The 55,253-nt window shown below is 67.7% G+C and carries 57 protein-coding genes and 1 tRNA gene (2 of these 58 cut by a window edge); 37 read left to right on the top strand and 21 right to left on the bottom strand.

Going from position 1 to position 55,253, the window contains the following annotated elements; all coding sequences use genetic code 11:
- Both ACK4SC_RS03390 and ACK4SC_RS03385 read left to right on the top strand, forming a co-directional pair.
- On the top strand, positions 1-614 hold the 3' end of the coding sequence (locus ACK4SC_RS03390; RefSeq protein WP_409614801.1) for an NAD(P)/FAD-dependent oxidoreductase. Its footprint begins 709 nt before the window's first position; the window shows 614 of its 1,323 coding nt (coding positions 710-1,323); its start codon lies off the left edge, out of view; it ends in the stop codon at positions 612-614.
- A 24-nt stretch (positions 615-638) separates the two neighbouring features.
- Positions 639-711 (top strand) — tRNA-Leu (locus tag ACK4SC_RS03385).
- Between the two features lie 63 nt (positions 712-774).
- On the opposite strand, the gene ACK4SC_RS03380 is transcribed toward ACK4SC_RS03385, so the two are convergent.
- On the bottom strand, positions 775-2,907 hold the full coding sequence (locus ACK4SC_RS03380) for a hypothetical protein (protein ID WP_409614799.1): 2,133 nt from the start codon (positions 2,905-2,907) through the stop codon (positions 775-777).
- Between the two features lie 143 nt (positions 2,908-3,050).
- Here ACK4SC_RS03380 and ACK4SC_RS03375 point away from each other — a divergent pair, with 143 nt between their 5' ends.
- Positions 3,051-3,617 carry a LemA family protein gene (locus ACK4SC_RS03375; RefSeq protein WP_130281370.1) on the top strand — a complete coding sequence of 189 codons (567 nt, stop codon included), beginning with the start codon at positions 3,051-3,053 and terminating at the stop codon, positions 3,615-3,617.
- 44 nt (positions 3,618-3,661) lie between these two features.
- Complete coding sequence (locus ACK4SC_RS03370) at positions 3,662-4,543, top strand: M48 family metalloprotease (RefSeq protein ID WP_409614798.1); 882 nt, start codon at positions 3,662-3,664, stop codon at positions 4,541-4,543.
- Here the strand turns inward: ACK4SC_RS03370 and ACK4SC_RS03365 are convergent.
- Positions 4,540-5,751: a winged helix-turn-helix domain-containing protein gene (locus tag ACK4SC_RS03365; RefSeq protein WP_409614797.1), complete on the bottom strand. Its 1,212-nt coding sequence runs from the start codon at positions 5,749-5,751 to the stop codon at positions 4,540-4,542. The two genes, ACK4SC_RS03370 and ACK4SC_RS03365, sit on opposite strands and share 4 nt — an antisense overlap.
- Before the next feature lie 182 nt (positions 5,752-5,933).
- Here ACK4SC_RS03365 and ACK4SC_RS03360 point away from each other — a divergent pair, with 182 nt between their 5' ends.
- The 6 genes from ACK4SC_RS03360 (at position 5,934) to ilvA (ending at position 12,318) form a co-directional block, all read left to right on the top strand.
- Positions 5,934-7,049 (top strand): ABC transporter substrate-binding protein, encoded by a 1,116-nt coding sequence (locus ACK4SC_RS03360; protein WP_409614858.1) that lies wholly within the window; start codon positions 5,934-5,936, stop codon positions 7,047-7,049.
- A gap of 67 nt (positions 7,050-7,116) precedes the next feature.
- The gene (locus ACK4SC_RS03355; RefSeq protein WP_409614795.1) at positions 7,117-7,977 is read left to right on the top strand and encodes an ABC transporter permease; all 861 of its coding nucleotides are present in this window, start codon (positions 7,117-7,119) and stop codon (positions 7,975-7,977) included.
- Positions 7,974-8,780 (top strand): ABC transporter permease subunit, encoded by an 807-nt coding sequence (locus ACK4SC_RS03350; RefSeq protein WP_409614794.1) that lies wholly within the window; start codon positions 7,974-7,976, stop codon positions 8,778-8,780. The genes ACK4SC_RS03355 and ACK4SC_RS03350 overlap by 4 nt, the downstream gene beginning before the upstream one ends.
- Entirely contained in the window at positions 8,777-9,841 is a 1,065-nt protein-coding gene (locus tag ACK4SC_RS03345; RefSeq protein ID WP_409614792.1) for an ABC transporter ATP-binding protein, read from the top strand. Before ACK4SC_RS03350 ends, ACK4SC_RS03345 begins: the two co-directional genes overlap by 4 nt.
- Positions 9,842-9,904: 63 nt before the next feature.
- A complete protein-coding gene (locus ACK4SC_RS03340) occupies positions 9,905-11,080 on the top strand; it encodes an AI-2E family transporter (RefSeq protein WP_409614790.1) in 1,176 nt (391 codons plus the stop codon).
- Entirely contained in the window at positions 11,077-12,318 is a 1,242-nt protein-coding gene (gene ilvA, locus ACK4SC_RS03335; RefSeq protein ID WP_409614788.1) for a threonine ammonia-lyase, read from the top strand. Before ACK4SC_RS03340 ends, ilvA begins: the two co-directional genes overlap by 4 nt.
- Here ilvA and greA read toward each other — a convergent pair.
- Positions 12,315-12,809 carry a transcription elongation factor GreA gene (gene greA / locus ACK4SC_RS03330; protein ID WP_409614786.1) on the bottom strand — a complete coding sequence of 165 codons (495 nt, stop codon included), beginning with the start codon at positions 12,807-12,809 and terminating at the stop codon, positions 12,315-12,317. The two genes, ilvA and greA, sit on opposite strands and share 4 nt — an antisense overlap.
- 69 nt (positions 12,810-12,878) lie before the next feature.
- Positions 12,879-13,280: a DUF4307 domain-containing protein gene (locus ACK4SC_RS03325; protein WP_409614785.1), complete on the bottom strand. Its 402-nt coding sequence runs from the start codon at positions 13,278-13,280 to the stop codon at positions 12,879-12,881.
- 145 nt (positions 13,281-13,425) lie between these two features.
- Here ACK4SC_RS03325 and ACK4SC_RS03320 point away from each other — a divergent pair, with 145 nt between their 5' ends.
- Positions 13,426-13,770: a hypothetical protein gene (locus tag ACK4SC_RS03320; protein ID WP_409614783.1), complete on the top strand. Its 345-nt coding sequence runs from the start codon at positions 13,426-13,428 to the stop codon at positions 13,768-13,770.
- Here the strand turns inward: ACK4SC_RS03320 and trhA are convergent.
- Complete coding sequence (trhA, locus tag ACK4SC_RS03315; protein ID WP_409614781.1) at positions 13,732-14,505, bottom strand: PAQR family membrane homeostasis protein TrhA; 774 nt, start codon at positions 14,503-14,505, stop codon at positions 13,732-13,734. The genes ACK4SC_RS03320 and trhA overlap by 39 nt on opposite strands.
- 85 nt (positions 14,506-14,590) lie before the next feature.
- Between trhA and ACK4SC_RS03310 the strand changes: the two genes are divergently transcribed.
- The 4 genes from ACK4SC_RS03310 to ACK4SC_RS03295 all read left to right on the top strand — a co-directional run bounded on the left by ACK4SC_RS03310 (position 14,591) and on the right by ACK4SC_RS03295 (position 19,135).
- Positions 14,591-15,373: an isoprenyl transferase gene (locus ACK4SC_RS03310; RefSeq protein ID WP_409614779.1), complete on the top strand. Its 783-nt coding sequence runs from the start codon at positions 14,591-14,593 to the stop codon at positions 15,371-15,373.
- 50 nt (positions 15,374-15,423) lie between these two features.
- Positions 15,424-16,554, top strand: a complete 1,131-nt coding sequence (locus ACK4SC_RS03305; RefSeq protein ID WP_409614777.1) for an aminotransferase class V-fold PLP-dependent enzyme — start codon at positions 15,424-15,426, stop codon at positions 16,552-16,554.
- A gap of 230 nt (positions 16,555-16,784) precedes the next feature.
- A complete protein-coding gene (locus ACK4SC_RS03300) occupies positions 16,785-18,080 on the top strand; it encodes a PhoH family protein (RefSeq protein ID WP_409614776.1) in 1,296 nt (431 codons plus the stop codon).
- Positions 18,081-18,145: 65 nt separating this feature from the next.
- A complete protein-coding gene (locus tag ACK4SC_RS03295; RefSeq protein ID WP_409614774.1) occupies positions 18,146-19,135 on the top strand; it encodes a hypothetical protein in 990 nt (329 codons plus the stop codon).
- 170 nt (positions 19,136-19,305) lie between these two features.
- Here ACK4SC_RS03295 and ACK4SC_RS03290 read toward each other — a convergent pair whose 3' ends face one another.
- A complete protein-coding gene (locus ACK4SC_RS03290; protein WP_409614773.1) occupies positions 19,306-19,578 on the bottom strand; it encodes a helix-turn-helix transcriptional regulator in 273 nt (90 codons plus the stop codon).
- 136 nt (positions 19,579-19,714) lie between these two features.
- Here ACK4SC_RS03290 and ACK4SC_RS03285 point away from each other — a divergent pair, with 136 nt between their 5' ends.
- The gene (locus ACK4SC_RS03285) at positions 19,715-20,038 is read left to right on the top strand and encodes a P-II family nitrogen regulator (protein WP_409614771.1); all 324 of its coding nucleotides are present in this window, start codon (positions 19,715-19,717) and stop codon (positions 20,036-20,038) included.
- A gap of 72 nt (positions 20,039-20,110) precedes the next feature.
- Here ACK4SC_RS03285 and ACK4SC_RS03280 read toward each other — a convergent pair whose 3' ends face one another.
- Genes ACK4SC_RS03280 through xseA form a run of 5 tightly spaced genes read right to left on the bottom strand, consistent with a single transcriptional unit; the run spans position 20,111 to position 24,366 of the window.
- Positions 20,111-21,517, bottom strand: coding sequence for a class II fumarate hydratase (locus ACK4SC_RS03280; RefSeq protein ID WP_409614769.1), 1,407 nt, complete (start codon positions 21,515-21,517; stop codon positions 20,111-20,113).
- 57 nt (positions 21,518-21,574) lie between these two features.
- The gene (locus ACK4SC_RS03275; RefSeq protein ID WP_409614856.1) at positions 21,575-22,210 is read right to left on the bottom strand and encodes a carbonic anhydrase; all 636 of its coding nucleotides are present in this window, start codon (positions 22,208-22,210) and stop codon (positions 21,575-21,577) included.
- A 29-nt stretch (positions 22,211-22,239) separates the two neighbouring features.
- The gene (locus ACK4SC_RS03270; RefSeq protein WP_409614768.1) at positions 22,240-22,890 is read right to left on the bottom strand and encodes a DUF4245 family protein; all 651 of its coding nucleotides are present in this window, start codon (positions 22,888-22,890) and stop codon (positions 22,240-22,242) included.
- On the bottom strand, positions 22,887-23,114 hold the full coding sequence (locus ACK4SC_RS03265; RefSeq protein ID WP_409614766.1) for an exodeoxyribonuclease VII small subunit: 228 nt from the start codon (positions 23,112-23,114) through the stop codon (positions 22,887-22,889). The genes ACK4SC_RS03270 and ACK4SC_RS03265 overlap by 4 nt, the downstream gene beginning before the upstream one ends.
- A 1-nt stretch (position 23,115) precedes the next feature.
- On the bottom strand, positions 23,116-24,366 hold the full coding sequence (gene xseA, locus ACK4SC_RS03260) for an exodeoxyribonuclease VII large subunit (protein WP_409614764.1): 1,251 nt from the start codon (positions 24,364-24,366) through the stop codon (positions 23,116-23,118).
- 113 nt (positions 24,367-24,479) lie between these two features.
- On the opposite strand from xseA, the gene ACK4SC_RS03255 reads away from it, so the two are divergent.
- From ACK4SC_RS03255 to ACK4SC_RS03225, 7 genes are all read left to right on the top strand, one after another.
- Positions 24,480-25,421 (top strand): ATP-binding cassette domain-containing protein, encoded by a 942-nt coding sequence (locus ACK4SC_RS03255; RefSeq protein WP_409614762.1) that lies wholly within the window; start codon positions 24,480-24,482, stop codon positions 25,419-25,421.
- The gene (locus ACK4SC_RS03250; RefSeq protein WP_409614760.1) at positions 25,418-26,242 is read left to right on the top strand and encodes an ABC transporter permease; all 825 of its coding nucleotides are present in this window, start codon (positions 25,418-25,420) and stop codon (positions 26,240-26,242) included. The genes ACK4SC_RS03255 and ACK4SC_RS03250 overlap by 4 nt, the downstream gene beginning before the upstream one ends.
- A gap of 61 nt (positions 26,243-26,303) precedes the next feature.
- Positions 26,304-27,380, top strand: coding sequence for a 4-hydroxy-3-methylbut-2-enyl diphosphate reductase (locus tag ACK4SC_RS03245; RefSeq protein ID WP_409614758.1), 1,077 nt, complete (start codon positions 26,304-26,306; stop codon positions 27,378-27,380).
- Between the two features lie 89 nt (positions 27,381-27,469).
- Entirely contained in the window at positions 27,470-28,642 is a 1,173-nt protein-coding gene (locus tag ACK4SC_RS03240) for a sensor histidine kinase (protein ID WP_409614756.1), read from the top strand.
- Positions 28,639-29,784, top strand: a complete 1,146-nt coding sequence (locus tag ACK4SC_RS03235) for a hypothetical protein (protein ID WP_409614754.1) — start codon at positions 28,639-28,641, stop codon at positions 29,782-29,784. The genes ACK4SC_RS03240 and ACK4SC_RS03235 overlap by 4 nt, the downstream gene beginning before the upstream one ends.
- Positions 29,785-29,830: 46 nt before the next feature.
- On the top strand, positions 29,831-31,024 hold the full coding sequence (locus ACK4SC_RS03230; protein WP_409614752.1) for a sensor histidine kinase: 1,194 nt from the start codon (positions 29,831-29,833) through the stop codon (positions 31,022-31,024).
- Positions 31,014-32,225, top strand: a complete 1,212-nt coding sequence (locus ACK4SC_RS03225; RefSeq protein WP_409614750.1) for a hypothetical protein — start codon at positions 31,014-31,016, stop codon at positions 32,223-32,225. The genes ACK4SC_RS03230 and ACK4SC_RS03225 overlap by 11 nt, the downstream gene beginning before the upstream one ends.
- Here the strand turns inward: ACK4SC_RS03225 and fbaA are convergent.
- A complete protein-coding gene (fbaA, locus tag ACK4SC_RS03220; RefSeq protein WP_409614748.1) occupies positions 32,210-33,238 on the bottom strand; it encodes a class II fructose-bisphosphate aldolase in 1,029 nt (342 codons plus the stop codon). The two genes, ACK4SC_RS03225 and fbaA, sit on opposite strands and share 16 nt — an antisense overlap.
- A gap of 200 nt (positions 33,239-33,438) precedes the next feature.
- On the opposite strand from fbaA, the gene glpX reads away from it, so the two are divergent.
- Positions 33,439-34,395 (top strand): class II fructose-bisphosphatase, encoded by a 957-nt coding sequence (gene glpX / locus ACK4SC_RS03215; RefSeq protein ID WP_409614854.1) that lies wholly within the window; start codon positions 33,439-33,441, stop codon positions 34,393-34,395.
- Positions 34,396-34,417: 22 nt separating this feature from the next.
- Here glpX and ACK4SC_RS03210 read toward each other — a convergent pair whose 3' ends face one another.
- The 4 genes from ACK4SC_RS03210 to rmuC all read right to left on the bottom strand — a co-directional run bounded on the left by ACK4SC_RS03210 (position 34,418) and on the right by rmuC (position 38,989).
- On the bottom strand, positions 34,418-34,822 hold the full coding sequence (locus tag ACK4SC_RS03210) for a VOC family protein (protein WP_409614746.1): 405 nt from the start codon (positions 34,820-34,822) through the stop codon (positions 34,418-34,420).
- 47 nt (positions 34,823-34,869) lie between these two features.
- Positions 34,870-35,841: a bile acid:sodium symporter family protein gene (locus tag ACK4SC_RS03205; protein WP_409614744.1), complete on the bottom strand. Its 972-nt coding sequence runs from the start codon at positions 35,839-35,841 to the stop codon at positions 34,870-34,872.
- Positions 35,838-37,574, bottom strand: a complete 1,737-nt coding sequence (locus ACK4SC_RS03200; protein ID WP_409614742.1) for an AMP-binding protein — start codon at positions 37,572-37,574, stop codon at positions 35,838-35,840. The genes ACK4SC_RS03205 and ACK4SC_RS03200 overlap by 4 nt, the downstream gene beginning before the upstream one ends.
- An 83-nt stretch (positions 37,575-37,657) precedes the next feature.
- Complete coding sequence (rmuC, locus tag ACK4SC_RS03195) at positions 37,658-38,989, bottom strand: DNA recombination protein RmuC (RefSeq protein ID WP_409614740.1); 1,332 nt, start codon at positions 38,987-38,989, stop codon at positions 37,658-37,660.
- Positions 38,990-39,046: 57 nt separating this feature from the next.
- Between rmuC and ACK4SC_RS03190 the strand changes: the two genes are divergently transcribed.
- From ACK4SC_RS03190 to ACK4SC_RS03175, 4 genes are all read left to right on the top strand, one after another.
- A complete protein-coding gene (locus ACK4SC_RS03190) occupies positions 39,047-39,961 on the top strand; it encodes a LysR family transcriptional regulator (RefSeq protein WP_409614739.1) in 915 nt (304 codons plus the stop codon).
- Between the two features lie 146 nt (positions 39,962-40,107).
- On the top strand, positions 40,108-41,595 hold the full coding sequence (locus tag ACK4SC_RS03185) for a CoA-acylating methylmalonate-semialdehyde dehydrogenase (protein WP_409614737.1): 1,488 nt from the start codon (positions 40,108-40,110) through the stop codon (positions 41,593-41,595).
- Between the two features lie 122 nt (positions 41,596-41,717).
- A complete protein-coding gene (locus ACK4SC_RS03180) occupies positions 41,718-42,293 on the top strand; it encodes an OsmC family protein (RefSeq protein ID WP_409614736.1) in 576 nt (191 codons plus the stop codon).
- Between the two features lie 69 nt (positions 42,294-42,362).
- Positions 42,363-42,791 carry a hypothetical protein gene (locus tag ACK4SC_RS03175; RefSeq protein WP_409614734.1) on the top strand — a complete coding sequence of 143 codons (429 nt, stop codon included), beginning with the start codon at positions 42,363-42,365 and terminating at the stop codon, positions 42,789-42,791.
- Here ACK4SC_RS03175 and ACK4SC_RS03170 read toward each other — a convergent pair.
- Positions 42,788-43,402, bottom strand: a complete 615-nt coding sequence (locus tag ACK4SC_RS03170; protein WP_409614733.1) for a 3'-5' exonuclease — start codon at positions 43,400-43,402, stop codon at positions 42,788-42,790. The two genes, ACK4SC_RS03175 and ACK4SC_RS03170, sit on opposite strands and share 4 nt — an antisense overlap.
- Before the next feature lie 70 nt (positions 43,403-43,472).
- Here ACK4SC_RS03170 and ACK4SC_RS03165 point away from each other — a divergent pair, with 70 nt between their 5' ends.
- The 4 genes from ACK4SC_RS03165 (at position 43,473) to ACK4SC_RS03150 (ending at position 46,699) form a co-directional block, all read left to right on the top strand.
- Entirely contained in the window at positions 43,473-44,465 is a 993-nt protein-coding gene (locus tag ACK4SC_RS03165) for a DMT family transporter (protein ID WP_409614731.1), read from the top strand.
- Between the two features lie 47 nt (positions 44,466-44,512).
- Positions 44,513-45,565, top strand: a complete 1,053-nt coding sequence (locus tag ACK4SC_RS03160; protein WP_409614729.1) for an LLM class flavin-dependent oxidoreductase — start codon at positions 44,513-44,515, stop codon at positions 45,563-45,565.
- Positions 45,566-45,734: 169 nt separating this feature from the next.
- Positions 45,735-46,190, top strand: a complete 456-nt coding sequence (locus ACK4SC_RS03155) for an AAA family ATPase (RefSeq protein ID WP_409614727.1) — start codon at positions 45,735-45,737, stop codon at positions 46,188-46,190.
- Complete coding sequence (locus tag ACK4SC_RS03150) at positions 46,187-46,699, top strand: metallophosphoesterase family protein (RefSeq protein ID WP_409614725.1); 513 nt, start codon at positions 46,187-46,189, stop codon at positions 46,697-46,699. The genes ACK4SC_RS03155 and ACK4SC_RS03150 overlap by 4 nt, the downstream gene beginning before the upstream one ends.
- A 138-nt stretch (positions 46,700-46,837) precedes the next feature.
- Here ACK4SC_RS03150 and ACK4SC_RS03145 read toward each other — a convergent pair whose 3' ends face one another.
- Positions 46,838-48,679: a gamma-glutamyltransferase family protein gene (locus ACK4SC_RS03145; protein ID WP_409614723.1), complete on the bottom strand. Its 1,842-nt coding sequence runs from the start codon at positions 48,677-48,679 to the stop codon at positions 46,838-46,840.
- Between the two features lie 55 nt (positions 48,680-48,734).
- On the opposite strand from ACK4SC_RS03145, the gene ychF reads away from it, so the two are divergent.
- Together ychF and ACK4SC_RS03135 are read left to right on the top strand one after the other, a co-directional pair.
- The gene (gene ychF, locus ACK4SC_RS03140; protein WP_409614721.1) at positions 48,735-49,808 is read left to right on the top strand and encodes a redox-regulated ATPase YchF; all 1,074 of its coding nucleotides are present in this window, start codon (positions 48,735-48,737) and stop codon (positions 49,806-49,808) included.
- Positions 49,809-49,909: 101 nt separating this feature from the next.
- Positions 49,910-50,518, top strand: a complete 609-nt coding sequence (locus tag ACK4SC_RS03135; RefSeq protein ID WP_409614719.1) for a hypothetical protein — start codon at positions 49,910-49,912, stop codon at positions 50,516-50,518.
- 323 nt (positions 50,519-50,841) lie between these two features.
- On the opposite strand, the gene ACK4SC_RS03130 is transcribed toward ACK4SC_RS03135, so the two are convergent.
- Together ACK4SC_RS03130 and ACK4SC_RS03125 are read right to left on the bottom strand one after the other, a co-directional pair.
- The gene (locus tag ACK4SC_RS03130) at positions 50,842-51,786 is read right to left on the bottom strand and encodes a hypothetical protein (protein ID WP_409614717.1); all 945 of its coding nucleotides are present in this window, start codon (positions 51,784-51,786) and stop codon (positions 50,842-50,844) included.
- Positions 51,787-52,342: 556 nt separating this feature from the next.
- Complete coding sequence (locus tag ACK4SC_RS03125) at positions 52,343-52,717, bottom strand: VOC family protein (RefSeq protein ID WP_409614715.1); 375 nt, start codon at positions 52,715-52,717, stop codon at positions 52,343-52,345.
- A gap of 241 nt (positions 52,718-52,958) precedes the next feature.
- On the opposite strand from ACK4SC_RS03125, the gene ACK4SC_RS03120 reads away from it, so the two are divergent.
- Positions 52,959-53,303 carry a hypothetical protein gene (locus ACK4SC_RS03120; protein WP_409614713.1) on the top strand — a complete coding sequence of 115 codons (345 nt, stop codon included), beginning with the start codon at positions 52,959-52,961 and terminating at the stop codon, positions 53,301-53,303.
- Positions 53,304-53,344: 41 nt separating this feature from the next.
- Positions 53,345-54,226, top strand: a complete 882-nt coding sequence (locus ACK4SC_RS03115) for a GNAT family N-acetyltransferase (protein ID WP_409614711.1) — start codon at positions 53,345-53,347, stop codon at positions 54,224-54,226.
- A gap of 103 nt (positions 54,227-54,329) precedes the next feature.
- Here the strand turns inward: ACK4SC_RS03115 and ACK4SC_RS03110 are convergent, their stop codons facing one another.
- Positions 54,330-54,908: a 1-acyl-sn-glycerol-3-phosphate acyltransferase gene (locus tag ACK4SC_RS03110; RefSeq protein ID WP_409614709.1), complete on the bottom strand. Its 579-nt coding sequence runs from the start codon at positions 54,906-54,908 to the stop codon at positions 54,330-54,332.
- A gap of 68 nt (positions 54,909-54,976) precedes the next feature.
- On the opposite strand from ACK4SC_RS03110, the gene ACK4SC_RS03105 reads away from it, so the two are divergent.
- On the top strand, positions 54,977-55,253 hold the 5' portion of the coding sequence (locus ACK4SC_RS03105; protein ID WP_409614707.1) for a VOC family protein. Its footprint extends 107 nt past the window's final position; the window shows 277 of its 384 coding nt (coding positions 1-277); it begins with the start codon at positions 54,977-54,979; the stop codon falls past the right edge of the window.

The following is a 55,253-nucleotide window of genomic DNA, read 5'->3' as shown; positions in this document are numbered from 1 at the left end:
TGACGAGCGCCGTTGATGGCGTTGTCGAGCTGTCGACCGGTGAGAGCTTCGCAAGTGACCTCATCATCTGGACCGCCGGCGTCATGGCGAACCCCGTCGTGCGCGGCACCGACCTCCCGCTGGAAGAGCGTGGGCGCATTCGGGCCCGCGCTGACCTGCGGGTTGTCGATGAAGACGGCACGATCATCGACGGCGCATGGACAGCCGGCGACGTCTCGGCCGTGCCTGACCTGACCGGCGGCGGCGTCGGGGGCTACTGCGTGCCGAACGCCCAGCACGCGGTTCGGCAGGGCAAACGCCTGGCGAAGAACCTCGTCGCCGTCCTGCGGGGCGAAGAGACGCACGACTACGTGCACAAGAACCTCGGCGCTGTCGCGGGCCTCGGCCTCGGCTACGGCGTGTTCCAGTCGGGCAAGCTCGCCATCACGGGCTTCCCGGCGTGGGTCGCGCACCGCGGCTATCACGGGCTCGCGATCCCCATGTGGGAGCGCAAGATTCGCGTCGTCAGCGGGTGGTTCTGGAACCTGGTGCTCGGCCGCGACAACGTCACGTTGGCGGCGCGCGAAGAGCCGCAGAAGTACTTCCAGACGTTCGCCTCGCGCCCGAAGGTCTGATCGGCCTCTCTATGCTGGGGTGACGCCCCGGTAGCCCAATGGCAGAGGCAGGCGACTTAAAATCGCCACAGTGTGGGTTCGACCCCCACCCGGGGTACTCTCTGCACGGCGCGGCGCTGGTGCGCGCCGCGGGGTTCGACCCCCACCCGGGGTACTCGTCTTATCGCAGGCTCGGCTCGACCCAGCGGGTCCAGGCGACGATTGCCAGGCAGACCGCGCCGAACGCGGCCGCGAGGCCTGCCAGCGGCACGATCGGGAAGCTCGGGCCCGACACGGCGATGGCGGCGCCCACCGCGGCCGTGACGACCGTGACGATCGCCCACACGGGTCGCGAGATGGCGTATAACGTCCGGCCGGGAAACGGTCCGATGGGGAGCAGCAGCAGGACGATCGATCCGAACCCGCCGAGCGCCAGCGCTGCGGCTCCCTCCGCGGCGAGGTTGGCCCAGAACCCGACCGCCGGCGAGAGCAGATCGTGCACGGCCCACCCGATGAGGGCCATCACGGCCACTCCGCTGGTCTGGGCCACGGCGACTCCGGCGCGCGCGGCGCGGGGCACGAAGCCGACGATCGTCGTGGCGACAAGCACGCCGATCAGGATCGGCGGTTGGAGGTCCCACAGGCGTGACAGGAGGGCGGTGGCCGTCGCAGCGACGAGCATCGACGGCAGAAGGCGGTCCGTCACCACCGCCGAGGTGAGCCGGCCGGCAAGCCGTGCCGGAATGACGACGGCGAACAGATTCAGCGCCAACAGTGCAGCGCCAATCGCCGCCATGAGGCGCAGGTAGCGCACCTCGAGGTCGATTCCACCCGAGAGAGCGGCAACCAGCGTGGCGCCTCCGAGTACCCCGGCGGCGACCAACCAGCCGGGCAATATTGGTCGGTCATCGTCGGTCACGGCACGATTGCGTCCTGTCAGCTGAAAGCCAGCGGGCAGTAGTCGGGGAAGTGACCCCTGCGTGACGAGCCGCATCGGCCAGGCGACGAGCAGCAGGTACCCGAGCCCGACGAGAATCCCGATCAGCCAGCCCCCGCGCTTCCACACATCGGCCGCTGTCGGTAGCGAGGCGCCAAACGTGGTCGGCGTGCCCCAGTTGGTGTCGCCCGCACCCGAGCCGGGGGCGCCGGGCCCCACCGGGTCGGGAGGCGTTGGCCCACCCGGGCCTGGCGGTGGTGAGGGAGTCGCCGTTTCGTCATTCGCGTCGGAGTCGTCGGCGCCATCGTTGTCGGGAGTGCCCGGTGTCTCGGGCGAATCGGGTGCCGGGGGAGGCGGCGCCGGGGTGCCGGGGCCCGGCTCGTTCGGTGACGGAGATGTCGGCGACGGGGTGGGCGACGGCGAGGCGCCGTTCGGTGATTCGACGGTCACAGGAATCCGGGCGGTCGGCGCACTGAAGTTGCCGGCGGCATCGCGCTGCAGCGCCTGCACGTCCCACGTTCCCGGCCCAGAGAAGGCGATCGTGCACTCCCACGCCCCTGAGCCGGAGGCCTGAGTCTGACACCGCTGCTCGCCATTCACGAACACCTGGATGCTCGCCCCGGCCTCGCCACCGCCTCGCGCGATCACGCGCGGCTGGTCGAGCATCATCCCTGGTGTCGGGCTGGACACGGTCGGGGGCGCGGGCGCCTCGCGGTCGAGCGTCATGGGAACGCTGCCGCTGAACACCGAGAACTCGCTTCCGAGCGACGGCAAGCTTTGGCGCGCGCGCACCTGATACTCGCCCCCCGGCGCGTTCTGACTGGAGAGCGCGCACGACCAGAACCCGTCTGGCAGCACGTCGGGGCACGCGTGCGTGACCTGACCGTTGGCTCCGATCGTCTGAACCTGCAGCCGCGCGCCGGGTTGCCCGCGTCCGACGACGCGGCCGGCGGTGACGATTCGGCCGCCGTTGGAGCTCACGGTTGGTGGGCCGAGCACGCGGAGGCGGAGTGTGGGCAGCGGTGCGGTGCTGTCGTCGTCGAAGGTCTGCACCGCGGTGAACTCGATCGTTCCGTTCGAGACCTGCAGAGGAGGACAACTCCACGATGTCGACGCGGGATCAGAGATTGAGCAGATGATTCCGCTCTGCCCAGCCCGCCGAATCACGAGGGTGCTGCCCTCGTCTTTCGTGCCTGTGAGCGTCACGACGTTCTCGCCGACGAACGTGTCGTTGGCAATTCCCCACGCGGCTGCGGCATGAGCGGGCGCGGCCGGGGCGACAGCCAGCGGCGCCGCGATGGCGAGCGGGGCGAGAAGGAGGGCGAGGATCCGCGGCCGTCGCCAGCACGCGCCGTGTGGGCGCCGGGCAGGCCGCATGAGTATCACCCCTCTTGCCTCACAGTCGCAGTGCGACGATTCTTTCAGGATCCGGGCTCAACCCCCGTATCCGGCGCGCTGTCCACAGCCCGCACTTAGTGCGTACCCTGTCGCCCCGCGGTCGTGCCGCCTATGCTGAGACCATGGAATTCCTCATCGTCGTTGGTGTCATTCTCGTGCTCGCGATCATCGCGGGCATCTACCTGTGGGCCACGTACAACGCCCTCGTGACTCTCAACGTGCGAGTCGACGAGGCGTGGAGCGACATCACGGTGCAGTTGAAGCGCCGCGCCGACCTGCTGCCGAACCTGATCGAGGCCGTGAAGGGCTACGCCGCCCACGAGAAGCAGGTCTTCGAGAACGTGACGAAGGCGCGCGCGGAAACGCTGAGCGCCCAGGGCCCCGCTGAAGCGAGCGCCGCCGAGAACCACATGCAGCAGGCCCTGAAGAGCATCTTCGCGGTCGCGGAGGCGTACCCGCAGCTGCAGGCGAGCCAGAACTTCCTGCAACTGCAGGGCGAGCTCGTCGACACGGAAGACAAGATTCAAGCCTCGCGCCGGTTCTACAACGGCGGTGTTCGCGAGCTGAACGTCAAGATCAAGCAGTTCCCCAACACGCTGTTCGTGCGCAGCCTTGGCTTCACCGAGCGTGACTTCTTCGAGGTCGCTGACGCGGCCGCCATCGCCGAGCCGCCCCGGGTTCAGTTCTAATCGGGACACCCCCTACAGCAACGGCCTTCCAGGAGGGCTGACACGTGTATCGCGCCATAGCGGCGAACAAGCGCAAGACGGTGTTCATCATCGTGCTGTTCGTCATCTTCATCGGGCTGATCGCCCTGCTGTTCGATTTCGCGTACGGCAGCGGCTTCACCATCACCATCGGCACGCTGATCGGCGCGACCGTCTACGTGCTGATTCAGTACTACTCGGCCGGCTCGCAGGCGCTCGCCATGGCCGGCGCACGGCAGATCCAGAAGGCTGACAACCCCCGGCTATACCGCATTGTCGAGAACCTCGCGATCACCGAGGGCCTGCCCATGCCGAAGGTCTACATCGTCGACGACCCGGCACCCAACGCGTTCGCGACCGGTCGCGACCCGCAGCACGCGTCGGTCGCCGCCACGACCGGGCTCCTCGACATCATGACCGACCGTGAACTGAACGGCGTCATGGCCCACGAGATCGGGCACGTCAAGAACTACGACATCCGGGTCTCCACGATCGTCTTCGGCCTCGTGGTCTTCGTCGGGTTCCTCACCGACATCCTCCTGCGCATGGCCTTCTTCGGCGGCGGGCGCAACAACAATGGCGGCAACATCGTCGTTCTTGTGCTGGGGCTCGCGGCCATGATCATCGCCCCGCTGACAGCGGCTGCCATTCAGGCCGCCGTGTCGCGGCAGCGTGAGTACCTCGCCGACGCGACGGGCGCCCTTGCCACGCGCGACCCCGAGGCTCTGGCGAGCGCCCTGCAAAAGCTCGGCGACTACGCCCGGCCGATGAAGCGGCAGAACTCGACGATGGCGCACCTGTGGATCAGCGACCCGATGAAGCCCGGGGTCATCGACCGCATGTTTGCGAGCCACCCGCCGATTCCCGACCGGGTGAAGCGCCTCATCGAGAACTCGACCCGCTTCTAGCCCTCTCGGGCGACGGATGCGCGAATCGCCTCAATCGCGTTGCCCCAGTCAGCGACGACCACACCCCCGAGCCCCTGCCACTGCGCGGCCCGCGTGAGCACGGGTGTCACCCGTTCCGCCATCCACGCGGGGTTCACCCCGTCTTCAGCCCACGCGGACTGGACGCGGAGGATGCCGGCCTGGCGGTCGCTCTTGAGATCGATGCGGCCGACGACACGGTCGTCGATGAGCACGGGGAGCGTGTAGTACCCGTACTGCCGCTTCGGCGCTGGCGTGTAGATCTCAATGCGGTAGTGAAAATCGAACAGGCGCTCGGTGCGCGGTCGGAACCACACCACCGGGTCGAAGGGTGACAGCAGCGCGGTGGCCTGGACCCTGCGGGGGATGCGGGAGCCCGCGAGACGGTAGGCGATGTCGGGGCGCGAGCCGCGCATCCACCCGTCGACGGTGACCGGCACGACCGTGCCTTCGTCGACGAGATCACGCAGCGCAGCCTGCGTGGGCGCAATCTTCAGCCGGTGGTAGTCGGCGATGTCGGCGACTGTTCCGACGCCCAAGGCGCGCACGCTGCGACGCACCAGTTCGCGCTGCGCATCGGCGATCGGCACCGCGACGTCGTGAAGGTGGGCGAGCCCGACATGCTCGGGCAACGCGTACACGCGGGAGAACCCGCGCCGGCCCCCGCTGACAACGTCGCCGAAGGCGAACAGGTACTCGAGTCCGAGCTTCACGTCGCTCCAGCCCCACCACGGCCCGCGGCGTGCGGCCGCGTCATGCTCGACGTCGCTGACGGTCATTGGTCCGTTCGCGGCAAGCTCGTCGAGCAGCCACCGCATCATGCGCGGGTTGTCGCGAACCCACGCCTCACGCGCCGTGTACTTCTCGCGAAGCGCCTGGCGCTTCCAGTGCCACAGAGGCCAGTCGTCACGTCGAATGAGCGCCGCCTCGTGCGCCCAATACTCGAGGTATCGGCCCCGGCGGGCGAACACCTGGGTGTCGAGCGCGCCCGAGTCATAGGAACCCATACGTGCGAACAGCGGCAGGTAGTGCGAGCGGGCGAACACGTTCACGCTGTCGAGCTGCAGCACGTGAAGGCGGTCGACGGCCGCGGTGAGCGTGCGAGCGGTCACCGATGAGGGGTGTGGGCGGTCGAAGCCCTGCGCGGCGAGCGAGAGGCGCCGGGCTTCGGCACGGCTGAGGTGATCCACACGGTCACGGTAGTGCCGACCCCCGACGGTCGACGGGCGTTTCGGTGGTGTTCACCCAGCCGGGGGTCGTTGGACACGAACCAGATTTACGTTCGGCTCATCCGCCGCGTTACCGTCGCGCCACCCCCGGCACGCCGCAGCGGACCACCCCACCGGAGGACCTGTTGAACACCACTCGCACCATGACCGGCGTGGCGCTCGTTGCCGCTGCCGCTCTCACACTCAGCGCGTGTGCCACCGACGCGGGCGCTGACCCGAACGGCTCGGGCATCGACGCGTCGACGGCGACCAGCCTCGCCGACTTCGGCTCGTTCGAGGCGCTAGAGGAGGCTGCCAAGGCCGAAGGCCAGCTCAACGTCATCGCGCTTCCGCGTGACTGGGCGAACTACGGCGAGATTCTCGACCTGTTCGCTGAGCGCTACCCCGAGATCACCATCAACGAGGCCTCGCCCGACGCCTCCAGCGCCGAAGAGATCCAGGCTGCCGAGAATCTTCGCGGCCAGAGCACCGCGCCCGACGTCTTCGACCTCGGCCTCGCCGTGGCGCTCTCGAGCACCGACTACTTCGCCGAATACCGCGTGCAGCGCTGGGACGACATCCCCGACGCGCTCAAGCACCCGGACGGCCTGTTCTGGGCTGACTACGGCGGGTACATGGCCGTCGGCTACGACCCCGACGCCGTTCCGGCGCCGACCAGCCTGCAGGATCTGCTCGGCCCCGACTACCGCGGCAAGGTGGCGATCAACGGCGACCCGACGCAGGCCGGTGCCGCCTTCGCGGCCGTCGGCATGGCCACTGTGCAGAACGGCGGCACGCTCGATGACTTCAGCGCCGGTATCGACTTCTTCGAAGAGTTGAACGCCGTCGGCAACTTCATCAAGATCGACCCGACCCCCGCCACGGTCGCCTCGGGCGAGACCCCTGTCGTCTTCGACTGGGACTACCTGAACGCGGGCTACGCCGCGAACCTCGAGGGCCAGCGCAACTGGGAGGTCGTCGTCTTCGATGGCATCGGCTACGCCGGCTATTACAACCAGGCCATCAACAAGGACGCGCCGAACCCGGCGGCAGCTCGCCTGTGGCAAGAGTTCCTCTACAGCGCCGAGGTGCAGAACCTCTGGCTGAAGGGCGGGGCTCGTCCGGTGCTTGAGCAGGCGATGGTCGACGCCGGTGAGATCGACGAGGCGCTCTACGCCGCGCTTCCCGAGCCTCCCGCCGAGACGGTCGTGCCGTCCGCCGAGCAGAGCGCGGCCGCCGGCACGCTCCTCGGCCAGCGTTGGGCAGCTGCTGTCCAGTAGCACGCTCGCGGCCCCGGTCGCACCCGCGGCTGACCCCCGACGCCCTGTGCGTCGGGGGTCAGCCCGCGTGGCCGGCGCCCGAGCCCGTCGCCGCGCGGCCCTCGGGCTTGCGCCCTTTGCCGTCTACATCCTGCTGTTCCTCGCCCTTCCCACTCTGCTCGCCGTGTGGTCGGGCTTTTTCGAGCGGGATGGCTCCTTCACGCTCGAAAACATCGCAGCGCTCGGTGACCCCGTGATTCTGCGCACCTTCGGAACCTCACTCTGGCTATCGGCGCTCACGGCCGTCGTCGGCGCCATTCTCGGCGCCCTGGTGTGTTACGCGCTCGTCGGCGTTCGCTCCGATGGCCCCCTACGCAGTGTTGTCGACGCCATCTCGGGCGTGCTCGCCCAATTCGGTGGCGTCATGCTGGCCTTCGCCTTCGTCGCGACCATCGGCATCCAGGGTTTCGTCACTGTCGTTCTGCGTGACCAACTCGGTTTCAACATCTACGAGAACGGCGTCTGGCTCTACGAGGCTCCCGGGCTGATCCTGCCCTACATCTACTTCCAGGTGCCGCTCATGGTCATCGTTTTTCTGCCAGCCCTGCAGGCGCTGAAGCCGCAGTGGGCCGAGGCCAACGCGACCCTGGGAGGGACCACTGCCGGATTCTGGTGGCGCATCGGCATTCCCGTGCTCGCCCCGTCGTTCCTCGGCTCACTGCTGCTGCTGTTCGCCAATGCGTTCAGCTCGTACGCGACGGCCGCCGCGCTGACCAGCCAGGGCCAGTCGATCGTGCCGCTGCAGATTCGTGCAGCCCTGACCAGTGAGACGGTGCTCGGCCGCGAGAACCTGGCCGGGGCCCTCGCCCTCGGCATGATCCTCGTGATGGCGGTCGTCATGTCGCTGTACGCGCTCGTTCAGCGCCGGGCCGCGAGGTGGCAGCGATGAGCGCGACCACCACGCTCGCCCCCCGCCCCGTGACCCGCTGGGTCATCCTCGGCGTCGTCGGCGCCGTGTTCGCGCTGCCCCTCATCGCGATGGTCGAGTTCACGATGCGTCGCGGCCTCGACGGCGGCTACGACCTCTCGCGCTGGATCACGGTCGTCAGCGGCGAGCTCGGGCCCGCCTACGCCCCGGTGTGGCAGGGCATCCAGAACTCCGTCGTGCTGGCGCTCGTCACGGTGCTCCTCATGCTCGTCCTGCTGGTGCCGACCATGATTCTCGTCACCCTGCGGTTTCCGTCACTGCAGCGCGTGCTCGAGTTCATCTGCCTGCTGCCCATCAGCATCCCGGCGATCGTCCTGGTCGTCGGCCTCGCGCCGGTCTACCAGGTGATCTCCCGGATGCTCGGGTCCGGAACCTGGAGCCTCGCGTTCGCCTACGGCATCCTCGTGCTGCCCTTCGCCTATCGCGCGGTGCAGTCCAACATCGAGGCGGTCGACGTCGTCACGCTGACCGAGGCGGCGCGCTCGCTCGGCGCCGGCTGGGTCACCGTGATCGTGAGTGTGCTCATGCCGAACCTCCGTCGCGGACTGTTGGCCGGGGCGTTCATCTCGGTCGCCGTGGTGCTCGGCGAGTTCACGATCGCCTCCTTGCTCAGCCGCACGACGCTGCAAACGGCGCTCGTCGTCGCCTCCAAGGCCGACGCGTTCATCGCCGTCATCTTCGCCCTGCTCGCCCTACTGTTCGCGTTATTGCTGCTGCTCATCATCGGGCGCATCGGACGCGGACGCCCCGGAAGGACCTCATGACCCTCGCCGACCCCGCCACCCGAACCTCCGCCCCCGTCGCCCTCGTCGACGTCGTGAAGCGATTCCCCGGGCTTACCGCCCTCGACGGAGTCTCGCTCGAGCTCGCGCCAGGTGAGTTCGTTGCCCTGCTCGGCCCCTCGGGCTGTGGCAAGACGACGGCGCTCCGCGTGCTCGCGGGGCTCGAGTCGGCCGATGACGGCCACATCCTCATCGACGACCGCGACGTCGTCGACGTGCCGACCAACAAGCGCGACATCGGCATGGTGTTCCAGTCGTACTCACTCTTCCCGCACCTGACCGTCGCCGAGAACGTCGAGTTCGGGCTGCGGATGCGCGGGGTGCCCGCGGCTGAGCGGCGACAGCGCGCCGGCGCCATGCTCGACATGGTCGGCCTCGACCACCACGCCGAGCGGTTCGCCCACCAGCTTTCGGGAGGTCAGCAGCAGCGCGTCGCCCTTGCCCGCGCGCTCGTCACCCAGCCCCGCGTGCTGCTGCTCGACGAACCGTTGAGCGCCCTCGACGCGAAGGTGCGAGTCGGGCTGCGCGACGAGATCCGCCGCATCCAGACCGAGCTCGGCATCACCACCCTCTTCGTCACGCACGATCAGGAGGAGGCGCTCGCCGTCTCCGACCGCGTGGCTGTCATGCGCACGGGGCGCATCGAACAGATCGGCACGCCCGAAGCACTGTATTCACGCCCCGTCAACGACTTCGTCGCCGACTTCGTCGGGCTGAGCAACCGGATGCCCGCGGAGGTCATCGGGGGAGTCGTCGTCATCGAGGGCCAGCGCGTGCCGCTCATCGACACTGACGCTCACGCCGGACCGGTGCACGCCCTGGTGAGACCCGAGGACATCGTCTTCGCGACGGACGGCGATGCCCACGCGCGCTCGGCGGTCGTGGTCACGACGTCGTTCCTGGGCTCACTGCGGCGCACGCGGGTGCGATTCTCTGACGGTGCCGAAGCAACGCTGCAACACGAGGTCGGCCACACGCCGAACCCGGGGGATACCGTTCGCGTTCGCCTCACAGGGCGGCCGGTAGCGGTCAGCCGCCTCTAGCGCATGCCCGCGAGGGCATGCGCGCGGCCCCGAGCATCCCGAGCCTGCTCGTAGACTGGCCGCATGTTCCGACGCCTGCGCGCCCCCGAGACTCCAGCGTTCAGCGCTGCGAACACCGTCTCGCCCGGCATGCGCATCGCGGCCGCGTGGTCGTGGCGGTTCCTCGTGGTCGCCGGCGCCATCGCCGTGCTGATCTTCGTCGTGATCCAGCTGCGGCTGCTCATCATTCCGCTCCTCATTGGCGTGTTGCTGGCGTCGTTGCTGCAGCCCTTCTCGAGCCTGTTGCAGTCCGCCCTGCGCTTCCCGAAGTGGCTCGCCGTCGTGACGGCCATGCTGACCCTCCTCGGCACCGTGACGGGCCTCGTGTGGCTCGTCGTCTCGGAGATCCGCGCGGGCTACGCGTCAATCGAAGCGCGTGCCATCGAGCGCTACAACGAGCTCATCATCTGGGCCACCGAAACGTTCGGCCTGAGCGAGAACACGATCAATGACTGGATCGCCAACGCGATCGATGAACTCGAGATTGACCCCGACTTCCTGCTCTCTGGCGCGCTGTCAGTCGGCTCGACGGTCGGAGAGGTGGCGACCGGCGCGGTGCTCGCCCTCTTTGCGCTGCTCTTCTTCCTCATCGACGGGCCACGAATCTGGGCGTTCATCGTGCGGCTGTTCCCGAAGCCGGCGCGGGTGCCGGTCGATGGGGCGGGAAAGGCCGGCTGGCTGACGCTCAGTAACTTCGCCAAGGTGCAGATCTTCGTCGCGTTCGTCGACGCCGTCGGCATCGGGCTCGGTGCCCTCATCCTTCAGCTGCCGCTTGCCCTGCCCATCGCCGTCGCCGTGTTCCTCGGCAGTTTCGTGCCCATCGTCGGAGCCGTTGTGACCGGTGCGCTGGCCGTCTTCATCGCGCTCGTCTACTACGACATCGTCGTCGCCCTCATCATGTTGGCGATCGTCCTGCTCGTCCAGCAGGTCGAATCGAACGTGTTGCAGCCTCTCGTCATGGGGCAGGCCGTCAAGGTGCACCCGCTCGCGGTGGTGCTCGCGGTCGCGGCCGGTGGCTTCCTCGCTGGCATTCCCGGCATCCTCTTCGCGGTGCCGATCGCCGCCGTGCTGAATGTTGTCGTGCGTTACCTCGCCAGCGGTGCCTGGCGAGTGCATCCCGACCCTGAGTTGGCGGACATCCTGCCGCCCGACGACACCGCGACCGCACCCGAGTCAGCCGACAGGAAGGTCGACGAATGACCCACGAGCTCACGATCGCCGGACCGACGCTCGATGACGTGGAACGGGCGCGCGTCACCGTGTCGGCGGTCGTCGACGTCACGCCGATGGAGTCGTCGCACTACCTGAGCCGCGTGCTCGGTCAGCCCGTCTTCATGAAGTGCGAGAACCTGCAACGCACGGGGTCGTACAAGATCCGTGGCGCCTACAACCGCATCTCGTCGCTCAGCGACGAGGAAAAAGCGCGGGGCGTCGTCGCCGCATCTGCGGGCAACCACGCGCAGGGGGTGGCATTCGCCGCTCGTGAGCTCGGCATCCCCGCCACCATCTTCATGCCCATCGGCGTCGCCCTGCCAAAGCTGCAGGCCACCCGCGACTATGGCGCCGAGGTGGTGCTGCGGGGACACACCGTCGCCGAGCCGCTGAAGGCCGCGGCCGAGCACGCCGAGCGCACGGGTGCGGTGTACATTCCGCCGTTCGATCACCCCGACGTTGTCGCCGGCCAGGGCACGCTGGGGCTTGAAGTGCTCGAGCAGGTTCCCGACCTCAGCACGGTCGTCGTGCCGATCGGCGGGGGCGGCCTGATCTCGGGGATGGCGTCGGTGCTGAAGCGCCGGGCGGCTGAACTCGGCCGTGACATTCGCGTCATCGGGGTGCAGGCGGTCAACGCCGCCGCATACCCCGTCTCTCTCGCCGCCGGAGTCCCGACAGAGATCACCATCAGCCCGACGATCGCCGACGGAATCGCCGTGTCGAAGCCCGGCAAGCTGAACTTCGCGATCATCGCCGACACCGTCGACGAGGTCGTCACGGTTGACGATGACGACATCGCCCGCGCCATGCTCGTGCTGCTCGAGCGGGCAAAGCTCGTCGTCGAACCCGCCGGGGCCGTGGGAGTAGCCGCGATCCTGACGGGCAAGGTGCAGGCCACCGGCCCGACCGTGGTCATGCTCTCGGGGGGAAACATCGACCCGCTCATCATGGAGCGCGTGATCAGCCACGGGCTTGCGGCGAGCGAGCGGTATCTGAAGTTGCGCATCCCGCTGCCCGACCGCCCCGGCCAACTGGCGCGCACCAGCGAGATCGTGGCGGCGCAGAACGCGAACGTCGTGGAGGTGCTGCACACGCGGCACGGCACCGGGCTGCAGATCAGCCAGGTCGAACTCGAACTGCACATCGAGACCCGCGGCCCCGAACACGCCGAACAGGTGTTGGGCGCGCTCAGGGCCGAGGGTTACGAACCGCGCGTCGACTTTTAGGGTGCGTAGGTCTCGACTTCGACGATCGTGACCTCGATGCTCTTGCCGTTGGGGGCCTCGTAGCTGACGGTGTCACCGATCTTGGCGCCGTTGATGGCCTGGCCGAGCGGGCTCGCCTCGCTGAAGACGTCGAGTTCGCTGCCGTCGGCGAGAATCTCGCGGCTGCCGAGCAAGAACTTCTCGGTGTCGCCGAGAATCGTCGCGGTGATGACCGTGCCGGGGCGCACCACGCCGTCGGCCTCGGGAGCGTCCCCGACCGTTGCGTTCTTCAGCAACTCGGTGAGGGTTCGGATGCGCGCTTCGATCTTGCCCTGCTCGTCTTTCGCGGCGTGGTACCCGCCGTTCTCCTTCAGGTCCCCCTCATCGCGGGCGGCCTCGATGCGCTTGGCGATCTCGGCGCGCCCCGTCGTTGACAGGTGCTCCAGCTCAGCCTGCAGACGGTCGTACGCGTCCTGGGTGAGCCACTGGGTGGTTCCACTGGTGTCGCTCATGACTTGCCTCCTGATGCAAAACAGAACCGGCCGCCGTAGCGGCCGGTTCCGAGATCGATTCGCAGAAGCCTACGGGAGCCAGCACCCGTACGGCAAACCTGTCACAGCCTGCTCCGATGTGCGCAGCGTCTCGGTGAAGGTGCGCGTGCGCTGTTCCGAAGCGCCGAGGTCGAGCACTCGCCAACCGACGATGCCGAAGTTCTCGTTGAGGGCCTGCACCGCGCACGAGACGTCGGTGCCCGGGTCGACGGAGACCTCCCACGCCACCGTGATGCTCGTCTCCGTGACCTCCGCGAAGCCCAACTCGCGCACCTCGAGGGTGGCGTTGGTTCCCGACAGACCGCCCCACACGACCCACGAACCGAAGACGATCGTGAACACGATGCCGCCGATGATCAGGATGCGCCGCGTACGCCGATCCTCGTTCGGGGTGCGTCCGTAGCGCTCATCCAGGCGCTGCTGCACGGTCATGGAGTTGCGGTGCCCTCTCGGTGTTCGCTCTGGCGCGGGGGATACGCTGGGTGTTCCCAGGGTAGGGGCCCATCCTGTGCGGCCGCTCCCGGCCGGCTCGTGATTCACGTGCCGATCCCGTCGTTGTTCAAGGAGCGCATCCGCCGTGTTCTGGTCCGTCATTACCCGATTGCCTGAGGGCCTCGGGCCGAACCCCATCGATGACCCGCTCATCCCGCCGTTTCAGGGTGACCCAAATACGGTGACCCCCGGGGTCGCCGGGTTCTTCGCCATCTTCTTTGTCGCCGTCGCGTCGATCTTCATCATCGTCGACATGGCCCGCCGCATTCGGCGAGTGCGCTATCGCGGTGAGGTTCGCGAACGCCTCGAGGCCGAGCGAGCGGCCGCCGAGCAGTCGGACGCGGGTACGGCGCCCCACGACACCGACGTCGTGGATGCGGCGAGCTCCGACTCAGCCGGCGGCGACGGGCGGGTTGATCGCGATCAGTAGTGTCGCGGTCCAGTGGCAGAGGAAGGCCACGACCGTCAGTGCGTGAAAGATCTCGTGGAACCCGAACACGCCAGGAACCGGGTTGGGCTTCTTCATGCCGTAGATGACCGCTCCCGCCGTGTACGCCAGGCCGCCGGCGACGATGAGAACCATCATGGCGATGTTGGCGGCGACGAGATCGCCGATGTACAGCACGGCGGCCCAGCCCAGGAGCAGGTAGAGCGGCACGTAAACCCACCGGGGGGCGTGGATCCAGAACACGCGGAATCCGATTCCGAGCAGCGCCCCCGACCAGACGAGCACCAGCAGAATGAGCCCCTTATCGAGGGGGAGCGCGAGCAGCGACATCGGCGTGTAGGTGCCGGCGATGAGCAGGAAGATGTTCGCGTGGTCGAGCCGCTTGAGCAGCACGCGGGTGCGGTCGTTCCAGGTGAATCGGTGGTAGGTCGCCGAGATGCCGAACAGCAACAGCGAACTCAGCACGAAGACGGCGCTTGACCAGCGGGCCATGGGGCCGTCGCCGACCGCCACGAGCACGAGGCCGAGCACGATTGCCAGCGGGAAGGTGCCCGCGTGAATCCAGCCGCGCCAGGTGGGCTTCTTCTCGGCCGCGCGGTATTCGATCGAGTCGTCCAACAGGGGGATGTTCGGAATGCGCGCCGCGGGCTCGCGCTCGACGGATTCGGGCGTGGCTGCGTCGCGGTCCGTCGAGGGGCCCTGCGGTGTGGCGGTCATGTATCGATGCTACGTCGCCGGCCTGGACGCCCCCAGCCGGTTGGACCACGGCCACAACGCACGCCCGGTGGACTACCGTAGGTCTGTGCGTTCGACGCGAACTCTCGCGGGGCGCGGGCCCCTCTACCGCCTGTACATGCGCCGGCTGCGCCGTCAGTTGGTCGGCACAACACACCCTCAGCACGTCGCCATGATCATCGACGGCAACCGCCGCTGGGCTCGTCAGTGGGGCGGCAGCACCGAGCACGGCCACCGCGCTGGTGCCGTCAAGGTTCGCGAGTTCTTGACCTGGTGTGACGATGCCGACATCAAGGTGGTCACCCTGTACTTGTTGTCCGCCGACAACCTCACGGGCCGCGACAGCGACGAGCTGGCGGCGCTCACGCGCATCATTGCCGAACTCGCCGACGAGCTATCGGGCGTGCGCGACTGGCGTGTGCACCATGTGGGCAGCCGCGAGGGTTTGCCGGCCGAGCTGTGCGAGGCCCTCGAACGGGCCTCGAATGCGACGGAACAGCATCCCGGTCTTCATGTGAACCTGGCGGTCGGATACGGGGGCCGCCGAGAGATCGTGGAGGCGGTTCGGCGCATCATCGAGGCGCACGCGTCCGACGGGGGCACGCTCGACGATCTCGCCGAGAAGGTCACGCCCGACCACATCGCCGAGCACCTGTACACCGGCGGACAACCCGACCCTGACCTCGTGATCCGCACCTCGGGCGAGCAGCGCCTGAGCGACTTCATGCTGTGGCAGAGCGCCCACAGCGAGTTCTACTTCGTCGAGGCCCTCGGCCCCGACCTGCGCGAGGTCGACTTCCTCCGAGCGCTGCGAGACTTCTCGCGCCGCCAGCGACGGTTCGGGCAGTAAGGCCCGTCCCGTTCGCCTCCCGCACCACTCCAACGACGAAAGGCAACCCGATGCCCACGCTCGATGAGTACGCCGCCGAGTTCACCGACGAGCCCGGCTACCTCGACTTCGCGACCGTTGCGCCGATCGGTGAGGCCGCGATGGCCGAAGAGCGCGCGCAATCGCTTCTGCTGTCGACGGCCCGCTTCGGATCGCTGACGGCGATCGTTGACCAGGAAGACCGGGTGGATGCGGCTATTGCCGCCCTGCTGGGTGTCGCTCCCGAGCAGGTCGTGTTTCAGCCATCGACCTCGCAGGCGCTCATGCACGTCGCCTTTGGCCTCACCGGCGGCATCGCGCTGTCACGTGGAGAGCACCCCGCAACCTCCTATGCAGTAGCGCGAGCCGCCGACGCGCTGGGCGTTCTGCACGCCACCCGCTTCACACCCGACCACGATCGCGTGACGCCCGCATCGATCGCGGATGCGCTCACCGGCTCGGTCGCGGCCGTCGCGGTCAGCGCCGTCGACGACCGCACGGGTCATCTCGTCGATCTCGACGGGATTCGACAGGTCATGGGTGACCGCTTACTGATCGTCGACGCGAGTCAGGCCCTCGGCGTGGTGGAGGCCCCGTGGGAGGCCGCCGACGTGGTCGTCGGCACCGGCCGCACCTGGCTGCGCGCCGGCTACGGCACGGGTTTCCTCGCGCTGAGCGACCGCGCTGCTGAGCAACTCGTACCCGTGTGGTCGGGGTGGTTGGCCGCGGCCGGTGGCCACGGTGAAGACCGTACCGAGCAGGTCTCGCCCCCGACGGGCGGCGCGCGCGCCTACCGCGTGGGGTACGCCGACCCGACGGCGCAGGCACGGCTTGCGGGCGCGGCGGAAGAGGTTGCCACCGTCGGTGTTGCCGCGATTCGTGAGCGGGTCCTCGCCACCTGCGCGCAGATCATCGAGCTCGCCGACTTCGCCGGACTCAACGTCGTGTCGCCGCGCGACGACGCCGAGCGCGCGGGAATCGTCGTCATCGAACCGCCGAGCGGCGCCATCACTGCCCTCACCGCTGCGCTGCACAACCACGGAATCACCGCGGCAACCATCGGTGGCGCCGTTCGTCTGTCGGCGCACGTGTCGACCAGGGAGGACACGCTCGATCTGCTGCGTCTCGCCTTTGCCGAATTCCAGAACATGTCGGTCGCGTGAACGCGCGCGTGTTCTCGCGTGTCGTTCCCGCGCATCCCTCGCATCGGGCGTAGCGTCAGCGGCATCGGGCACCGCGCCCGATCGAGACGGCCGGAAGCTCGTCTCGCGAGCCCCCGGCCGACCTCGCACAACTGGTTCCGGGTGCGCCGGAGGTGCCCCGGGGATGGAGCACCGTGGCCGCGACTCGCACCTCCCGTTCCTCGTCCAGCGCGACTGAGCAGAAGGCGGAGGTGGCCCAGCGCACGTACGTGCTCGACACTTCCGTTCTGCTGAGCGACCCGAAGGCGATGTTCCGCTTCGCCGAGCACGCTGTCGTGCTCCCGGTCGTCGTCATCGGTGAACTGGAAGCCAAACGTCACGACCCTGAGATCGGGTACTTTGCCCGCCAGGCGCTGCGCAACCTTGACGAACTTCGCGTCAAGCACGAGCGTCTCGACTTCCCCGTTGCGGTGGGCGACGAGGGGGGAAGTCTCCGCGTCGAACTGAACCACTCGAATCAGTCGGTGCTGCCGAGTGGGTTGCAGCTCGGCGACAACGACTCGCGCATCCTCGCCGTCGCCATGAACCTCGCTGCCGAGGGGATGCACGTGACGGTTGTCTCGAAAGACCTCCCGATGCGGGTCAAGGCGTCGTCGATCGGCCTGGCGGCCGAGGAATACCGGCACGAGCTCGCCGTCGACTCCGGCTACACGGGTATGGCTGACGTCACGCTCTCGGCCGAGCAGATGGCTGACCTGTATGACCGCGAGGTGGTGCGCTCCAGCACGGTACGCGAGTTGCCCGTGAACACCTCGCTCGTAATCCACTCCGACCGCGGTTCGGCGCTTGGTCGCGTCGTGGGGGAGGACGAGATCCAACTCGTTCGCGGCGACCGCGATGTGTTCGGCCTGCACGGTCGTTCGGCCGAACAGCGACTCGCGATCGACCTGCTGATGGACCCGCAGGTTGGCATCGTCTCCCTCGGCGGGCGAGCGGGAACGGGCAAGTCGGCGCTGGCGATGTGCGCCGGGCTCGAAGCGGTGCTCGAGCGCAACCAGCAGCGCAAGATCATGGTGTTCCGCCCGCTGTACGCGGTCGGCGGCCAGGAGCTCGGCTACCTCCCGGGCGACGCCAGTGAGAAGATGAACCCCTGGGCGCAGGCAACCTTCGACACCCTGTCGAGCGTCGTGTCGCAGAACGTGCTCGATGAGGTCATCGACCGGGGCCTGCTTGAAGTGCTGCCGCTGACGCACATCCGTGGACGCTCGCTGCACGACGCCTTCGTCATCGTCGACGAGGCGCAGTCACTCGAGCGCAACGTGCTCTTGACCGTGCTGTCCCGCATCGGTCAGAACTCCAAGGTCGTGCTCACCCACGACGTCGCGCAGCGCGACAACCTCCGGGTGGGCCGTCACGACGGCGTCGCGAGCGTCATCGAAACGCTGAAGGGGCACGCGCTGTTCGGCCACATCACGCTCACCCGCAGCGAGCGCAGCGCCATCGCCGCGCTCGTCACCGACCTGCTGGAGGGCAACGAGCTCGCGTAGCCGCCGCGTTTTGCGGCGGTGAGGGGATGCTCGCGAGAACGGCGAGCATCCCCTATCGTTCGTTCATGAGCATCGATCGAAACGGCGGGCTCGCGCGCCGGCGCCAGCGGGCACAGTGGGCCGGAGCCGTGTTGACGGGCATGGTGCTGGCGACACTGCCCGGATTCGGGGGTGCGCTCTACTTGACGGTTGCGGTGTCGAGCGCAGCGACGATCCTGCCGAGCGTGCTCGCGGCGATTCCCGTGGCCATCGCCGTCGGTGCCGTCGTGGTGCTGTTGCACGCGGTCAGTCAGCGACCGACGGCTCGGCCGATGACCGTGGCAGGTGCCGTTCTCTTCTCGCTGGGTGCGGTGGCGCAGGTGGGGGCGAGTGCTCTCGCGGCCACGCCGCAGGGCTACAGCCCGGTGCTGTGGATGCTCGGCGCTATTGCGGGGATGGTCGGCGCGGTGCTGTGCCTGGGTGCGTGGATCCGCACAGGCCCCGCGGGCCGCGAGTCTTTCGGCGGCGACGAGCGCACGTCGGGTGGCGCTCGACGCGTGTGGATGGCCGCTGCGATCTCGAGCGTGGCGTGCCTCGGTGTGGCGGCCTTGGTGACCGTGGACGCGCTCGAGTGGGGTCCCCGCTCGCAAACCGACGGGCTCGGTCTCGACGAGATCCTCGCCCGGCTGAATGAGGTTGACGTGGCCTCTGCCCGTGCCGGCCTCGCGATCGGCCTCGCCCTCGCCTTCGCGCTCTGCGCAACCCCGTGGCTAGCAGCGTGGTTGATGCGCCGGCGGTCACCCCGAGACGGCGTTCGTGTCGTCAGCGTGACCGCTCTCGTCGCCGTCGGGGGAATCGTCCTGATGCAGACCCTGGGTAGCTTCAGTCTCGGAATGTCGATCGCCGACACCCTTCCGCCGTACGTCGGGTCGCAGTCGCCGCAGTGGCAGGTGTTCTTTCCGATCGGGACGCTGCTGGCGTGCGTCGGAATCACGCTCGCGCTCGGCTGGGCGCGGGCGCCCGCCGCCCCGGCACAATCCGCTGCCGGATTGCGAAAGCCGGTGCCAATTGCCTAGGACGTCCGAGTCTGGGTGCGCATCCCGATCCTGTCGAGGGCTCATCACGGGCGGTAGGGTGAGGGCGCGGGCCGGGGTGCGGACCGCGTGCGCTTCAGAACCGGTGGTGCGGATCGGAGAGCTGCCGAGCATCCCGGCTCGCCCTGAGCGCCCGGCGTGCTCGCCAGCCGTCAGTCGGCGACCGAGTCGAGCAGATCGCCGACCGTGTGAGCGCTTTCGAGCGGGTGGCGCAGCGGCTGCTCGCGCAGGATGCGATAGGTGTTGCGGCGGCCATCGCGGAACTTCTCGAGATAGCCACCCTCGACGAGCTCGCCGAGGATGCGCACGACGGCACGTTCGGTGATGCCGACGCGGTCGGCGATGTCGCGCACCCGGAGGGATTCGTCGTCGAAGAGGCACACGAGCACGTGTGCGTGATTGGTGAGGAACGTCCACTCCGCCACCCCTCCACTGTAGGCGGGGGATTCCCTCATCGCGTCCATTCCGCGCGCAACACCGACGGTAGGTGCTGAATCATGGCTGGCGCGCGTAGCGTTGGACTGCCGGTGAGGCTCTCACCATCACTCAGAAGGGGGCGGCATGACCGTCGAAGGACTCTCTCCCATGACCAAGGTCGAGGTGGTCGTGCGCACGGCCGATGCCGACGCTGTCGCGCGTCAGATCGTGAGCGCGGGAGGGACGGGGTACACCAGCCTGCCGGGCGTCACCGGACTGGGCCACCACGGCGCCCACGCGGGCCGTGCGCTGTTCAATGACCAGGACTCGCTCACCCTGACGATCACGGTCGTGCCCGACGATCGCGCACCCGCCCTGATTGCTGGCTTGCGCGAGTTTCTCGAGCGGCGGCCGGGGGTCATGTTCGTGTCGGCCGTCTCCGTCAGCCGCCCCCACTACTTTCAGTAGGTCGCCCTGAGACGACGAAACCCGCACCGGTGCTGGCGGCGCGGGTTTCGTCGGGTTTCGGCAGTTGCCGGGCTAGAGGCCGGGTGAGGTCATCGAGAGCACGTCGAGCAACTCGTCGAGCTGCTGCTCGCTGATCTCGCCCCGCTCAACGAATCCGAGGTCGACGACGGCCTCGCGCACGGTGATGCCCTTCGCCACCGAGTGCTTCGCGACCTTCGCGGCAGCCTCGTAGCCGATGACGCGGTTCAGCGGGGTCACGATCGACGGCGACGATTCGGCGAGCGCGCGGGCGCGATCGAGGTTCGCCTCCAGCCCACGCACGGTCTTGTCTGCGAGCACGCGCGTGGAGTTCGCGAGCAGGCGGATCGACTCGAGCAACGACGTGCCCATTACCGGAATGGCGACGTTCAGCTCAAACGCACCCGATGCGCCAGCCCAGGCGATCGTCGCGTCGTTCCCGACGACCTTCGCGCACACCATCAGCACGGCCTCGGGAACGACAGGGTTCACCTTGCCGGGCATGATCGACGAGCCGGGCTGCAGATCGGGGATGTGCAGTTCTGCGAGGCCCGTGTTCGGTCCCGAACCCATCCAGCGCAGGTCGTTGCAGATCTTCGTCAGCGAGACCGCGATGACGCGCAGCGCACCGCTCGCCTCCACGAGGCCATCGCGGGCCCCCTGCGCTTCGAAGTGGTCTTCTGCTTCGGTGATCGGCAGGCCCGTTGACGCGGCAAGTTCGGCGATGACTTTCTGCGAGAAGCCCAGGGGCGTGTTGATGCCCGTTCCGGTGGCGGTTCCGCCGAGCGGCACCTCGGCGACACGCTCGATGGTCGCGCGAACCCGGGCGACGCCGAGTCGCACCTGGCGGGCGTAGCCGGCGAACTCCTGGCCGAGTGTCACGGGCGTGGCATCCATGAGGTGCGTGCGGCCCGCCTTGACGGCGGTCTTCCACAGCTCGGCTTTCTCTTCCAGCGCCTCGGCAAGGTACTCGAGGGCGGGGATCAGGTCCGCTAGCAGCGCCTCCGTCACCGCGAGGTGAACCGAGGTGGGAAACACGTCGTTCGACGACTGGGAGGCGTTCACGTGGTCGTTCGGGTGCACAGCCGTGCCCGCGTGCTGCGTCGCAAGGGTGGCGAGCACCTCATTCATGTTCATGTTCGACGACGTGCCAGACCCGGTCTGGTAGGTGTCGACGGGGAAGTGCTCGAGGTGCGCTCCGCCGATGATCTCGTCGGCGGCGGCGACGATGCCGCGCGCGAGCGTCTCGTCGAGGATTCCCAGTTCGGCATTCACGAGAGCCGCCGCCCGCTTGATCTGGGCGAGTGCCTTGATCTGGCCTGCTTCGAGACGTGTGCCGGAGATCGGAAAGTTTTCGACCGCGCGCTGGGTTTGCGCGCGATACAGGGCCGCCTTTGGCACCCGTACCTCGCCCATCGTGTCGTGCTCGATGCGGTACTCGGTCTCGGTGTTCGCGCTCATCGCGATTGTTCCGTTTCTGTCGATGTGAGGGGGATGGTTGGTGGTCGTGGATGATCGTCAGACGACGCCGACGACGGCGTCGGAATTCACCCGGCCGTCGTGCAGCTGGTAGTTCGCGCCGACGATGGCGAGCCGGCCATCGGCGACGGCCTCGCTGATCAGTTCACTGCGGCTGAGCAGCGCGCCCACCGTCGCTCGCAGGTGTTCACGCCCGACGTCGAACGGCTCGATCGTATCGGTGCTCGACGCCCCCGTAATGCGGCGGACGCGGTGGACGGCGGGCGTGATCTGCGAGACGAGCGACTGGATGCTCGCGGGCAGCGCGGGCGCGTCAGGACCGTCCTGGTCGATCGCGGCGCGCACCGCGCCACACTCGTCGTGCGCCAGAACGACGATGAGGGGCACATCAAGCATCGCGACCGCGTACTCGAGCGAACCGATCACACTGTCGCTCACAATCTGACCGGCGTTGCGCACCACGAACAGATCGCCGAGCCCCATGTCGAAGATGATCTCGGCCGCGATCCGGCTGTCGCTGCAGCCAAACAGGGCAGCGTCTGGCCGTTGATGGGCGCTGACTTCGGTGCGACGCTCCGCATCTTGGTGAGGATGACGCGGTGCCCCAGCGACGAACCGGTCGTTGCCCTGCGCCATGGTGCTCCACACCGCTCCCGGGGTGCGGTCGGCGATCATCATGGTTCTCCTCGTCTGGTCGACGGGCGTCAGTCTGAGGCGGAGATGTCTGCAGCGATCGCCGTGGCCAGCAGGGTGAAGTCGGCTTCGTCTGCGGTGCCGAACAAGACGATAGTGCTGCTGGCCGTTTCGGTGACAAGCGCGTACTGACGATTCTCGAGCTGGCTGGCGCCGCGTCGGTCATAGAGCGTCCACGATACTCCGGCGATCTCGACCGCCTCGCCGGCCGTGCGCGGTTGGCGCAACTGCTCGGCGAGCCAGGTGGGGTTGGCGTCGAAGCCCTGAAGCAGTCCCACGAAGCCGGCACGCGTGGGCTCGGGGTCGGTGACAAAACCGACGTACCACTCGGTGACACCGCCCGATGCCGACAGTCCGGCGCGGTTGACCCACCACTGCGGTGGCACGACGGGAGCCACGATGTCGAAGTCGGTGCCGGCGGTCAGTTCATCGGCGGTCGCGCGATAGTCGATCGGAGGGGGAGTGGGAGCCTCCCGCACCACGACGACGATGAGGAAGAGGACAATCAGCAGGGAGGCGCCGATCGAGAGCAGCAGATTGATGGTCGTTTGGTTCGCGCGCCGTTTGGCGCGGTTGGCCGCCACGCGGGCCGCTTTTTCTTCTGGTGTTTCGGGTCGACCGAGTTCGGCGACGATGGGGCGACCCGTCGCGGGATCCGTCATGAGGTTTCGGCGGCGGCGCGCGCGGCGTCGAGTCGCTCTTTGGCGCCGATCAGCCAGATTTCGCACCGCCGGGCGAGCGCCTCTCCGCGCTCCCACAGGGCGATGGATTGTTCGAGCGTCGCACCGCCCTGTTCCAGTGCGGTGACGACACGGACGAGCTCGTCGCGAGCCTCCTCATAACTGAGGCTCTCGATGTCGGCGGGGGTTTCGCTCACGCTTGCCATGCTATGCGTCGCCTTCTGTGTCGGGGCCGGGAACGCGGGCATCGGCGGCGATGACGCCGTCGGCTACCGTCACGCGCAGTCGCTGGCCGTCGGCCACCTCGGCCGCGGCGCGCACGACGGAACCGTCTCGGGTCTGCACGATCGCGTAGCCGCGATCGAGGGTCGATTGCGGTGACAGTGATCGCAGTCGGGCGCGGCGTTCGGCGAGCTCGTCGCTCGCGCGCTGCACCAGCCGCTCAGTGAGTTCGGCCCCGCGTGCGACGAGGCGAGTGAGCTCGTCGGCCCGGCCGTCGATGATCCAGTCTCCGCTCGCGAGCGCGGGCCGCGAGCGCAACTGGGCGAGACGGTCGACTTCGCCGCGCACCTGCACCGTGATGCGTGAGCGCAACCGAGTGCGTGCTTGGTCGAGTCGCGCGAGTTCGTCGCCAACGTCGGGAACGACGCGCTTCGCCGCGTCCGTCGGCGTCGACGCTCGGAGGTCGGCAACGTCATCGAGCAGGGGTCGATCGTTTTCGTGACCGATCGCACTAACGAGGGGGGTTCGGCACGCGGCCGCTGCGCGCACCACCCGCTCGTCGCTGAACGGCAAAAGGTTCTGGAAGTCGCCGCCTCCGCGAGCGACGATGATCACATCGACCTCGGGGTCGGCGTCGAGCGTCTCGATCGCACTGACCAGTTCGGCGACGGCGCGATCGCCTTGCACCGCCGAGTGCTGAACGCGGAACGCGACCGAAGGCCAGCGCAGCGCTGCGTTGCGCAGCACATCTTTCTCGGCGTCGCTGTCTTTGCCCGTCACCAGCCCGATGAGGTGCGGCAGGAACGGGAGGGGCTTCTTGCGGTTGACATCGAACAGGCCTTCGGCGCGCAGAGTGGCGCGCAGTCGTTCGAGCCGTTCGAGGAGGTCGCCCAGCCCCACGCGGCGCACGTCGAAGACCTGCATTGTGAGACTGCCGCCCTTGACCCACCAGTTGGCTTTGACGTGCATGACGACACGGTCGCCCTGCGTCACCCCGTCGGGGATGCGCGCGCGCACCGACGACCAGATGACGAAGGACACGGTTGCGTCGGCGCTCAGGTCTTTGAGCTTGCCGTAGACGTTTCCGCCGGACACGCCCCACTGCGTGATTTCCCCTTCGACCCACACTGCGCCGAGCCGATCGATCCAGCCCTTAAGTTTCTGCGACAGCTCGGCCACGGGCCAGGGCGCCTCGGCGCTGGTCGGTGCGGGCGTCGACGGCGCGGTGTCAGACATGGCACTCCGTTTCGTCGCGGACCGCTGGCACTGTTGCGGTGGGGGTCGGGCGAACGCCAGGGTAGTGGATACCCCCGTCACGACCGTCGCTGCGGGGCCGGAAATGGGGATCCATGCCGAGCGGTACACCGATCATCGTCGACACCCTCACGAAGCGCTACGGCACGGTCACCGCGGTTGATCAGGTCTCGTTTACCGCGCAGCCCGGCCGGGTCACCGGATTCCTCGGTCCGAACGGCGCCGGAAAGACAACGACCCTGCGCGTCTTGCTCGGGCTCGCGCGCGCGACCGAGGGCGCGGCAACATTCGGAGGCACGTCGTACGCGGCGCTCGACCAGCCGGCGCGCCGGGTGGGCGCATCCCTCTCCTCCGACGTTTTTCATCCCGGGCGTAGCGGCCGCGACCACCTTCGGGTCGTGCAGTTGGCGGCGGGGCTCGAGCGGGATCGGGTCGATGCTGTGCTGCAGCGCGTCGGCATGACCGAGGCGGCCGACCGCCGCGTGGGCGGCTACTCGCTGGGTATGCGGCAGCGACTCGGGCTCGCGGCCGCACTGCTCGGTGACCCGGGCACTCTCGTGCTCGACGAACCCATCAACGGGCTCGACCCCGCTGGAATCACCTGGATTCGCGTCTTCCTCCGCGAACTCGCCGCCGAGGGTCGCACGATCCTGTTGTCGTCCCACGTTCTCAGCGAGGTCGCCCAAACGGTCGACGACGTCGTCGTCATCGCACGCGGTCGCATCGTCATGACCGGCGCTCTCGCCGAGCTTTCTGCCGGCGCGGTGACCCGCGTGCGCGTCGACGCGGCCGACCGCGCGGGGCTCACGTCGGCCATCACGAGCGCAGGAGGTGTCCTTGAGGCTGACCCGACCGGCGCTCTCATCGTCAGCGGTCTCGACGCCGCCGCCGTCGGGCGTGCCGCCCTGGCAGCGGCGGTGCCGCTGACACTGCTGGCCCCGCAGTCTGACGATCTCGAATCCGTGTTCTTGCGACTGACGGCCGACAACCCCGAATCGGATGCTCGCCCCGCCACGGCAGGGGAGGTCGCCGCGTGAACGCCCTCGGCCGGGCCGTCGCCGCCGAAGTCGTTCGCGTCTTCTCCCTGCGCACGTGGTGGGTACTTGCCGTCGTGCTCATCATCTATGTCGCCGTCACGGCGGGAGGGTTCGCGTTCTTCGTGACGACCGAGACGGAGGGCGGCCCCGGCCCGCTCCCCGCCGAGGTGGCAACCCAGTTGGTGTACAGCTCCACGACGAGCGTGGCGCTGGTCATTCCCCTGCTGTTCGGGGCGCTCGCCGCCACGAGCGAGTATCGCTGGCGCACGCTGACCCCCACCTTCCTCGCACAGCCGCGACGCAGCGTGGTGCTCATCGGGCGTCTCGTCGTGGCGCTCGTGGTCGGCGCGCTCTACGGAATTGTGGGAGCCGCGACGTCGGTCGCCGCCGGCGCCGGGGTGCTCGCGGCCAACGGTGTCGACACGCTGTTGGCCGACCCCGAGGTGTGGGGGCTGATCGCCTGCACCGTATTGGCATGCGCCCTGTGGTCGCTGCTCGGACTCGGGCTGGGGGCCCTGCTGACAAGCCAAATCGCGGCCATCGTCATCGTGTTGGTCTTCACCCAGTTCGTCGAGCCGTTGCTGCGCATCGTCGCGGGGGCCTGGGAATGGTCGGCTGAGATTGCTCGCTACCTCCCCGGCGCCGCGACGGACTCACTCGTGGGGGCCGGCATCATCGCCTCGATCGGCGAACTCGACCCGACGGTGCCGGGGGTCATCGAGCCGCTGACGCGACTCGAGGGCGGGGTAGTCCTCGCCTCACTGAGCGTGGCGCTGATCGCGATCGCGGCGGTGACCACCCTGCGTCGCGACGTGGAGTAGATGGCCGCTACGAGCATCCTGCCCCGGCGGTATTTCAGGCCCGACCCGTAGACTCGACGCGATGTCCACGATCACGAACGGCGCCCTCGGCACGACCCTGACCGCGCCCGCCATCCCTGAGCGCCGCGACCGGCTGACTCCGGTCGAGGTTGACCGACCGAAGCGCGTGCTGCTGGCCGCGCCGCGAGGATACTGCGCCGGCGTCGACCGTGCCGTCATCGCGGTCGAGAAGGCGCTCGAGCAGTACGGGGCTCCCGTGTACGTGCGCAAGCAGATCGTGCACAACGTGCACGTCGTGAGCGAGCTCGAGAAGGCGGGCGCCATCTTCGTCGATGAGGTCGATGAGGTGCCCGAGGGTTCGCACATCGTCTTCTCGGCGCACGGCGTCAGCCCCGCCGTCGTTCAGGGCGCCGCCGAGCGCGAGCTGCAGGCCATCGACGCCACATGCCCTCTCGTGACGAAGGTGCACCGCGAGGCCGTGCGGTTCTCGAAGCAGGACTACTGGATCCTGCTGATTGGGCACGCCGGCCACGAGGAGGTGGAGGGCACGATGGGGCACGCCCCGGAGCGCACGATCCTCGTGAACGACCCGGACGAAGCCGACCGCATCGAGGTGCCCGACACCGACAACCTCATCTGGTTGTCTCAGACCACGCTCTCGGTTGACGAGACGATGGAGACCGTGCGGCGACTGCGCGAGCGCTTCCCGCACCTGAAAGACCCGCCGAGCGACGACATCTGTTACGCGACGCAGAATCGCCAGGTCGCGATCAAGAAGGTTGCCCCCAACGCCGATCTCGTCATCATCGTTGGCTCGGCGAACAGCTCGAACAGCGTGCGTCTCGTCGAAGTCGCCCTTGAGTACGGGGCGAAGGCTGCCTACCGCATCGACTACGCCAGCGAGATCAAGCAGGAGTGGTTCGAGGGTGTCGCCACGGTCGGCGTGAGCTCGGGCGCGAGCGTGCCCGAGGTGCTCGTCGAACAGGTGCTCGCCGACCTTCGCGACGCCGGCTTCGACGATGTCGAAGTCGTTAAGACGGCCGAGGAAGACCTCATGTTCTCGCTGCCGAAGGAGCTTCGCACGAACGCCACGGGCGAGCGCGACGAGCGCGCCCTTGGTGGGCGCACCCGGAACTGAGGCGAGAGGACACCCGGGCAATGGTGTCCACCCCTTCCTCGTCCGCACCATCGCCAGAGACGCTCTCGAACCTCCCCTCGCCACGGGGGGTGACCGCCGCTGGGCTCGTGCGGGGCCTCAGCGCGGCGATGCGGTGGATCGGGCCCGTGTCGGTGCTGCTCGTCGCCGCGGTCATCGGCGAAACAGCGGTCGTGCTCGATCGGGTCGACGACGCTGTGATCGTCCTGCTCGCGCTCCTTCCCGTGCTGGGAACCTCGGTCGCGCTCGCCGTGCGCCCCAGTCTCGCCACGATGGTTGTGCACCTTGCCGTCGGACTCACGATCGGTAGCGCGTATGTCGCCCTCGCGGTCTCGTTCTCTGCTCCGCTGGGGCAGCGTGCTGGGTACCTCGTCGAGGGCGCAGCGGTCGCCCTCATCTTCGTCGGCGCCCTCAGCCCGCGCGGTGTCAGCGGCATCGGATGGATCCTGGCGGGCCTCGGCACCGGGACTCTCGCCATTGCGTTTGGCTCCCTCATCGCGGGTAGTGCCGTGCGCTTCTCGCCCGACCGCGTCATTGACGCGCTCATCATGATCTTCGCGTTCGCTGTCGTCGACATCGGCTGGCGACGCACCGGAGGCAGGCTCCCTGCCTTTCGCGACATCGCCCGCGAGACTCGTCGCGCGGACGAGCGCCGTCGCCGCGAACGCTCTGCCGCCGCCGTCGTCCACGACACCGTCCTGTCTGATCTGGCGGCGATCGCCCACTCAGATGCGGTCATCGATGAGGGGATGCGGGCCCGCATTCGCGCAGACCTCCAACGGCTCGACGACGCAAACGCGACATCAACGGGCACGGTGTCGATCGTTCCCCGCGAGGGAAGCTTCGGTCGGGCGCTGCTCGAGTTGGTCGAGGATTACCGGTGGCGCGGCGGTCGTATCGATCTCGTCGGCACCGAGCATGTGCACGATGACGCGTTGGCACCTCCGGTTGCCGAAGCACTGCACGCAGCACTGGCAGCGACCCTCGACAACGTGCGGCGGCACGCGTCGGCAGGTCACGTCGAGGTGACCCTCGGCGGTGATGCCGACCGCCTCACTGTTCTGGTGGTCGACGATGGGCACGGTTTCGACATCAACACGATCCCCACCGATCGCCTGGGCTTGCGCGAATCCATCATCGGGCGCATGGAGCGTGCCGGCGGCTCGGCGAGGCTCTGGTCGTCGGAAGGGGGGACGACGGTGTTGCTGTCGGCTCCTCGAGTGCCGCTGGGTGGTGCCGAATGAGTGTGTGGTGGCGACGGTCGGCCAACGACGTCGACACGTTGAGTTGGCTCACCGCTTCCCTGGTCACCGCGTGGGTGCCGCTCCTGATTGTGGCGCTGGGCAGCGGTGCAGTGTTGGTCGGAGGGCAAGGAGCAGGCGCTCCGCTCTACCAGTGGGCAGCCGTGCTGTTGGCGACGCTCTCAACACTGGCCATCCACATCGCCGCCCGTCCGCGTCGTCGTCGCTTCGGCACGCCGGTCGCTGTGCTGGTGTCGGTGTTGGCAAGCTCCGCCGTGTTGCTGAGCGGCTGGGGTATCGGGCGGGCCAGCCAGAACGGCGACGACTCGCTGATTCCGGAACTCTGGTGGGCACCGGTCGCGGTGTCGCTCGTGGTCATGTCGTTGAGTCCATTCGTGCCCGGTCGCGTCTTTCTTCCCGCGGGGGCGATGGTGGCCGGTGCGAGCGTGCTCGCTGCCGCCTTTGCCACGGAGCCACTAGCGGCCGTCTCACCCGGCGCCGAGATCGTCATCGCCGCATCCTCGCCCTTGTTTGCCCTCATCGGTGGCACCTTCTTGACCCAATCGTTGATCGAGCAGGTGCAGGGGTGGCGCTCTGGCCTCATCGAGTCGATCGCGGCGCCGCCGGCCCGCGAAAAGGCGGTGTCGATTATCGACCGCGCAACACACGGCGCCTTGACCGGCGAGGCCCTGCCGTTCCTCCGCGCGATCGGCGACGGCGCTCCGGTCGATGACGCAACGCGCAAACACGCTTCCGAATTGGCGGCACGTCTGCGCACCGCCCTCATTGATCGAGACGGCAGCGGCTGGCTGTCGGGCATCATCGCTCGGCGACCCGTGCACGTCACCGACCCTCAGCGTCTGGCCGAACGCGTGTCGCTTGACCAGCGCGCGGCAATCATCGCGCTCATCGATGGGGTGTTCTCTGATCCCGCGGCCGGAGTGTATGCCGCTCGACTCGAGCTCGCCCCCGGTGACGACGAGACGGTGGGTGTTGCGCTGACGCTCGACCTCACGCTTCCGGAGGGGCGGCGCACGTCGGCGTTGGCTCCCTACTACCTGAGTGCAAAATCCGTGGTGCGCGATATTTCCTGGACGAACGGGCGATCTGTCGTCGTCCGGTTCGGGGTTGACGGCGAGCAGTAACGTCACGCGCGTCGTGCGGCAGTAATCTGAGCCGACGAGGAGAGCCATGCCGACGATCGCACTGCCGCGTGATGTCGCCGCCGCCGTTGTGGTGTCGGGACTGTCAACCGCCCTGCGCGCCGTGGCCGTCAGCGGTTTGGTCCTCACCGCCGTCATGACCATCGACGTCGCCGTGTCGGTCGGTCTCGACCGGGCGCAGACGCTCATCTTCGTGGCGCCGGTTGTCAGCAGTGTTCTCGTCGCTGTGTTGCTGCTCGCGCTTCCCTCCCGGGCAACCGCCGCGCTCTATCTCGGTGCGGGCGCCGTGGCGGCGGCGGCCACGGTCGTGGTGTCGGTGAGCATGGCTGGGCAGGGCACCGATCCGTACCTGATCAACCGTGTGGCCACGGCTTTGCCTCTCGTGGGTGGCTTAGCGGGCAGCGCTCGAAGCGGACTGCGCTGGACGGCATCCGCGATGGTCATCGCGTATGCCGCCCTGGGTGCAGGGTGGTGGGCGCTGGGGATCACTGGGCCCCTCGGGTACGGACCCCTCATCGTGGGCACGCTCGCGCTGGTCGGTTTTGGCCTGCTGGCGGCCGTTCGGTTTCGTGCGAAGAAGAGCGTTCCGGAGCTCCTGGCGGTGCAGCGCGCCGTCTTGATTGATGCACGCGAACGTGAGCTACAGCGTCGGGCCGCTGCCGCTGTCCACGACACGGTGCTCGCTGATCTCGCGGTGGTGTCGATGTCGTCGGGGCCGATCGATAATCGGATGCGCGATCACATTCTGCGTGACCTTGACGCGATCGTCCGGCCCACTGCGGCGCGCACGGTGGCAGCGGAGGTCGCCGTTCACGCGCCGCACGGACTCGCGCTGGCTCTGGTCACGCTCGCCAACGACTACCGCTGGAAGGGCGTCACGGTGCAGGTAAGCGGCACCGAGGAGCTCACCACCGCGGTGCCCATTCCCGTTGTCGATGCGCTGGTCGGGGCGACGCGGGCGGCCTTGGACAACGTCGTCGCGCACGCCAATACCGAGCACGCGGAGCTGGTCGTTGGTCAGCGCGACGACGCGATCGCTGTGCTCGTCGTGGATTCGGGGCGCGGCTTTGCCGTCGACGACGTGCGAACCGACCGCCTTGGCTTGCGCGAGTCGATCATGGGTCGCGTGCAGGCGGTCGGCGGTTCGGTGCGCGTCTGGTCCGGCGAGGAGGGGACGACGGTCATGATGCGGGTGCCGCTCGGGAGTGCCGATGGCCGATAACACCCACGTCTCTCCGTGGTCGGTCGATCCCGTCAGCTGGCTCACCACGGCGACGGTGCCCATCACGGCCACGCTGTTGGCGACGCTCTACGGTGTGCTCGAGATCCTGGTTGTGCCGCCTCGCGGTGGAGTCCTGCAGTGGATCGCCCTGATCTGTCTCGCAGCGGCAGGCGTCGTCGTCCACCTGCGCACCCGACCGCCGCGAGGAATTCTGGGCGCACCCGCCGTGCTCGTCGTCCTGGCCCTCGTGAGTGCGGCGGCCGTGCTGTCGACGCTCGACTACGACGGCACGATGTTCTCACTCACCCTGTGGTGGGTGCCACTGGGCATCTCGCTGATCCTGATCGCCCTTGCGCCGTATGTGCGCGCGTCCACGATCGTAGCCATCACCGTGGCGCAGGTTCTAATCGTTGGTCTCATCGCGTTTGTGCTCGTCGTTCCTGACGACCCCCGGTGGCCCGCGGTGACGACCGCGATTGTTGTGGTGACCCCGATCATCGCGGGCGGCATTGTCAGCGCTGTGCTGTCGGCCAGTATCGTGCGCATTTCGATGCGGTGGAGCGGCCGTTCGAAGTCTCTGCTGCCGAGCCTGGGGGCACCGACGATCGACGACCATCATCTGGTGCGCGCGGTCGATGACGACATCTCGGAACAGTTGGTCGCGGCGGTCACGTTCCTTCGTGATGTCGCACACCGAGGCGAGATTAGGGAGGGGGATGCAGACAGAGCGCGCGCCCTCTCACTCGACCTGAGGGCCCGTCTGCTCGCGGACGCGTCGGCGACATGGCTCGAGAGGATTGTGCGCGGGCATCCCATTGAACTTCAGGACCCAGATCGGCTCGCTGACCAGCTGACGGTCGCGCAGCGCACTGCGCTGCGAGCCATGATTGACGCCCTGGTTTCTGACCCGGAGTCGGGGTTTGTCTCTGCTCGGGTGACCCTTCGCTCGATCGGTGCGGGCACCGTCGCCGTCGCGTTGCGGATCACCACGACCCTCCCGGAGGGGCGCCGCATCAGTTTCCTCGCGCCGTACTACGTGGCACTGTCGGCCGCGGTTCGCGACATCAGGTGGCACGACGGTGCGAGCCTCAAGGTTGAGTTCGAGGCCCCGATCGACATGACAACGGGGAGCGCGCCCACGATTCAGCGCACTCCCCGCCGTCTGTCGTCGCAGGGCGACGAGTCTCAGCGCCCGGAGTGACCCGCCGAGCCGAGCTGCTGCGTCGCCTCAACGACGCGCTTCGCCATGGCCGATTCGGCCGCCTTGCCCCATGAGCGCGGGTCGTAGACCTTCTTGTTGCCGACCTCTCCGTCGACCTTCAAGAAGCCGTCGTAGTTCTTCAGCACGCTGTCGGCCACCGAGCGGCTGTATGCGTACTGCGTGTCGGTGTCGATGTTCATCTTGATGACGCCGTTCGCGACCGCCGTTGCGATCTCCTCGTCGGTCGAGCCCGAGCCTCCGTGGAAGACAAGGTCGAGCGGCAGGGCGCCGGTGCCGTACTTCGCGGCGATGCCGTCCTGAATCTCCTTGAGCAGTTCAGGCCGCAGCTTCACGTTGCCCGGCTTGTAGACACCGTGCACGTTGCCGAAGGTCAGGGCGGCCATGTAGCGACCGTTTTCGCCCAGACCGAGTGCCTCGACGGCCTGCTCGACGTCTCCGAGCGTCGTGTAGAGCGCGTCGTTCGAGCCCTCGTGCTGCACGCCGTCTTCCTCGCCGCCGACGACGCCGATCTCGACCTCGAGGATGGCGTTGATGTTCTTCATGCGCGGCAGCAGCTCGCGGGCGATCTCGATGTTCTCGGCCAGCGGTACGGCCGAGCCGTCCCACATGTGCGACTGGAAGATGGGGTTACGGCCGGCCTTCACCTCGGCCTCGCTCGCCTCGATGAGAGGCATGACGAAACCGTCGAGCGCGTCCTTCGGGCAGTGGTCGGTGTGCAGGGCGACGGTGATGGGGTAGTTCTTTGCGACCTCGGTCGCGAACGCGGCAAAGGCGAGTGCGCCCGAGGCGCGGGCCTTGACGCTCTGGCCGGCGAAGTAGTCAGCGCCACCGGTGGTGACCTGCAGGATGCCGTCAGAGCCGGCCTCCGTCAGACCCTGCAGAACGGCGTTAATCGTCGACGACGACGAAACGTTGATGGCGGGGTAGGCAAACCCGCCCTTCTTGGCCTTGTCGAGCATCTCGGCATACTGCTCGGGGGTGGCGATGGGCATGGTGCTCCTCGTGCGTGGTGGGCTGTGGGGACGGCTCCGAGTCTAGCCAGCGCCGAGCGCGCGGCCGCTAGGCTGGGGCCAGCGCTGTTCTACCACCCGGCGCGTCCGTTCATCCGTTTGATCGACGCCGAGAGAAGGACGCCACTGTGGTGACCACCGAAACCGGGACCCTGTTCCTCCACCCCGACCGCAACCTCGCCATGGAGTTGGTGCGCGCAACCGAGGCGGCCGCGATCCGCTCAGCGCCCTATATCGGCCGCGGCGACAAGAACGCGGCCGACGGTGCGGCGGTGGATGCAATGCGCAAGTTCCTGGGCACGGTCAACTTCACGGGCGTGGTCGTCATCGGTGAGGGCGAAAAAGACAACGCTCCCATGCTCTTCAACGGTGAGCAGGTGGGCACCGGCAACGGCCCGATGTGTGACATCGCGGTCGACCCGATCGACGGCACCTCGCTCACGGCGGCTGGCCGTAGCCACGCGATCTCGATGATCGCGGTCGCCGACCGCGGCACGATGCTGGATGCCTCGAGCGTGTTTTACATGGACAAAATCGTCACGGGCCACGAAGGAATCGGAGTCGTCGACATCCGTCAGTCGGTCGGCGAGAACATCCGGGCGCTCGCCGCGGCGAAGGGCAAGCGGGTCGATCAGATGCGCATCGCCGTGCTTGATCGGCCGCGGCACCAGCAGCTCATCGAGGAGATCCGCGAGGCGGGCGCCGGAACCCGGCTCATTCTCGACGGCGACGTCGCTGCGGGTATCAACGCCGCGCGTCACGACACCCGCATCGACATGGCCATCGGCACGGGCGGGAGCCCGGAGGGGGTCGCCACCGCGTGCGCGGTGAAGGCGCTCGGCGGCTTCATTCAGGGACGGCTCGCGCCGGGCTCCGACGAGGAACGCGAGAAAGGTGCCGCGGCGGGCCTCAAGTTCGACCACGTCTACGAGGCCAACGACCTGGTCAGCAGCGACAACACCTTCTTCGTCGCGACCGGTGTCACCGACGGCGAGCTCGTGCGCGGGGTGCTGCGCGACGGGCCGATGATCCGCACCGAGTCGATCGTGTTGCGCTCGCGCTCGGGCACGATCCGCCGCGTCGTCGCCGACCACCAGGTCTCGAAGTGGCTCGACGAGAACGAGGTGCTCGGACTCTAACCCTGGGCCAGGGGCCGCGATGCTACTCCTCGTCGTCGCCCGGCGGGTTCTGCAGCACTGAGATGATGTTGCCGGCCGGGTCGGTGAACCACGCGATGTCGGGGCCGAGCCCCGCGGCGATTCCCCGAGAGATGCCGCGCGCATCCTGATCAAAGCCGTCGTAGCGCGCGATCGCGACGCCAGCCGCGACGAGCGCGTCGACGGCCAGATCGATGTCGTCGACCTCGAGGTTCAGCACCGTGTAGGTCGCGGGCACGTGGTCGGGTTTGGGATACACGAGCACCCAGCCGCCGCCCGGCAGGTCGATGGTGAGCTGGCCCATCTCGGCGTACCCGACATCGAGCCCGAGCACGCCACCGTAGAAGTCGTGCGCGGCGTCGATGTCGGGAACAGCAAAACCGGCGAAGGCGAAGCGCGTGGCGATCATGTCGCGACGCTACTCCGCCTCCGCCGGTCAGGCCAGAGCGGGTGCCGTTACAGCAGGTTCGGGATCTTCTGCTCTTCCGCAGTGTTGGCTCGGCGGAACCAGAACGTCACGAAGGTAGCGATGATCACGATGAACAGCGAGTACAGCGCCGGCACGATCAGGATGAGGCCGATCTCGGGCGTGCCCGAGAAGGTCAGAATCACGATCGCGATCGCCAGCGGCCCGTTCTGGATGCCCGTCTCGAGGCCGATCGTGCGCGCATTCGCCGGGTGCAGGCGAATGGCCCGCGCGATGAAGTACGCGACAAAGATGCCGACGAGGCCGAGCCCGATCGCGACCGTGTAGGTCTGCCACGGGGTGGAGGTCAGCAGCGCCCAGTTGCGCGGCACCCACGTCGCCATCAGGAACACGATGAAGAACAGGCCGAAGAACCCGCCGAGCAGTTCCATGAAGGCGCCGACGTTGGCGCTGTAGCGCCGCAGGATCATGCCCGCGACAACCGGAATCAAGAGCGTCGCAAGCGTCACGACGATGTTGATGATCGGGATCTGCAGGTCGCTCTCTTCCGTGAACACGAAGCCGCCGTAGAAGGCGAGCACGAGCGGCGTCATGAGAATCGCCCACAGGGTCGAGTTCGTCGTCATGATGACGCTGAGCGCGAGGTTGCCCTTCGAGAAGTACGTGAAGATGTTCGACGTCGTGCCGGCGGGCACGCAGCCCATCAGCAGGGCACCAAGAGCGACCGGACCCGCGTATTCGCGCGGCAGCTGGAACAGCAGCGTGATGACGAGCACGTAGGCCAGCAGCGGCATGATGCCGAACTGGGTCACGAAGCCGATGATCAGCCCGTACGGTCGGCGCAGCGCCGACTTGAAGTCGCGCGGCGTGAGCCCGGCGCCGAGGCCGAACATGATCACGAACACGAGGCCGACGAGCAGGGCCTGCTCGAACGGGGTGACGACGTCTTGCTCGTTCACGACGGTCGTCGTCGACGCGGCGAGAAGCGATGCGACGATCACGACAGCTCCCTTCCTTGCGTCTCGATACTGGCCGTTTCGCTCGTGACCGCCTGCGCTCGCAGTTCTCGGCGCAGGATCTTGCCGATGGGGCTCTTCGGCAGCTCGTCGACGAAGCGCACCGACTTCGGCACCTTGTAGGCCGCGAGCGACTCGCGGCAGTGCGCGATGATCTCGGCCTCGGTGGGCCGCGGGTCGTTCGCGACCACGTAGGCGCGCACCGCCTCGCCGGTCTTGTCGTCGGGGATTCCGACGACGCCGACCTCGTTGACGCCGGGCATCGCCGCAATACGCTCCTCAACCTCATTGGGGAAGACGTTGAAGCCGCTCACGAGCACCATGTCTTTCTTGCGGTCAACGATCGTGAAGTAGCCGTCAGCATCCATCTCGGCGATATCGCCGGTGCGGAACCAGCCGTCGAGCATCGAGTTCGCCGTCTCGTCGTCGCGCTGCCAGTAGCCCTTCATGACCTGCGGGCCACGCGCGACGAGCTCTCCGGGTTCGCCAACCGCGGCGTCGGTGCCGTCGTCTTTCACGCACCGCACGTCGGTGGAGGGCACCGGAATGCCGATGGTGCCGTCTTTCACCTCTCCGCCGAAGGGGTTGAAGGTCAGCACCGGAGAGGTTTCGGTGAGACCGTAGCCCTCGACAATCGGGGTGCCGGTGACCTCGCGCCAGCGCTCGGCGACCGACTCGTGCAGGGCCATACCGCCGGCGGCCGAGCCGATGAGGTGCTTCGGGGGGTGCTCGACGAACCAGCGTTCGTTGAGCAGGGCGTTGAACAGCGTGTTCACGCCCGTGGTCCAGGTGATCTTGTAGTTCTCGAAGGCCCGCTTGAGGTTGCTCGGCGGCCGGGGCGAGGGCACCAGGATGTTGCGGGCACCCATGTGGAAGAAGCCGATCAGATTCACCGTGAAGGCGAAGATGTGGTACAGCGGCAGGGCCGTGAGCACCGTCTCTTTGCCCGGGCGGATGCTCTGGCCGAGCATCTGCAGCATCTGCATCGTGTTCGACACGAGGTTGCCGTGCGTGAGCATGGCGCCCTTCGAGACGCCGGTCGTGCCGCCGGTGTACTGCAGGGCGGCGATGGTGTCGAGGTCGACGCCGTCGAGATAGCCGGAGCTTCGCCCCATGAGGGTTTTGCCTCGCGATAGCGCGGTCTGGAAGGACGTGTGCTCGACCTCGATCTTCGGCAGCGACCGGTTCCAGTACTTCTGCACGAGGCGAATCACCCCGGCGATGACCGGCGGGAAGAACTCAGAGATGCGTACCGTCACGACCGTCTGCACGCCGGTTGCCGACACGACCTCGGGCAGTCGGTCGGCGAACATGTCGATGATGACGAGCGCCTTCGCCCCCGAGTCGCTGAACTGGTGCGTCATCTCGCTCGCCGTGTACAGCGGGTTCGTGTTGACGAGCACAAGGCCGGCCTTCATGATGCCGAACGCCACGACCGGGAAGGCGAGGCAGTTGGGCATTTGCACGGCGACACGGTCGCCCTGGTCGAGTTGCAGCTCTTCGCGCAGGTACGCGGCGAAGGCGTCGGAGAGTTCGTCGACCTCGTTATAGGTGAGCGACCCGTTCATGCCGTTGGGCATGCACTGCGTGAACGCGATCTGGTCACCGTAGTCGGTGGTCGCTTTCGACAGCAGGTCGGGCATGTGCCGGAAGGCGGGCGAGACGAGCTCGTGCTCGACTCCGCTCGGATAATGGGCGAGCCAGGGGCGTTGGGTCATCGTTGATCTTTCGCCGGGGGTGGACTCCGACACCTCGTTGCGCCGGAGATTGCGGCAATCCTAGCGATGGCCGCGAACGCGACTCACTCGCCTCGCTGGTCCTCCACAGTCTCGAGCTCGCCCGCGGTCGACAGATTGTCGACAAGCTCCATTGCCGTGATTTCGCGCGGCCCCTCTTCGATGGATGCGAGCGGCCCGAGCACGGTCGATTCATCGAGGCGCTGCAGCTTGCGCGCACTCGGCAGCACCTGGCGTTCCATCGACCCGACGAAGCCGTTGTAGTTCTTCACCGTGCCCTCGATCGAGCGGCCGAGTTTTTCGATGTGGCCCGCGAGGGTGCCGAGCCGGCCGTAGAGTTCGCGGCTCAGATCGAAGAGCTTCTTCGCGTCTTCGGTCAAGACGTCTTGCTGCCACGAGAAGGCAACGGTCTTCAGCACCGACCACAGGGTGACGGGCGAGGCGAGAGCGACCCGCTTCGAGAAGGCGTAGTCCATGATCGCCGGGTCGGCCTCCATGGCGCTCGAGACGAGCGACTCGCTCGGGATGAAGGCGATGACGAGTTCGGGCGAGGCATCGAGACCCGCCCAGTACGCTTTCGAGCCGAGTGCATCGATGTGAGAGCGCACGGCCTTGACGTGCTGCTTCATGAGCGTCTCGCGCCGGGCACCCTCGTCACCCGTCGCGGTGATGGCGATCTGGCTGGCCTCGAGGTAGGCGGTGAACGGCACCTTCGCGTCGACGGCGATGTTCTTGCCGCCGGGCAGGTGAATCACCATGTCGGGGCGGCCGGCGCCCGCGTCCGAGGTGATGCTGGCCTGCGTGTCGAAGTCGACGCGCTCGATGAGCCCTGCTGCTTCGACCACATTGCGAAGCTGCGTTTCGCCCCACACGCCGCGCACGCTGTTCGAGCGCAGCGCACTGGCCAGCGATTCGGCTGTCGCGCGCAGGCGTTCTTCCGACTCGGTGGCGGACTTCAGTTGCTGCGCCAATTCGCCGTGCTGCTGGCTGCGCTGCGTTTCCAGCTCTGTCACCTTCGCCTGCATCGTGCGCAGCGTCTCTTGCACCGGAGTGAGAGCCTGCAGCACCTTGCTATCGGAGCGTTCGCGTTCTTCGCGGGCGCGCTGTTCGGCCTGCGCCCGTTCGACGAACTCGCGGTGCGCTTGCTGGGCCTGGGTGACCTGCTCGCGCAAACCCTCAGCCGTCGCGGTGAGTCCCGCGAGCTCGGCGGTGAGTTCGGCACGTATCGCGGCCTCCTCGGCGCGCACCTGGGCGAGAGCGGCCTCGTGCCGCGCGGCCACCACGGCTGGGTCGTCGCCCCCTGGGGCGGCCCCCCGCCGGCCGATGACCATGCCGACAATGGCGCCGACGACGAGGCCGAGCGCGAGGCCGATGACGAGCGGTACGAGAAACTCCATGCCCTAACTCTCGCAGGGGCCCCCGACATTGGGGTCGACCCGCCGTAGGGTGGCGTCATGCCGACCACGCCCGCGCGCCCCGAGCTCAGCGCAGACGACCTGCGGGTGCTGCTCGCCGTGGCTCGACTCGGACGGCTCACCGCGGCGGCCGACCTGCTCGGCATCGATCACACCACGGTGCGTCGACGGCTCGACCGCCTCGAGGCGGCGCTCGGCGCGCGCGTACTCGACCGCGGTGCGGACGGCTGGCAGCTCACCGGCCTGGGGCGCGACGTTGTTGAGCGCGCGGCCACCCTGGAAGACCTGCTCGACCAGGTGGCGGCCATTGCCGAAGGCGATCACACCGTGCGGGGCACCGTGCGGGTGGCGGCGCCCGACGGCTTCGGCTCGCTCATCATCGCGCCAGCGCTCGCGGGCGTGCGCTCCGAGCATCCCGGAATCGCGGTCGAACTGGTGACGTCGACCCGGCCGCTCAGCTTGCGGGGCTCCGGCTTCGACCTTGCCGTGACGATCGGCCAGGCGGCCGGCGCCCGCGTCACCGCCGAGCCGCTCACCGACTACGCCCTCCGGTTGTACGCCAGCGCCGACTATCTCGCGGCCCACCCGCCGATCCGCAGCGCGGCCGATCTCGCCGGGCTCGAGTTGATCTTCTACGTCGATGCCCTACTCACGGTGCAAGAGCTCGATCTGGCTCCGGTGCTCGGCGGCATGCGCACGGGCTTTGCGTCGACCAACGTTTTCGCCCAGTTGGAGGCGGTGCGCGCGGGGGCCGGCATCGGCCTCCTGCACGCGTTCATGGCCGAGAATGATCCCGACCTCGTGCCCGTTCTGCCCGACGAGGTCGAGTTTCGCCTGCGCTTCACCCTGTCGTCGCGGCCCGAGAGCCCCGCGGTCGGGGCGGTCGCCATCGTGCGTGATGCGCTGTTTCGGGCGGTCGCGTCGCGTCGCGCCGAGCTGCTGCCGGGCGGCTGACGCGCGCGCCCCGCGGACCGCGCGCGGCGCGCATCCTTAATCTGCGTTTTTGCACAACGGATGCGCGCGCTTGGCTCTTGAACGCAGAACGCTCGTAGCCGAGACTGGCAGCAGCGCACCCGCGCCCGAGTTCCGGGAGAGAACCCATGTCGATCGTTCAGCACTACGTCAATGGCGCCGCATTCGCCGGCACCTCCGGCCGCACGGCCCCCGTCTACAACCCGGCCCAGGGTGCCGTCGCTCGCGAGGTTGCCCTCGCCGCGAAGGCCGACCTTGACCTCGCCGTGGCGGCCGCAAAGGATGCGCTTCCCGGCTGGGCGGGGACAAGCCTGGCCAAGCGCCAGCAGCTCATGTTCGCCTTCCGCGAGGCGATGAACGCCCGCAAGAACGAGCTCGCCGCGATCATCACCGCCGAGCACGGCAAGGTCACCTCCGACGCCCTCGGTGAGATTGCCCGTGGCATGGAGGTCATCGAGCTCGCGACCTCGATCCCGCAGCTCATGAAGGGCGAGTACAGCGAGGCTGTGTCGACCGGCGTCGACGTGTACTCGATCAAGCAGCCTGTCGGCGTCGTCGGCATCATCAGCCCCTTCAACTTCCCGGCGATGGTGCCGCTGTGGTTCTTCCCGCTGGCGATCGCCGCCGGCAACACGGTCGTGCTGAAGCCGAGCGAAAAGGATCCGTCGGCCGCCATCTGGATGGCGGAGCTGTTCACCGAGGTGGGGCTGCCGAACGGCGTCTTCAACGTCGTGAACGGCGACAAGGAGAGCGTCGACGCCCTGCTCGACAACCCCGACGTCGCGGCCATCAGCTTCGTCGGCTCGACGCCCATTGCGAAGTACATCTACGAGCGGGGAACCGCCAACGGTAAGCGTGTGCAGGCCCTCGGCGGGGCGAAGAACCACATGCTCGTGCTGCCCGACGCCGACCTCGACTTGGTCGCCGACTCGGCCGTCAACGCGGGCTTCGGCTCGGCGGGCGAGCGCTGCATGGCGATCTCGGTGGTTGTCGCGGTGGAGCCGGTCGCCGATGAGCTCATCGAGAAGGTGCGCGAGCGCATGGCCACCCTGAAGGTCGGCGACGGCACTCGCAACTGCGACATGGGCCCGCTCATCACGAAGGAGCACCGCGACAAGGTCGCCGGCTACCTCGACGTCGCCGAACAGGACGGCGCGACGATCGTCGTTGACGGCCGCGGCATCGAGGTCGACGGCGCGGCCGACGGCTTCTGGCTCGGCCCCACCCTCATCGACAACGTGCCCACCACCTCGCGGGTCTACACGGAAGAAATCTTCGGCCCCGTGCTGTCGGTCGTGCGCGTGAAGACCTACGACGAGGGTCTCGAACTCATCAACTCGTCGCGCTTCGGCAACGGCACGGCGATCTTCACCAACGACGGGGGAGCGGCCCGCCGCTTCCAGACCGAGGTCACCGTCGGCATGGTCGGCATCAACGTGCCGATTCCGGTGCCCGTCGGCTACTACTCGTTCGGCGGCTGGAAGGAGTCGCTGTTCGGCAACGCCAAGGCCTACGGCACGCAGGCGATCGGCTTCTTCACGCGGGAGAAGGCCATCACGTCGCGCTGGCTCGACCCGAGCCACGGCGGCATCAACCTGGGCTTCCCGCAGAACTAGGCGGCGCGCGCCGGGCTTGTCCGGTGACGCCTCGTGACACCCCGTGACCCTTCGTGTCGCGGGGTGTCACTGCGTTTCAGGGATGCTCGACACGGCTCACCGCGCGCGCCTACCGTCCCCGCATGACACTTCTCACTGACGCCCCCAGCATCCCGTCCACCATCCCCGCCATCCCCGTCGTCTCGATCGCGGAGCGGGCCGAGCGGCTCGACACCGCCGGCTCCGCCTGGAGCGAGCGGATCACGGCCGACCCGTCCGCAGCGAAATTGACCTTCCGTGCATCCGGAATCGCGGAGGGGTCGGTTGCGACCACGATTCGTGCCGGAAAGCACCGGTTCGTCGTTGACGAGCCGTCGGCGCTCGCGGGCGACGACGTCGCCGCGAGCCCCGTCGAATACGCGCTGGGCGCGCTGATCTCGTGCCAGGTGGTCGTCTATCGCCTGTACGCCCGCGCCCTGGGCATTCGTCTGCTCGACATCGCGATCGAGGCGGAGGGCGATTTGGACGCACGCAATCTGCTCGGCCTCGACGACACGGTTCGCCCCGGTTTCAGCGCCGTCCGGCTGACCATTACCCTCACGGGCCCGGAATCAGCGGAGCGCTACGAGTACCTCCGCGACGTGGTCGACGCCCACTGCCCCGTGCTTGACCTGTTCCAGAACCCGACGCCCGTGACGGCGACGGTGCGGAAGGGGTAGCCGTAGCCGGTTGGGTCTTCGGCGTCAATGGGGTGGTGTCGCGCAGGAACCGCACCTAGCGTCCGCCAGATGGAACAGAGCGAAATCATCATTCTGGTTGTCATCGCCTCGATCGTCGTTCTCGGCGCGATCGTCGGTATTGCTATCGCGATGGCGAACAACAAGAAGAAGCGTGAGCGTGAGGCCGCGGAACGTCGAGCCGACGAGCAGCGCCGCGCGCGCCAGCTCGCCGAGAAGGCTGATCAGGAGCGGATTGTGGCTGCCGAGCAGAAGGCCGCGGCGGCGCAGGCCGAAGCCGACGCCGAACGCGCCGAAGCCGATGCTGCGCGCAAGCGGCGCGAGGCGCAGAGCGCGTCGCGCAGCGCCGAAGCCGTGCGCTCGCGTGCCGACGAGCACGCGCACGAGGCGGACTCGCTGGCCGACGGAAACGACGGACACGAGGGCCGGGAAGAACGGCGCGTGGGCCCGTCCCACGCAGCGCCGCGCCGAAACCGCTAGGCCAGAGCGGCCGGGCGGCGGTCGGCGGCGTCCTCGTCGGCGCGCGGTCCGATCATCCCGATGCGGGTGCCGCAGACGGCCGCGAGCTCGTCGCCGTCGTCGACGCCGTGGCGCCCTGCCGCGTGCACGACGATCGCGGCGCACGCCTCGGCGTCGGCAAGCGCGTCGTGGTGGGCGAAGTCTTCGAAGCCCGCTGCCATCGCCGCGACAGGCAGCCGGTAGGAGTCGAGGTGGTAGGTCTTGCGCGCGATCCGCAGGCTACAGAGATACCGGGCATCGGGTACGTCGAGGTTGCTGGCGCGGCACGCGGCCTGCAGCACCCCCATGTCGAAACCGGCGTTGTGCGCGGCGAGCAGATCGCCGTCGACGAACTGCCACAGCCGGTCGAACTGCTCGGCCCAGAGGGGCGCGTCGACGATGTCATCGGCCGTGATGCCGTGGATGCGCGTGTTCCACTCATTCATCACGTCGTAGCCGAACGGCGGGCGGATCAGCCACGACTCTTTGTCGACCACCCGGCCGTCGCGCACCTTGACGAGCCCGACGCTGCAGGCGCTCGCCGCGTGACCGTTCGCGGTTTCGAAATCGATGGCGGTGAAGTCGAGGGGCACGGTGTCGATGCTCGCATGAGCCGCCGACGCGGACCCTCGGGCTCGCCGCGCGGGCCTAGCCTTGACACTCGTGAACGCACTTCGTCGCTTCAGCCCTCCGGTGCTGGCCCAGCTTTTCTGGGCATCGAACTTCGTCGTGGCCGCTCTCGTCGTCGACGAGTTCACGCCCGTCGAGTTGACCTGGCTGCGCTGGCTCGGGGCCGTGCCCATCCTCGTCATTGTCGCTTGGTGGCTGGAGAAGCCGGCGTGGGGCGATGCGCTGCGGGAGTGGCCGATTCACACCCTGCAGGCGATCCTCGGCATGGTCGGCTACACCCTGTTTCTGTACGCGGCGCTCGCGACGACCTCGCCCGTGACGGCGTCGGTCATCAGCGCCATCAACCCGGCGGTGATTGCCATTGCCGCCGTCATCTTCTTGGGCGAGCGCATCCTGAAAATGGGTGCCTTGGGCATCGCCATCTCTTTCGTCGGCGTGCTGATCGTCGTCTTCACCGGCTCGGGCGAGTTCGCGCTCGTCTTCTCGCCGGGCGACCTCCTGATGCTCGGCGCGATCAGCGTGTGGACGGCGTACGTCATCGTGAGCCGCCGCGTGAAGACGCCGCCGATCACCGCGACGGCGGTGCAGGCGGGGCTCAGTGTCATCGTGATGCTGCCGCTGCTGGCCATCGTCGGGTTGCCGGGTGTCGCCGCCGGCCCCAGTGCCGGCGCGTGGTTCGGCCTCGTGTGGATCATCATTTTCCCGTCGGCCATGGCCTACCTGTTGTGGAACATCGCGGTCATGAACCTCGGCCCGTCGAAGACCGGCGTGTTTCTCAACCTGCTGCCGGTGTTCACGGCGCTCATCGCCTTCGTATTCGGCGACGTGATCACTCTCGGCGAGCTGATCGGTGGCGTCATCGTGTTGGCGGGTGTCTTCTTGACGACGCGTCCCGGTGCGACCAGGGGCGCGGATGCTGAACACCCGCCCACAGGACCGGTCGCCACAGCGGCTCCCGTTCCGCCGCTTCCCCCGGCCGACGAGCATTCGGCGCAGGAACCGCCGTCGCCGCCGCGCGGCGGGTAGGGGGATGCGCGCGGAATAGCACCGCGCATCCATGCGTTTGCATCAGCATGACGCGCATCGGCTTTCTGTCGTTCGGCAACTGGAGCACCGTGCAGGGGTCGCTGACCCGCACGGGCGGCGACGCGATTCTGCAGGGCATCGACTTGGCCGTTGCGGCCGAGGAGGTCGGCGTCGACGGCGCTTTCTACCGCGTGCACCACTTCGTGAAGAACTACTCGTCGCCGTACCCGATGCTCGCGGCCGCGGCGGCCCGAACCTCGCGGATCGAGCTCGGCACGGGCGTCATCGACATGCGCTACGAGAACCCGCTCGCAATGGCCGAGAACGCGGCGGCCACCGACCTGATCAGTGGCGGGCGCTTACAGCTCGGCATCAGCCGGGGGTCACCCGAGACGTCGATCGCGGGTTACGAGGTGTTCGGGCACGTGCCGGGTGCGGCCGAGGGCGTGCGCGCAGACGAGACGGACGCCGACATGGCTCGCCGGCACACGGCGGCGTTTCGCGAGGCGATCACGGGGGTGGGGCTGGCTCCCGGCAATCCGCAGATGGTCGGCACCACCGGGCTGCTACCGGTGACGCCGCAGTCGCCGGGCCTCGCGCAACGCATCTGGTGGGGCGCCGGCACGCGGGCAACCGCCGTGTGGGCGGCCGAGCAGGGCATGAACCTGATGAGTTCGACGCTGCTCACCGAAGACACGGGTGTGCCGTTTGACGAGCTGCAGGCTGAGCAGATCCAGGTGTTCCGCGACGCGTGGGCCGACGCCGGGCACGCGCACCAACCACGCGTGTCGGTGAGTCGCAGCGTGATCCCGCTCATCGACGACGAGACCGAGTACTACTTCGGGCTGCACGCCCAGGCGGAACAGCGCGACCAGGTCGGCATTCTCGACGGCGCGCGCTCGCGCTTCGGGCGCCAATACATTGGCACCCCCGACCGGCTCGCGGAGGAGTTATCGCGCGACCAGGCGGTGCAGGCGGCCGACACGCTGCTGATCACCGTGCCGAACCAGTTGGGTGTCGAGTTCAACGCGCGCATCCTCGACGCGATCGTGCGCGACGTTGCCCCGGCACTGCGCGCGCCCGTGGAATCCCTGGCCTGACCACGGCGCGCCCGCCCGCCGTGTGAGCAGTGCTGGCGGCCGCGACTCTGTCCCGAACTCGTGCGGGTTTGCGCACCTCGCGCGGTTATCTGTTGACACGATCTGCGCAAACCGGCTCGATCTCGGGCCGCCGCGACCGCCTTGCGGGGCCGGTGCATAGGCTCGAGGCATGGTGCGGATCCTCATCACCGGAATGTCGGGAGCAGGCAAATCGACTCTGCTCGCCGAGCTGACGCGCCGCGGCGTGACCACCGTCGACACCGATCACGGCGGCTACACGATCGAGGACCGCCTCTGGCACGTCGAGAAGATGGATGCTCTGCTCGCCTCCCACAATGACCTCGTCGTCTCCGGCACGGTCGAGAACCAGGGCGCCTTCTATGACCGATTCGCGGCGGTGGTGCTGCTGAGCGCTCCGCTGGAGACTCTGCTCGAGCGGGTGCGCGCCCGCGAGGGCAAGGGCTACGGAAAGACGGCCGAGCAGCAGGAAGACATTCGGCGCTACACCGCCGAGGTGGAGCCGCTGCTGCGCCGCAGCGCGACACACGAGCTCGACGGACGACGCCCGGTCGCTGAGCTCGCCGACGAGATCGAGCGGTTGATGTCGGGCGGCGGTGCCGCGTGAGGCTGCTGCTCATCAGCGACACCCACCTGCCCGTGCGGGCGAAAGAGCTGCAGCCGCAGGTCTGGCAGTTGGTCGACGAAGCCGATCTGGTGATCCACGCGGGGGACTGGGTCGACGAGGCGACCGTCGACGCGCTCGCGGGGCGCGCATCCCGTCTGGTGGGCGTCACCGGCAACAACGACGGGCCCGCGATCTGGCGACGGCTCGGCGAGGTCGCCCGCGTCGAGGTCGAGGGGGTCAGGATCGCGGTGATTCACGAGACCGGTGCTGCGGCGGGGCGCGAGAGGCGCTGCGAGGAGCGCTTCGGCCCCGACTCCGCTGACCCAGCCGATCTGCTGGTGTTCGGCCACTCGCACATCCCGTGGGATACGACCACCCCCGGCGGGCTGCGCCTGCTGAACCCCGGCTCGCCCACCGATCGCCGCCGCCAGCCCGTCGGCACCGTGATGAGCGTCGAGATCGCGGATGCGCGCATCCGCTCGGTCACGCTGGTCCCGACCCCGCGCTGAGCGTGAGCCGCGGGCGGCGCACAGGCGACGTGGGTACTGACCTTCGGCGAGGTCGAGCGGGTATGCGCAGTTCGCGCCTGCGCGAACCGGCTCGAATTGCGCAAACCCGCTCGCACGAGGCGGGCCCGGCGACCAGACCTAGCGCCCGGCCGCGTACCCCTGCGCCGAGCGCGAGTTCGCCGCCGCGTACAACCACCCGCGCTCCGGATCGACGCCGACGGCGCTGAGCCTGCCGAGCGTCCACGGCCCGACCACGTCGACGGCGTGGCCGCGGGCGCGCAGTTCGGCGACGACCTCGTCGCCCACCCGCGACTCGATCGTGAGCGACGCCGGCTGTACGGTGCGTGGCGCGAACGAGGCGACCATCGCATCGGTGTGGAACATGGGGGCGTCGATCGCCTGCTGCGGCTCGAAGCCGCCTACGATGCGGCGGAGCAGGTAGAGCAGCTGCCACTGGTCCTGCTGGTCGCCGCCCGGCGTGCCGAGTGCCTCGACCACGCGGCCGTCGCGGGCGAGCAGCGTTGGTGACAGCGTCGATCGCGGCCGCACCCCCGGCGCCAGCGCCGACGGCGACGCCTCGTCGAGCCACGTCATCTGCAGGCGCGTGCCCAGGCAGAACCCGAGCGCGGGGATCGTCGGCGATGACTGCAGCCAACCGCCCGACGGCGTCGCCGAGATCATGAACCCCGAGCGGTCGACGACGTCGAGGTGGCAGGTGTCACCGCGCTGCGCTCCCGTGCGACGGTCGATCGTGGGCTCGCCCGACGCGGCCAGGGCTCCCGCCGACCCGTCAGAGGCGACGTCCGCCACCCGCACCGGCGGCATCCACGGCTCGCGCCCTCCCGGGCGGCCGGGTCGAACCTCGGTCGACGCCGCGTCACTGATCAGGGCCGCGCGCTCCCGTGCGTACGAGGGGCTCAGCAGCTCGTCGAGCGGCACCGACAGCCCGCGCTCAGCCAGACCTGCCGGGTCGGCGAACCACGCGTCGCGGTCGGCGAGCGCGAGCTTCAGAGCCTCCGTGATGGTGTGAATTCCGAGAGCCGTGCCGGGATCTAACCGCCGGTCGTCCCCGTCGGCCTCGGCCACAGCATCCAGGATCGCGAGTGTCATGAGCAGCGCCGGGCCCTGCGTCCAGACGCCCGGCTTCACCACCTCGTAGCCGCGAAACACCATCCGCACCGGCTCCTCCTCGGCGGGCTCGAACGCGGCGACATCCGCGGCCGTCAGCACCCCGGCGTAGTCGCCGCCGTCGGCGTGCCGCACCGGCGTCGCGACGAACTCCTCGACCGCCTCGCCGACCGCGCGGCTCCAGTGGTCGATGGCGGCCTGGATGCGCTCCTCGCGCGACCCGGACTGCTCGCCTGCCACGATCATCCCGTTCAGAAGCGCCGCATACGCGGCGTTCGTCACCCGCGATTGGGGCTCGGGCGCCGCTCCGTCGACCAGCCACTGGTCAGCCGACGTCGGCCAGTGCTCGGTGAACAGGGGAGCGACCCGCTCAATCACGCGGGTGACGTTCTCGTGCACGGGGTGGCCGTCGCGGGCGAGGTCGCGGGCGAAGGCGAGCACGTCGCGCACCTCCCAGGTGCCGCGGGTGGCGAGCAGATGCAGCCAGGCGACGACGGAGCCCGGCGCGGTTGCCGCAAGCGGGCCCGCGCCCGGCACCTCCTCGAGCCCGAGGCCGCGGTAGTGCTCGATTGTCGCGGCGGCCGGCGCCGCACCCTGCCCGGCGAGCACGTACGGCTCGTCGTCGGCCGGCGCGATGAGGGCCGTCAGGTCGCCGCCCGGCCCGTTCAGGTGCGGCTCGACCACGTGCAGCACGAACGCGGCCGCGACGGCGGCGTCGGCGGCGTTGCCCCCGCGCTCGAGCACCGAGTTCGCCGCGGCCGTCGCCAGGTAGTGCGTGCTGGCCGCCATACCGAAACTGCCGCGCAGCTCGGGGCGGGTGCGGTCGGGGGAGGGCGGCGTGAACGCGTGCATCCCGCCACCGTAACCCGCGCATCCGGGCAGTCTCCCGAAGGTAGGCTTGCCCCCCGTGGCCCTCACCATCGGAATCGTCGGACTGCCCAACGTCGGCAAGTCCACCCTGTTCAACGCCCTGACCCAGAACGACGTGCTCGCGGCGAACTACCCGTTCGCGACGATCGAGCCGAACGTCGGCGTCGTCGAATTGCCGGATGCGCGCTTGCAGGTGCTCGCCGGCATCTTCAACAGTGAGCGCATCCTGCCGGCGACGGTGTCGTTCGTCGACATCGCCGGCATTGTGAAGGGCGCGAGCGAGGGCGAAGGTCTCGGCAACCAGTTCCTCGCGAACATCCGCGAGTCGGACGCGATCGCCCAGGTCGTGCGCGCCTTCACCGACGACGACGTCGTGCACGTGGCGGGCAAGGTCGACCCGGCCAGCGACATGGAGATCATCAACACCGAGCTGATGCTCGCCGACCTGCAGACGCTCGAGAAGGCGATCACCCGGTACGAGAAGGAGGTGCGCGGTCGCAAGCTTGACCCTTCCGTTCTGGATGCGGCGCTCGCCGCCAAGGCGCTTCTCGAAGGCGGCACGACCCTGTCGGCGGCCGGCTTCGATTCCTCGCCGCTGCGCGAGCTCGGCCTGCTGTCCGCGAAGCCCTTCATCTACGTCTTCAACGTCGACGAGGGCGTGCTCGGCGACAGCGCCCGCATGGAGGAGTTGGCGGCGCTGGTCGCCCCCGCCCAGGCCGTTTTCCTCGACGCGAAGATCGAGAGCGAGCTGATCGGGCTCGACCCGGACGACGCGGCCGAGCTGCTCGCCTCGACCGGCCAGACCGAGAGCGGACTGAACCAGCTCGCCCGCATCGGCTTCGACACCCTCGGCCTGCAGACGTACCTCACGGCCGGCCCGAAGGAGTCGCGCGCCTGGACGATCGGCAAGGGCTGGAAGGCCCCGCAGGCCGCCGGCGTGATTCACACCGACTTCGAGAAGGGCTTCATCAAGGCCGAAGTCATCTCGTTCGACGACCTCGTCGAGTGCGGCTCGGTCGCCGAGGCCCGCGCCAAGGGCAAGGCCCGCATGGAGGGCAAGGACTACGTCATGCAAGACGGCGACGTGGTGGAGTTCCGGTTCTCAAGCTGATTCGCGATCAGCCGATTCGCTAAGCAAGGACGCTGATCTGGACTCCGATCATCGCGCTTCCGGTCCGGCAATACAACCAGTCGCTGGGGCATGATTGAGGCATGGACATCGTCTCAGCGCTGATAGCCGTCTCGCCGGTGCTGCTTCCCCTCGTATCTGCCTTGGCTGGTGTTCTCACCGGTGGCTTATTGAGCCGTAGCAATGAGAAAAGCAAGCGACTTGGCGAACTCAGCCGTGAAATTGTCCTGGAGTCGCTCGACCAGGCTTACGCGATGGAAGATGCGATGAGCACGTTCACGTCGAATGCGCCTCGCGGTGGTTCAGATCCGGAAGCCGATGCCTTGGCAGCGGAGGCGATTGGTCGCGTAATGATGCTTGACCAGGAGATGAGACGCATGCGAGGCCGAGTGTCCCTAATCGGATCACAAGCCGTGATCGACTCTTTCTCGCATTTCGATAATGCCATACACGACTACATGGACGAGGTCGCGCGACAGATGAACTCGGATGGGATATTCCGCGGAGCAAAGGCACAAGAGTTTCTTGATCGCTACTCGGATGCTCTCGACGACTACGTCAATCAGGCGAGGCGACTACTTGGGGTCAAGGGCCGCGTAGAATCTCGTCATCGCAGATCGTTCGACGCTGTGCAGGTTGAGTCCACCGCGCCACCAGAGGTCGATCCCAATTCCTCGGTTGTTCCTGACTAGTCACACGCGCTCTGCGCTCAGTGAGTTGTGGGCACACGGGAGCGGCGAAACAAAACTCTCCTCTACGCGATCTTTGCGGCTGCTCTCAGCAAACCGCTGATTCAGTCGCCCAGCGAGACTCCGGCGAATTGGGCGAAGCGCCAGGCGAGACCACACCTGCGCTCATGCCTATCTCTGACGAAACGTGGTCGAGTTCCGCTTCAACCTGTAGCGGTCGCGATGGTCTAGGCCCGCGCGGCCGATACTGAAATTTCGGCCGTTCGCAACCGCGACCGAGAAGGCTTTTGGGCGCGGTCGTGCTCGGTCGCAACGCAGATGTGACGTCAGTCGTCACGCGTGAGTTCGCGTCCGAAGCTGATCTCTGAGTAGGAGTCCTTATACACGTCTGGAATATGCCAGTCAGGGAAGACTTCCGGGCTCCCATTGATCGCCACGACTCGAGACCAACTGTCTGTCTTGATTGCCGATCGGTCAGCTTTAGATTCGGGGGCAGCCTCCGAAACACGCACGATTGGTGTAGTAACTGGTAAGCCTTCCGACCATTCAGCGAGTTGCCATAGGACGCAGCGAGTAGCGAGAGCGGTCAGGGTAAAGACAAAAGCCTCAGGTGGAGCGATATAGTCCCAGCCTGGACCATCGCGGAAGGTGTGTTTAACTGATCCGAGCGGGACCGCGCCTCTTGAAGAGGCCGGGCCAAATAGTACGACGCGGATAGGGCCACCTTCGTGCGTCACGGTTCGCCACCCATAAGGTTGATGTTGGTCTGGATGGTCGAGTACCGCTCGGAAAGCCCGCGCCTGTTGAAGGATATCGAAGTGACCGGGAGCTTCGAAGCGCGCGTTTAGCCACTCGACGAACTTGCTCATGCTGGCAGTGGGTGGCTGCCCGAAAACCGGCGGAAACCGCGCAGTCGCGGCGGCCAGCGTCGACAAGACAGAGTAATGCGTCAGGAAGAACGCCTCCGTAGCCTCAAATAACTCCAGCTGTTGGTGCGGCTCAATGCCACCTTGCTCCCGGTGGTGCTTGGGGAAGCGCTGTCGGAGTTCTTCAATGGAATCGAGCTTCCTCCTGAGTCGCGCTATGGCTTCGTACAAGTTCTGAAGACTTTGCCCTTGCAGCCCCGTCACCTGGAGCTTGTCGATCCAGCGGAACCACTCGTCGACCTCTTCCGAGCCGATGTCCCAAGGATTGTTTTGGCCGACGGGTCTCCGCGCCGAGTCCTGCGAGGCAGGACGTGCTCGCTTTCGGCTGCGCTTACGCTTCGACATTCGGCCTCCATTGGCAACGCTAGCAAAACTCGATACGTTTGCGTGTTTTTGCGGTGGGCGACGAGCGCACTGTTGTTGGGTGTTTTGACCGCCTCTCGGCCGCGCACGAGGCCGACACTGGTCGTTGGGAAACGCATATGGCCGGATCGAGTGCTTATACAAGCTGGCAATCGAATGGGATGATTGCCTGGCGAATATGCGTTAGCGGGGCCGGATCGAGGTAGCATTTCCCTGCGTCCATCGTGATTTAAGCATCCAAGTTTCCGGCAGCATCGAGTGAGACATCGATGTCCATGACCGCGCTATTAACGGGATCCATAAGCGCTCTGAAAAACGGCTAGAGGCGGTTGCCTACGGGCCGGGGCTTGCGGCCGAAATGCTCGCAGAGTGCAGGTCGGGTTGCAACCGCAACCTCGCTTCTTTGTTTACTCGGCGAATCTGTCGCCGAGAGTTGCGTCTCGAGTCATGTTTCGAATCGATGCAACGTCGTCGAGTTCCGGTTCAACGTGTGAACGGTGACTCGCGGTGATCCGCGAGGTTGACGATGCGAGCGCTGTCAGCGCGTGAAACCGCTCCAGCCCGCGGCGTCGATGACACAGAAGCGGTTGCCCTCCGGGTCCTCCATGATGACGTAGTCCGCGTCAGCGGGCCGGCCGTCCCATTGCACCTCGCGGGCGCCGAGGCCGGAGAGCCGAGCGATCTCCGCCGTTTGATCCTCCGCGTAAAGGTCGAGATGGATGCGTGGCGGGAGGGTCCGCCCGCTCGGCATCACGTTGAGCGACACGTTTGGACCCCGCCCATCCCGCGCATGCAGCAGGGCGAAGTCATCATCGTGCGGCACGCGGACCACATAGTCCAACGCGGCCGTCCAGAACGCTTTCTGACGCTCGAGATTCTCGACGCGAATGACGATTGACCCAACGACAATCATGGCCACCACGGTATCCGGCACCGATGTCGCCCGCTACCGACAGGGGAGTCGGCGGCATCGTTTGATGGCCGGTGCCGAAGAGCCTCGGCAACAAATTCGGGACACTGTGTCGGTCGTGCGCCCACAGGCCCCAGGTAGGCGAAGCGAAACGGTGATACGTAGACCGCTGATTGCAATGTAACCCGGTCGAGTGCCGCTTTACCGTGTAGCGCAACCCTCGCCTCTCTCGTAGGATGGCGTGATGGATCCTCAGACTACCCGCCGGAGTCGTCTTGCTTCGAGGATTCTGCCAACGCTCTGGGCCGTGGGCGTCACGTGGCTACTGCTCGTGCTCGCCCAGTTCCTTCCGATCGTGTGCGCGCCGGTGAATCCGTGCCCCGATCCTGAGGTTCGGGTTGCCCCCGCTCTGATGTTCGGCGGGTTGCTGCTGTTGCCCGCAGCGAGCCTCATCGTGACCGCGTGGGCGGAGCGTGGGTGGGCGTGGTGGGTGCGCCTCGTTCTGTACATCGTGCTGGGGGGCTTGGCCGTTGTCGGTCTAGGCGCGGTGCTGTTCGCTGGAGGTTTCAGTGGCGGGTTCCCGGTCTAGTGCGTGGTGCAGTGATGTCACCCACCACATCGCGACGACGAGTGCCGAAAGTCGTCGCCTACGTGGTACACCACGACAAATTGCTCGTCTTCACGCATGACGATGTGCCCGTCGAGGTCGCCGGGGTGCAAGTTCCTGCGGGGACGATCGAGCCGGGGGAGGATCCTGCCTACGCCGTCGTTCGCGAGGTAAGGGAGGAGACGGGCATCGAGACTCGAGTCGTAGGGAAACTCGGCGTCGAGCAGTATGACGTGTGGCCGTCAAAGGCAGAGCTTCACGAGCGGCACTTCTTTCTCCTCCAACCGGTCAGCGAGGTGGTGCCCGAGCAATGGACCGCAGGAGAGGACCGCCCGGGTGACGGTGGATCGCGTCGGTCGTGGACGTGCTGCTGGATCCCTCTCGAGCAGGCGCACGTGCTTTGCGCTGGTTTCGGGGCAAAGCTCGGCGCGCTTGACCGTGGCGGCGACCGTCAGATCGAGGTGCGCCCGTGTAGGGCTGCTGAGCTTCCGCTTCTGATGGAACGCGAGGTGCCCGGCGCAGACATCGCCTCCCGTCAGTTCGCGCGTCAGCAGGATGGTGAGGGTGTGCTTCTGGTCGCCTGGCTCGGTTCAGAACCTGTGGGTTCGGGGGAGGTCGTGTTCACCGACCCTCCAGAACTCCGCAATCTTCATGTCGAACCGGCGCACAGGGGCCTGGGAATCGGCACGGCTCTGCTCGACGCCGCAGAGCGCATGAGCGTCAACCGGGGAGCGCTGTCTGTGGGCGTCGGTCCGGACAACGTGGATGCGCGACGCCTTTACCTCAGGCGCGGATTTGTCCCGACAGGGCGACACGAAACAACCACGTACCGCTACCGCGACGCGGATGGGGTCGAACGCGAAGCGATCGAGACGGATGAGATCCTGATCAAACACTTGGCCTAGAGCCGACCCCGAAGGCACGCCGAAGGTTGCACCGCACGCGCAACGTTGCACGTGTGCTGCAACGTTCGGCGTGCCTCGCCGAATCTCGGCGCGGGCGCGAGGTCTACTCCGCGCCGAGCTCCTCGCGCAGGCGCGGCTCGACCCGGTTCGCCGGCACCGCCCCCGACTTGTCGGCGTAGAACGCGCGGATGCGGTCCATGTCGGCCGGAATGTCACCCGTGAGCTCGAACGTCGGCCCGAGCCCCACCGTCATCGTCGTGCGGTCCACGTAGCCGAGCGTCACCGGCAGCCCGGTCTCGCGCGCGATCCGGTAGAAGCCCGACTTCCAGTACGAGTGACCCTTACGTGTGCCGTCGGGCGTCACCACGAGCCCGAACACCTCGCCGGAGCGGATGCGGTCGACCACTTCCTGCACGACGCGACCGGGAGCATCCCGGTCGACGGGGATACCGCCCCAGCTGCGCATGATGGGCCCGCGCCAGCCGCGGAACAGGCTCTTCTTGCCGAGCCACCGAATGTGCATGTCGAGCTTCCACGCGATGCCGAGCATGAACACGAAGTCCCAGTTCGACGTGTGCGGGGCGCCGATCAGCACTGTCGGACGGTCGGGCGCGGCCTCGGTGACGAGCTTCCAGCGGCTGAACGTCCAGAAGATGCGGGCGACGAGGCGACGTACGAACACGCCTCAAGCCTAAGTTGCCGTGTGGGGACGCCCTGTCGCCGAGCGCGCGACGGCGCTAGCGTCGGGGAATGATCACGGGCATCCACACCATCGTGTACAGCGACGACCCGGAGGCGACGCGCGCCTACTTCCGCGACGTCATCGGGTGGGAGTTCATCGAAACCTCCCCGGGCTGGCTGATCTTCGCCACCGGTCCCAGTGAGGGCGGGGTTCACCCGCGCACCTGGCCCGGCCAGGAGACCCCGTACGATCAGCGCCACGAACTCTCCTTCATCTGCGACAACCTGGATGCGACGCTCGTCGAGTTGCGGGCAAACGGCGCGGTGATCGACGAGGAGGTCTGGC

Source organism: Microcella sp., assembly GCF_046293215.1.
GTDB lineage: Bacteria > Actinomycetota > Actinomycetes > Actinomycetales > Microbacteriaceae > Microcella.
The sequence above is the reverse complement of the archived record's forward strand: the minus strand, read 5'-3'. Positions and strand labels throughout refer to the sequence as shown.

Bases quoted from the DNA above. Each gene is read 5' to 3' on its own strand.
- ACK4SC_RS03380 (WP_409614799.1), bottom strand. From the start codon at position 2,907: ATGCGGCCTGCCCGGCGCCCACACGGCGCGTGCTGGCGACGGCCGCGG.
- ACK4SC_RS03375 (WP_130281370.1), top strand. From the start codon at position 3,051: ATGGAATTCCTCATCGTCGTTGGTGTCATTCTCGTGCTCGCGATCATC.
- ACK4SC_RS03360 (WP_409614858.1), top strand. From the start codon at position 5,934: ATGACCGGCGTGGCGCTCGTTGCCGCTGCCGCTCTCACACTCAGCGCG.
- ACK4SC_RS03350 (WP_409614794.1), top strand. From the start codon at position 7,974: ATGAGCGCGACCACCACGCTCGCCCCCCGCCCCGTGACCCGCTGGGTC.
- ACK4SC_RS03345 (WP_409614792.1), top strand. From the start codon at position 8,777: ATGACCCTCGCCGACCCCGCCACCCGAACCTCCGCCCCCGTCGCCCTC.
- ACK4SC_RS03340 (WP_409614790.1), top strand. From the start codon at position 9,905: ATGTTCCGACGCCTGCGCGCCCCCGAGACTCCAGCGTTCAGCGCTGCG.
- ilvA (WP_409614788.1), top strand. From the start codon at position 11,077: ATGACCCACGAGCTCACGATCGCCGGACCGACGCTCGATGACGTGGAA.
- greA (WP_409614786.1), bottom strand. From the start codon at position 12,809: ATGAGCGACACCAGTGGAACCACCCAGTGGCTCACCCAGGACGCGTAC.
- ACK4SC_RS03325 (WP_409614785.1), bottom strand. From the start codon at position 13,280: ATGACCGTGCAGCAGCGCCTGGATGAGCGCTACGGACGCACCCCGAAC.
- trhA (WP_409614781.1), bottom strand. From the start codon at position 14,505: ATGACCGCCACACCGCAGGGCCCCTCGACGGACCGCGACGCAGCCACG.
- ACK4SC_RS03305 (WP_409614777.1), top strand. From the start codon at position 15,424: ATGCCCACGCTCGATGAGTACGCCGCCGAGTTCACCGACGAGCCCGGC.
- ACK4SC_RS03295 (WP_409614774.1), top strand. From the start codon at position 18,146: ATGAGCATCGATCGAAACGGCGGGCTCGCGCGCCGGCGCCAGCGGGCA.
- ACK4SC_RS03285 (WP_409614771.1), top strand. From the start codon at position 19,715: ATGACCGTCGAAGGACTCTCTCCCATGACCAAGGTCGAGGTGGTCGTG.
- ACK4SC_RS03280 (WP_409614769.1), bottom strand. From the start codon at position 21,517: ATGAGCGCGAACACCGAGACCGAGTACCGCATCGAGCACGACACGATG.
- ACK4SC_RS03275 (WP_409614856.1), bottom strand. From the start codon at position 22,210: ATGATCGCCGACCGCACCCCGGGAGCGGTGTGGAGCACCATGGCGCAG.
- ACK4SC_RS03270 (WP_409614768.1), bottom strand. From the start codon at position 22,890: ATGACGGATCCCGCGACGGGTCGCCCCATCGTCGCCGAACTCGGTCGA.
- ACK4SC_RS03265 (WP_409614766.1), bottom strand. From the start codon at position 23,114: ATGGCAAGCGTGAGCGAAACCCCCGCCGACATCGAGAGCCTCAGTTAT.
- xseA (WP_409614764.1), bottom strand. From the start codon at position 24,366: ATGTCTGACACCGCGCCGTCGACGCCCGCACCGACCAGCGCCGAGGCG.
- ACK4SC_RS03255 (WP_409614762.1), top strand. From the start codon at position 24,480: ATGCCGAGCGGTACACCGATCATCGTCGACACCCTCACGAAGCGCTAC.
- ACK4SC_RS03245 (WP_409614758.1), top strand. From the start codon at position 26,304: ATGTCCACGATCACGAACGGCGCCCTCGGCACGACCCTGACCGCGCCC.
- ACK4SC_RS03235 (WP_409614754.1), top strand. From the start codon at position 28,639: ATGAGTGTGTGGTGGCGACGGTCGGCCAACGACGTCGACACGTTGAGT.
- ACK4SC_RS03230 (WP_409614752.1), top strand. From the start codon at position 29,831: ATGCCGACGATCGCACTGCCGCGTGATGTCGCCGCCGCCGTTGTGGTG.
- ACK4SC_RS03225 (WP_409614750.1), top strand. From the start codon at position 31,014: ATGGCCGATAACACCCACGTCTCTCCGTGGTCGGTCGATCCCGTCAGC.
- fbaA (WP_409614748.1), bottom strand. From the start codon at position 33,238: ATGCCCATCGCCACCCCCGAGCAGTATGCCGAGATGCTCGACAAGGCC.
- glpX (WP_409614854.1), top strand. From the start codon at position 33,439: ATGGAGTTGGTGCGCGCAACCGAGGCGGCCGCGATCCGCTCAGCGCCC.
- ACK4SC_RS03210 (WP_409614746.1), bottom strand. From the start codon at position 34,822: ATGATCGCCACGCGCTTCGCCTTCGCCGGTTTTGCTGTTCCCGACATC.
- ACK4SC_RS03200 (WP_409614742.1), bottom strand. From the start codon at position 37,574: ATGACCCAACGCCCCTGGCTCGCCCATTATCCGAGCGGAGTCGAGCAC.
- rmuC (WP_409614740.1), bottom strand. From the start codon at position 38,989: ATGGAGTTTCTCGTACCGCTCGTCATCGGCCTCGCGCTCGGCCTCGTC.
- ACK4SC_RS03190 (WP_409614739.1), top strand. From the start codon at position 39,047: ATGCCGACCACGCCCGCGCGCCCCGAGCTCAGCGCAGACGACCTGCGG.
- ACK4SC_RS03185 (WP_409614737.1), top strand. From the start codon at position 40,108: ATGTCGATCGTTCAGCACTACGTCAATGGCGCCGCATTCGCCGGCACC.
- ACK4SC_RS03180 (WP_409614736.1), top strand. From the start codon at position 41,718: ATGACACTTCTCACTGACGCCCCCAGCATCCCGTCCACCATCCCCGCC.
- ACK4SC_RS03175 (WP_409614734.1), top strand. From the start codon at position 42,363: ATGGAACAGAGCGAAATCATCATTCTGGTTGTCATCGCCTCGATCGTC.
- ACK4SC_RS03160 (WP_409614729.1), top strand. From the start codon at position 44,513: ATGACGCGCATCGGCTTTCTGTCGTTCGGCAACTGGAGCACCGTGCAG.
- ACK4SC_RS03155 (WP_409614727.1), top strand. From the start codon at position 45,735: ATGGTGCGGATCCTCATCACCGGAATGTCGGGAGCAGGCAAATCGACT.
- ACK4SC_RS03145 (WP_409614723.1), bottom strand. From the start codon at position 48,679: ATGCACGCGTTCACGCCGCCCTCCCCCGACCGCACCCGCCCCGAGCTG.
- ACK4SC_RS03135 (WP_409614719.1), top strand. From the start codon at position 49,910: ATGGACATCGTCTCAGCGCTGATAGCCGTCTCGCCGGTGCTGCTTCCC.
- ACK4SC_RS03130 (WP_409614717.1), bottom strand. From the start codon at position 51,786: ATGTCGAAGCGTAAGCGCAGCCGAAAGCGAGCACGTCCTGCCTCGCAG.
- ACK4SC_RS03125 (WP_409614715.1), bottom strand. From the start codon at position 52,717: ATGATTGTCGTTGGGTCAATCGTCATTCGCGTCGAGAATCTCGAGCGT.
- ACK4SC_RS03120 (WP_409614713.1), top strand. From the start codon at position 52,959: ATGGATCCTCAGACTACCCGCCGGAGTCGTCTTGCTTCGAGGATTCTG.